The organism is Serratia sp. LTN-2 (genome assembly GCF_059740205.1).
Window position 1 is genome coordinate 1 of record NZ_JCAXDO010000013.1, and the last position, 56,911, is coordinate 56,911.

General features: G+C 60.5%; 52 protein-coding genes, 1 other RNA gene and 1 pseudogene. 34 read left to right on the top strand and 20 right to left on the bottom strand.

Translation table 11 applies throughout. The features are described from left to right. Positions 1-94 precede the first annotated feature (94 nt). The 3 genes from brnQ to AC6BYQ_RS20690 all read right to left on the bottom strand — a co-directional run bounded on the left by brnQ (position 95) and on the right by AC6BYQ_RS20690 (position 2,871). A complete protein-coding gene (brnQ, locus tag AC6BYQ_RS20680; RefSeq protein WP_498057476.1) occupies positions 95-1,417 on the bottom strand; it encodes a branched-chain amino acid transport system II carrier protein in 1,323 nt (440 codons plus the stop codon). A gap of 209 nt (positions 1,418-1,626) precedes the next feature. Beyond that, a complete protein-coding gene (locus AC6BYQ_RS20685; RefSeq protein WP_019455603.1) occupies positions 1,627-2,508 on the bottom strand; it encodes a 2OG-Fe dioxygenase family protein in 882 nt (293 codons plus the stop codon). 30 nt (positions 2,509-2,538) lie between these two features. Further along, complete coding sequence (locus AC6BYQ_RS20690) at positions 2,539-2,871, bottom strand: tRNA-binding protein (protein ID WP_019455604.1); 333 nt, start codon at positions 2,869-2,871, stop codon at positions 2,539-2,541. Between the two features lie 293 nt (positions 2,872-3,164). Here AC6BYQ_RS20690 and AC6BYQ_RS20695 point away from each other — a divergent pair, with 293 nt between their 5' ends. The 4 genes from AC6BYQ_RS20695 (at position 3,165) to AC6BYQ_RS20710 (ending at position 8,248) form a co-directional block, all read left to right on the top strand. Further along, positions 3,165-4,082 carry a DMT family transporter gene (locus tag AC6BYQ_RS20695; RefSeq protein ID WP_197668319.1) on the top strand — a complete coding sequence of 306 codons (918 nt, stop codon included), beginning with the start codon at positions 3,165-3,167 and terminating at the stop codon, positions 4,080-4,082. A gap of 166 nt (positions 4,083-4,248) precedes the next feature. Then, positions 4,249-5,337 carry an ABC transporter substrate-binding protein gene (locus AC6BYQ_RS20700; RefSeq protein WP_025160204.1) on the top strand — a complete coding sequence of 363 codons (1,089 nt, stop codon included), beginning with the start codon at positions 4,249-4,251 and terminating at the stop codon, positions 5,335-5,337. 78 nt (positions 5,338-5,415) lie between these two features. Continuing rightward, positions 5,416-7,185, top strand: a complete 1,770-nt coding sequence (locus AC6BYQ_RS20705; protein WP_019455607.1) for an ABC transporter permease — start codon at positions 5,416-5,418, stop codon at positions 7,183-7,185. Continuing rightward, positions 7,178-8,248 (top strand): ABC transporter ATP-binding protein, encoded by a 1,071-nt coding sequence (locus AC6BYQ_RS20710; protein ID WP_498057477.1) that lies wholly within the window; start codon positions 7,178-7,180, stop codon positions 8,246-8,248. The genes AC6BYQ_RS20705 and AC6BYQ_RS20710 overlap by 8 nt, the downstream gene beginning before the upstream one ends. A 30-nt stretch (positions 8,249-8,278) precedes the next feature. Here the strand turns inward: AC6BYQ_RS20710 and AC6BYQ_RS20715 are convergent, their stop codons facing one another. From AC6BYQ_RS20715 to AC6BYQ_RS20735, 5 genes are all read right to left on the bottom strand, one after another. Beyond that, the gene (locus tag AC6BYQ_RS20715) at positions 8,279-9,244 is read right to left on the bottom strand and encodes a PDR/VanB family oxidoreductase (protein ID WP_498057478.1); all 966 of its coding nucleotides are present in this window, start codon (positions 9,242-9,244) and stop codon (positions 8,279-8,281) included. Between the two features lie 41 nt (positions 9,245-9,285). After that, positions 9,286-10,734 carry an NAD-dependent succinate-semialdehyde dehydrogenase gene (locus tag AC6BYQ_RS20720; protein ID WP_498057479.1) on the bottom strand — a complete coding sequence of 483 codons (1,449 nt, stop codon included), beginning with the start codon at positions 10,732-10,734 and terminating at the stop codon, positions 9,286-9,288. Between the two features lie 46 nt (positions 10,735-10,780). Continuing rightward, positions 10,781-11,905, bottom strand: coding sequence for an aromatic ring-hydroxylating oxygenase subunit alpha (locus tag AC6BYQ_RS20725; protein ID WP_019455611.1), 1,125 nt, complete (start codon positions 11,903-11,905; stop codon positions 10,781-10,783). Between the two features lie 25 nt (positions 11,906-11,930). Continuing rightward, on the bottom strand, positions 11,931-13,541 hold the full coding sequence (locus tag AC6BYQ_RS20730) for a BCCT family transporter (RefSeq protein WP_309530634.1): 1,611 nt from the start codon (positions 13,539-13,541) through the stop codon (positions 11,931-11,933). A gap of 364 nt (positions 13,542-13,905) precedes the next feature. Further along, positions 13,906-14,991 carry a tartrate dehydrogenase gene (locus tag AC6BYQ_RS20735; protein WP_498057480.1) on the bottom strand — a complete coding sequence of 362 codons (1,086 nt, stop codon included), beginning with the start codon at positions 14,989-14,991 and terminating at the stop codon, positions 13,906-13,908. Positions 14,992-15,073: 82 nt separating this feature from the next. Between AC6BYQ_RS20735 and AC6BYQ_RS20740 the strand changes: the two genes are divergently transcribed. From AC6BYQ_RS20740 to fbaA, 4 genes are all read left to right on the top strand, one after another. After that, complete coding sequence (locus AC6BYQ_RS20740; protein ID WP_498057481.1) at positions 15,074-16,033, top strand: LysR family transcriptional regulator; 960 nt, start codon at positions 15,074-15,076, stop codon at positions 16,031-16,033. A 313-nt stretch (positions 16,034-16,346) separates the two neighbouring features. Beyond that, the gene (gene epd, locus AC6BYQ_RS20745; RefSeq protein ID WP_004931582.1) at positions 16,347-17,363 is read left to right on the top strand and encodes an erythrose-4-phosphate dehydrogenase; all 1,017 of its coding nucleotides are present in this window, start codon (positions 16,347-16,349) and stop codon (positions 17,361-17,363) included. A 70-nt stretch (positions 17,364-17,433) separates the two neighbouring features. Next, entirely contained in the window at positions 17,434-18,597 is a 1,164-nt protein-coding gene (pgk, locus tag AC6BYQ_RS20750) for a phosphoglycerate kinase (protein ID WP_025160206.1), read from the top strand. Positions 18,598-18,713: 116 nt separating this feature from the next. Further along, entirely contained in the window at positions 18,714-19,793 is a 1,080-nt protein-coding gene (gene fbaA, locus AC6BYQ_RS20755; RefSeq protein WP_025304179.1) for a class II fructose-bisphosphate aldolase, read from the top strand. Between the two features lie 56 nt (positions 19,794-19,849). On the opposite strand, the gene AC6BYQ_RS20760 is transcribed toward fbaA, so the two are convergent. Then, positions 19,850-20,518, bottom strand: coding sequence for a DUF1345 domain-containing protein (locus AC6BYQ_RS20760; protein ID WP_498057482.1), 669 nt, complete (start codon positions 20,516-20,518; stop codon positions 19,850-19,852). A gap of 205 nt (positions 20,519-20,723) precedes the next feature. Between AC6BYQ_RS20760 and mscS the strand changes: the two genes are divergently transcribed. Then, positions 20,724-21,590: a small-conductance mechanosensitive channel MscS gene (mscS, locus tag AC6BYQ_RS20765; protein WP_019455618.1), complete on the top strand. Its 867-nt coding sequence runs from the start codon at positions 20,724-20,726 to the stop codon at positions 21,588-21,590. A gap of 82 nt (positions 21,591-21,672) precedes the next feature. On the opposite strand, the gene AC6BYQ_RS20770 is transcribed toward mscS, so the two are convergent. The 3 genes from AC6BYQ_RS20770 to AC6BYQ_RS20780 form a co-directional block, all read right to left on the bottom strand. Then, positions 21,673-23,022, bottom strand: coding sequence for an MFS transporter (locus tag AC6BYQ_RS20770; protein ID WP_498057483.1), 1,350 nt, complete (start codon positions 23,020-23,022; stop codon positions 21,673-21,675). Between the two features lie 172 nt (positions 23,023-23,194). Continuing rightward, the gene (locus AC6BYQ_RS20775; RefSeq protein WP_025160207.1) at positions 23,195-24,226 is read right to left on the bottom strand and encodes a methionine synthase; all 1,032 of its coding nucleotides are present in this window, start codon (positions 24,224-24,226) and stop codon (positions 23,195-23,197) included. A 25-nt stretch (positions 24,227-24,251) separates the two neighbouring features. Continuing rightward, on the bottom strand, positions 24,252-25,229 hold the full coding sequence (locus AC6BYQ_RS20780) for a DUF1852 domain-containing protein (RefSeq protein WP_019455621.1): 978 nt from the start codon (positions 25,227-25,229) through the stop codon (positions 24,252-24,254). 318 nt (positions 25,230-25,547) lie between these two features. Here AC6BYQ_RS20780 and AC6BYQ_RS20785 point away from each other — a divergent pair, with 318 nt between their 5' ends. Then, the gene (locus AC6BYQ_RS20785; protein ID WP_025160208.1) at positions 25,548-26,087 is read left to right on the top strand and encodes a DUF2058 domain-containing protein; all 540 of its coding nucleotides are present in this window, start codon (positions 25,548-25,550) and stop codon (positions 26,085-26,087) included. A 7-nt stretch (positions 26,088-26,094) separates the two neighbouring features. On the opposite strand, the gene AC6BYQ_RS20790 is transcribed toward AC6BYQ_RS20785, so the two are convergent. After that, positions 26,095-26,793, bottom strand: coding sequence for an RluA family pseudouridine synthase (locus AC6BYQ_RS20790; RefSeq protein WP_498057484.1), 699 nt, complete (start codon positions 26,791-26,793; stop codon positions 26,095-26,097). Between the two features lie 209 nt (positions 26,794-27,002). Between AC6BYQ_RS20790 and argO the strand changes: the two genes are divergently transcribed. After that, positions 27,003-27,620 carry an arginine exporter ArgO gene (argO, locus tag AC6BYQ_RS20795; protein ID WP_019455623.1) on the top strand — a complete coding sequence of 206 codons (618 nt, stop codon included), beginning with the start codon at positions 27,003-27,005 and terminating at the stop codon, positions 27,618-27,620. A 121-nt stretch (positions 27,621-27,741) separates the two neighbouring features. Beyond that, on the top strand, positions 27,742-28,473 hold the full coding sequence (locus AC6BYQ_RS20800; protein ID WP_025160209.1) for an oxidative stress defense protein: 732 nt from the start codon (positions 27,742-27,744) through the stop codon (positions 28,471-28,473). A gap of 48 nt (positions 28,474-28,521) precedes the next feature. On the opposite strand, the gene AC6BYQ_RS20805 is transcribed toward AC6BYQ_RS20800, so the two are convergent. Then, the gene (locus tag AC6BYQ_RS20805) at positions 28,522-29,415 is read right to left on the bottom strand and encodes a LysR family transcriptional regulator ArgP (RefSeq protein WP_019455625.1); all 894 of its coding nucleotides are present in this window, start codon (positions 29,413-29,415) and stop codon (positions 28,522-28,524) included. A gap of 204 nt (positions 29,416-29,619) precedes the next feature. Here AC6BYQ_RS20805 and rpiA point away from each other — a divergent pair, with 204 nt between their 5' ends. Together rpiA and serA are read left to right on the top strand one after the other, a co-directional pair. Then, complete coding sequence (gene rpiA, locus AC6BYQ_RS20810) at positions 29,620-30,276, top strand: ribose-5-phosphate isomerase RpiA (protein ID WP_019455626.1); 657 nt, start codon at positions 29,620-29,622, stop codon at positions 30,274-30,276. Positions 30,277-30,569: 293 nt separating this feature from the next. Next, positions 30,570-31,808, top strand: a complete 1,239-nt coding sequence (serA, locus tag AC6BYQ_RS20815; RefSeq protein WP_025160210.1) for a phosphoglycerate dehydrogenase — start codon at positions 30,570-30,572, stop codon at positions 31,806-31,808. Between the two features lie 53 nt (positions 31,809-31,861). Here the strand turns inward: serA and AC6BYQ_RS20820 are convergent, their stop codons facing one another. The 3 genes from AC6BYQ_RS20820 to zapA all read right to left on the bottom strand — a co-directional run bounded on the left by AC6BYQ_RS20820 (position 31,862) and on the right by zapA (position 33,076). After that, on the bottom strand, positions 31,862-32,470 hold the full coding sequence (locus tag AC6BYQ_RS20820) for a 5-formyltetrahydrofolate cyclo-ligase (RefSeq protein WP_019455628.1): 609 nt from the start codon (positions 32,468-32,470) through the stop codon (positions 31,862-31,864). Positions 32,471-32,522: 52 nt separating this feature from the next. Beyond that, a non-coding RNA gene (gene ssrS, locus AC6BYQ_RS20825) (6S RNA) lies at positions 32,523-32,705 on the bottom strand. Between the two features lie 41 nt (positions 32,706-32,746). After that, positions 32,747-33,076: a cell division protein ZapA gene (gene zapA, locus AC6BYQ_RS20830; RefSeq protein WP_019455629.1), complete on the bottom strand. Its 330-nt coding sequence runs from the start codon at positions 33,074-33,076 to the stop codon at positions 32,747-32,749. A 319-nt stretch (positions 33,077-33,395) separates the two neighbouring features. On the opposite strand from zapA, the gene AC6BYQ_RS20835 reads away from it, so the two are divergent. The 8 genes from AC6BYQ_RS20835 (at position 33,396) to AC6BYQ_RS20870 (ending at position 43,998) form a co-directional block, all read left to right on the top strand. Then, on the top strand, positions 33,396-33,974 hold the full coding sequence (locus AC6BYQ_RS20835) for a YecA/YgfB family protein (protein ID WP_025160211.1): 579 nt from the start codon (positions 33,396-33,398) through the stop codon (positions 33,972-33,974). 55 nt (positions 33,975-34,029) lie between these two features. Next, positions 34,030-35,343, top strand: a complete 1,314-nt coding sequence (gene pepP, locus AC6BYQ_RS20840) for a Xaa-Pro aminopeptidase (protein ID WP_019455631.1) — start codon at positions 34,030-34,032, stop codon at positions 35,341-35,343. A gap of 4 nt (positions 35,344-35,347) precedes the next feature. Continuing rightward, positions 35,348-36,514 carry a 2-octaprenyl-6-methoxyphenyl hydroxylase gene (gene ubiH, locus AC6BYQ_RS20845; protein WP_498057485.1) on the top strand — a complete coding sequence of 389 codons (1,167 nt, stop codon included), beginning with the start codon at positions 35,348-35,350 and terminating at the stop codon, positions 36,512-36,514. Between the two features lie 78 nt (positions 36,515-36,592). Beyond that, complete coding sequence (gene ubiI, locus AC6BYQ_RS20850) at positions 36,593-37,795, top strand: FAD-dependent 2-octaprenylphenol hydroxylase (RefSeq protein WP_498057486.1); 1,203 nt, start codon at positions 36,593-36,595, stop codon at positions 37,793-37,795. Positions 37,796-38,303: 508 nt separating this feature from the next. Next, positions 38,304-39,401 carry a glycine cleavage system aminomethyltransferase GcvT gene (gcvT, locus tag AC6BYQ_RS20855; protein WP_019455634.1) on the top strand — a complete coding sequence of 366 codons (1,098 nt, stop codon included), beginning with the start codon at positions 38,304-38,306 and terminating at the stop codon, positions 39,399-39,401. Between the two features lie 163 nt (positions 39,402-39,564). After that, positions 39,565-39,951, top strand: coding sequence for a glycine cleavage system protein GcvH (gene gcvH, locus AC6BYQ_RS20860; protein WP_025160212.1), 387 nt, complete (start codon positions 39,565-39,567; stop codon positions 39,949-39,951). A 93-nt stretch (positions 39,952-40,044) separates the two neighbouring features. Next, entirely contained in the window at positions 40,045-42,924 is a 2,880-nt protein-coding gene (gene gcvP, locus AC6BYQ_RS20865) for an aminomethyl-transferring glycine dehydrogenase (RefSeq protein WP_154747435.1), read from the top strand. A gap of 108 nt (positions 42,925-43,032) precedes the next feature. Beyond that, positions 43,033-43,998, top strand: a complete 966-nt coding sequence (locus AC6BYQ_RS20870; protein ID WP_154747436.1) for a quinone oxidoreductase family protein — start codon at positions 43,033-43,035, stop codon at positions 43,996-43,998. 10 nt (positions 43,999-44,008) lie between these two features. Here the strand turns inward: AC6BYQ_RS20870 and AC6BYQ_RS20875 are convergent, their stop codons facing one another. Genes AC6BYQ_RS20875 through AC6BYQ_RS20885 form a run of 3 tightly spaced genes read right to left on the bottom strand, consistent with a single transcriptional unit; the run spans position 44,009 to position 46,618 of the window. After that, positions 44,009-44,536, bottom strand: a complete 528-nt coding sequence (locus AC6BYQ_RS20875) for a GNAT family N-acetyltransferase (RefSeq protein WP_498057515.1) — start codon at positions 44,534-44,536, stop codon at positions 44,009-44,011. An 11-nt stretch (positions 44,537-44,547) separates the two neighbouring features. After that, entirely contained in the window at positions 44,548-45,954 is a 1,407-nt protein-coding gene (locus AC6BYQ_RS20880) for an ATP-binding protein (protein WP_019455639.1), read from the bottom strand. 4 nt (positions 45,955-45,958) lie between these two features. Next, a complete protein-coding gene (locus AC6BYQ_RS20885; RefSeq protein WP_019455640.1) occupies positions 45,959-46,618 on the bottom strand; it encodes a response regulator in 660 nt (219 codons plus the stop codon). Positions 46,619-46,807: 189 nt separating this feature from the next. On the opposite strand from AC6BYQ_RS20885, the gene AC6BYQ_RS20890 reads away from it, so the two are divergent. The 12 genes and pseudogenes from AC6BYQ_RS20890 to rbsK all read left to right on the top strand — a co-directional run bounded on the left by AC6BYQ_RS20890 (position 46,808) and on the right by rbsK (position 56,885). Then, positions 46,808-47,041 (top strand): hypothetical protein, encoded by a 234-nt coding sequence (locus AC6BYQ_RS20890; protein WP_019455641.1) that lies wholly within the window; start codon positions 46,808-46,810, stop codon positions 47,039-47,041. A 97-nt stretch (positions 47,042-47,138) separates the two neighbouring features. Beyond that, positions 47,139-47,885 carry an SDR family oxidoreductase gene (locus AC6BYQ_RS20895; protein ID WP_498057487.1) on the top strand — a complete coding sequence of 249 codons (747 nt, stop codon included), beginning with the start codon at positions 47,139-47,141 and terminating at the stop codon, positions 47,883-47,885. A gap of 77 nt (positions 47,886-47,962) precedes the next feature. Next, positions 47,963-48,285, top strand: a pseudogene (locus AC6BYQ_RS20900) (BrnT family toxin). Then, positions 48,248-48,565, top strand: a complete 318-nt coding sequence (locus AC6BYQ_RS20905) for a BrnA antitoxin family protein (protein ID WP_063917974.1) — start codon at positions 48,248-48,250, stop codon at positions 48,563-48,565. Before AC6BYQ_RS20900 ends, AC6BYQ_RS20905 begins: the two are co-directional and overlap by 38 nt. Before the next feature lie 380 nt (positions 48,566-48,945). Continuing rightward, the gene (locus tag AC6BYQ_RS20910) at positions 48,946-49,764 is read left to right on the top strand and encodes a DeoR/GlpR family DNA-binding transcription regulator (protein WP_498057488.1); all 819 of its coding nucleotides are present in this window, start codon (positions 48,946-48,948) and stop codon (positions 49,762-49,764) included. A 48-nt stretch (positions 49,765-49,812) separates the two neighbouring features. Further along, entirely contained in the window at positions 49,813-50,796 is a 984-nt protein-coding gene (locus AC6BYQ_RS20915; protein ID WP_019455647.1) for a substrate-binding domain-containing protein, read from the top strand. A 2-nt stretch (positions 50,797-50,798) separates the two neighbouring features. Continuing rightward, on the top strand, positions 50,799-52,316 hold the full coding sequence (locus AC6BYQ_RS20920) for a sugar ABC transporter ATP-binding protein (RefSeq protein WP_063918003.1): 1,518 nt from the start codon (positions 50,799-50,801) through the stop codon (positions 52,314-52,316). Beyond that, complete coding sequence (locus tag AC6BYQ_RS20925; RefSeq protein WP_063917973.1) at positions 52,309-53,295, top strand: ABC transporter permease; 987 nt, start codon at positions 52,309-52,311, stop codon at positions 53,293-53,295. The genes AC6BYQ_RS20920 and AC6BYQ_RS20925 overlap by 8 nt, the downstream gene beginning before the upstream one ends. Before the next feature lie 10 nt (positions 53,296-53,305). Further along, positions 53,306-54,340 (top strand): ABC transporter permease, encoded by a 1,035-nt coding sequence (locus tag AC6BYQ_RS20930; protein ID WP_498057489.1) that lies wholly within the window; start codon positions 53,306-53,308, stop codon positions 54,338-54,340. Positions 54,341-54,371: 31 nt separating this feature from the next. Next, on the top strand, positions 54,372-55,043 hold the full coding sequence (gene alsE / locus AC6BYQ_RS20935) for a D-allulose 6-phosphate 3-epimerase (RefSeq protein ID WP_019455651.1): 672 nt from the start codon (positions 54,372-54,374) through the stop codon (positions 55,041-55,043). 10 nt (positions 55,044-55,053) lie between these two features. After that, a complete protein-coding gene (alsK, locus tag AC6BYQ_RS20940) occupies positions 55,054-55,962 on the top strand; it encodes an allose kinase (RefSeq protein ID WP_197668312.1) in 909 nt (302 codons plus the stop codon). Further along, positions 55,959-56,885, top strand: a complete 927-nt coding sequence (rbsK, locus tag AC6BYQ_RS20945; RefSeq protein ID WP_498057490.1) for a ribokinase — start codon at positions 55,959-55,961, stop codon at positions 56,883-56,885. Before alsK ends, rbsK begins: the two co-directional genes overlap by 4 nt. The last annotated feature ends 26 nt before the right edge of the window (positions 56,886-56,911 follow it).

Here is a 56,911-nt window from a genome sequence, read left to right on the forward strand (position 1 = left end):
CAAGGCGCAGGCGCTGCTGAAGTAAGCCGCCTGGCGTCAGCCGATAAAAAAGCCGGTCATCATGACCGGCTTTTTTTATGGACGAAACCTGCGCTTACGACGCGGCGTTGGCGCTTTCGACGCTGCGCAACCGGTCATAAGCCGCCGCCAGCAACAGCACCAACAGCGTCGGCTGCAGCCAAACCAGGCCCTGTTCGGCCAGCGGCAGCGTGTCGAACCAGGCGGGCAGCAGGCCGCTGAAGCTGGAGGAATTCAGACCGTCGGCCAGGCCGAACGCCAGGCTGGTGGCGATCACCGGCGCGAAGACGCGTTTGGCGCTGCGCCAGCGGTTCTGGCTGAAGCTGAGCAACACCAGCGCGATGCAGGGCGGGTAGATCGCCGTCAACACCGGCAGCGAGACGCGGATCAGATTGGTCAGCCCCATGTTGGAAACCAGCATGGCGAAGAGGGCGAGCAGGACCACCAGCGTGCGATAAGAAAGCGGCAGGTAGCGGGAGAAGAAGTCCGCGCAGGCGCAGGTCATGCCGACCGCCGTCACCAGGCAAGCGATGAACATCAGCACCGCCATAAAGACGCTGCCCAGATCGCCGAAGGTGTGCTGCACATAGGCGTGCAGGATCGCTGCGCCATCTTGGGCGCCGTTCCCGACCAGGCTGCCGCTGCCGGCGCCGAGCTTGAACATGCAGATATAGACCAGCGTCAGGCCGACACCGGCGATCAGGCTGGCCCACAGGGTATAACGCAGCAGCAGGCCGCTGTCGCTGACGCCGCGTGAACGGGCAGCGGTGACGATAATGGATCCGAACATCAACGCCGACAGCGTATCCATGGTTTGATAACCCTGTACGAAGCCGGTGGAAAACGCCGATGTCTGATAGCTGCCGACGGCGGAGAGCGGCGCGCCGGCGGGCCAGATCAGGGCGGCGATGCCGAGCGCAGCCAGCGCCAGAATTTTCAGCGGTGCCAGAATATGACCGACGTTATCGAGCAGGCGACCGGGGTACAGCGAGACGATCATCGCCAGGGTAAAGAACAGCAGGCTATAGATGAACTGCGGCAGGGCGCCGTCGCCGGTGAAAGGCGCAATGCCGAGAGCGAAAGAGACATTGGCGGTTCGCGGCGTGGCGAACAGTGGGCCGAGCGCCAGGTAGCAGACGGTCGCCAGCAGCAGGCCGGCGCGGCGGCCGATCGGGCCGGTCAGCAGGCTGATGCTGCCGCCGACGCGCGCCAGCGCGATCACGGCGATCACCGGCAGAGCGACGGCGGTCACCATAAAGCCGAGGGCGGCCGACCACAGATGCTCACCGGACTGCAGTCCCACCAGCGGTGGGAAAATGATGTTGCCGGCGCCGACAAACAGGGCGAAGGTCATAAAGCCCAGGGCGATAATGTCTTTCGAGGATAATTTCTTGGTCATAACGGTATGGCACTGCCTGTATTCATGAAATAAACGGCCTGGCTGCAGAGGACAGGCGCGTAGGGCAGCGAGCGCCCGCAAAAATTTTCGTCCGGCAGGATATAATAATTCGGCGATAAAAACCTGATTAATGCAGCGCCGTTTATCCTGGCGTGAACCGGCCGCCCATGATGAATAACGGCGGCCGGCAAGGCGCTGCGGGCGTTGCGTCAGCTTGCGCGCGCCACCATGTCTATCGACAGCGGGATTTCGATATGCGGTTTGAAAGAGTCGTAGGCGAAAGAAACGTGGCCGTCTTCGACCGGTTTGCGGGTGAAGAAGATCAGCATGTCGCGGGTCGAATCTTTACGCTTGTCCTGCGCTTCCACCGGCGAGAGGCTGTGTTTGCGCTCGTGGTCGACGATCAGCAGGGTGTCGAGGAAATGCCGGTGCTGTATTTCTCCCAGAATCAGCTCTCGCCGGGCCTGATCGAATTTGATGCCGCTGGTTTCGCGCATATCGTGAATAAAAGTCTTGGCGCTGTCGGCGGTCATGTTGTCGCAGCCGAGGAAAGTCGTCATGGTGTGGTCGACGCCGTCGCTGTGCACGCCCTCCAGCGCTGGTTCGCCCAGCATATGCGGCGTGGTGACGGTGCGCAGGTTGAATACGGTGCAGACGAACTTGTTGATATCCTGATTAAGCCGGGCGCGAGGCGTCACGCTTACGCCGTCGATCACATAGGCTTTGAATTTCATCAGCGCCTGAAAGACCGTATTCAGCTGCAGATCGTCGTTGATGCCGCGAAAATGGCGGACCTGGCCAGAATCGTAGCGGATGAAGTCTTCCTCGACGGAAAGCACGAACGGCTGGAACTCCAGCCGTTCGATTTGGGCGCGATCGAAGTCGAAACAGAAGCGGCCGTTTCTGGACTTGCGGAAAGGCAATGTAGGATCGTCCGCCAGATTGCCGCTGACCTGCTGCAGCTTGGCGAAATCTTCCGGCCGTGCGCCCAGTTCCAGCAGAATCTCTTGCATGGTGTCGCCGGGGATAAAGGCTGAGCGGTGTTCCTGGTAGGCCTTCTTAACTTCATCAAGCAGGGATAACTGTCGCATTTCTCGGTTGCCTCACGAATGATGTGGCGGTTATGAAATCTTGCTGCCGATTTCGACATCGAAATCGGGTTTCAGCAAGACAGTGCCTTGATCCCTGGTGACCGCGGCAAGTACCAACACTTCGGATTTAAATCCGGCAACCCGTCTGGCGGGGAAATTAACGACGGAGATGACTTTTCTGCCGAGCAGTTCATCTTCCTTATAGTTCTCGCATAATTGCGCCGAGCTGTTTTTAATGCCAATTTCCTCACCGAAATCAATACGCAGTTTATAGGCGGGCTTTAACGCCTTGTCGTTATATTCCACGGAAATAATTTCGCCGATACGCATATCCAGCTTCATAAAATCAGTGATTTCGGCCATGGGACAGTCCGGTTAATTAAGTGGCTTCAGGAAGGCTAGCAAAGGGAAATTATCCCGGCAATGTGGCTAATGGAGAGATATTCCTCGTCGGATGTAGTAATTAATTTACATTTATGTAACCTGATGGGGTTAATTATAAGCTTTGTAAATTATATAAAATTGAAACCTCCTTATTTTCGGATGATTAGGGCGAGTACGTTGGTATGAGCGCTGCGCCAATGCTGTTAAGACAGTGTTAAATTGGTTAGTATGCTTGGCAGTAATTCATCAATCGCATTTGTTCAGGTAGTGACATGGAAATAACCCACAATGCAAAACGCGATCGGCGTCAGGCATTTATCGCGCCGTTTTTCCTGATATTAATTTGGTCGACGGGATTTATCGCCGCGCGGGCGGTGGCGGATCATGCCGATCCCAACCTGTTCCTGACCTTTCGCTTTTTGATCGCCGCGGCGGTATTCGCTCTGCTGGCGCTGCATTGCGCCTGGCCCAAGGGGCGCCAGTTCGTCATGCACTTGCTGACCGGCATGCTGATGAACGGCGTTTACCTCGCCGCAAGCTGGTGGGCGGTGGCGAACGGCCTGGCGGCTGGTGTGATGTCGCTGATCGGCGGCTTGCAGCCGCTGTTCACCGCGCTGATTTTCGCGCTGGTGCTGCGCAAACCGATAGGATTGCGCTCCTGGGCCGGGTTAGCCGTCGGTTTTATCGGCGTTGCGCTGGTGCTTTCCCCCCGGCTGACCGGCATCGACGTCGGCAATATGGCGCTGCTGCCGATCCTGATGGGCTTTGGCAGCATCGTTGCGCTGACGATCGGCATCATGGTGCAGAAGTCTTCGCTGGCGGCGGCCGATCTGCGGGCGGCGGGCGCTATTCAGCATCTCGGCGCGGCGATCGTGACCGGCGTATTGGCGGCCGTGATGGGCTCCGGTGCCTGGGATAATTCGCCAACGCTGTGGTTCTCGCTGCTGTGGTCGGCCGGCGTCTTGTCGCTGGGCGGCACCGCGCTGTTCATCTGGATGGTGCGCCACGGCGATTTGACTCGCATTACCGCGCTGATGCTGCTGGTACCGCCGGCGGCGGCGCTGCAGGCTTACGCGCTGTTTGGCGAGTCGCTGTCGCTGGTGCAGTTGGCGGGTTTCGTCCTGACGCTGCTGGGGGTCGCCATCGTACAGCGAATTCGCCTGCTGCGGCGCTCTCGCCTGGCAGAATAGTCTGCGACAGTCAGTACCGCAAAGCCCGCGCTGTCGGGCTTTTTCATTGTTTGAAAATCGTCCAACCTCACAAAACCGAAAGATAACAAAGCAACGCCGTTGCCTCGTCGTGCTTATTAACTATATGTTAATTTTTGGTTTGTTAAATGTTATCAGGGGATGGATGATGATGAAAAGAATCAGCGCTACCGTGGCTGCAATCACCTTACTGGGTTCCGTTTCCGCCTATGCGGCCTTCCCGGCGGGTTACCCCGCCGACTATCAGAAGCTGGTCGACGGTGCGAAGAAAGAAGGCAAGGTGGTGATTTACTCGACCACCGACACCAAGGCGGCAGCGCCGTTGATCCAGGGGTTTGAGGCGTTGTATCCGGGCATCAAGGTCGAATACAACGACATGAACAGCACCGAGCTATATAACCGCTTTATCAGCGAGCAGGCGGCCGGCGGCACCAGCGGCGACGTGGTGTGGAGCTCGTCGATGGACACCATTTTGAAACTGGCGGGCGATTACGCGCAGGAATACGCCTCCCCCGAGCAGGCTCAACTGCCGAAATGGGCGGTATGGCAAGAGAAAGTGTATGGCACGACCTATGAGCCGGTGGTGTTTATCTATAACAAACGCCTGATCCCGCAAGGGGATGTGCCGGATTCGCATGCGGCGCTGGCCAAGCTGATCGCCGGCCAGACGGACAAATTCAAGAAGAAAGTCACCACTTACGACATCGAAAAATCCGGCGTCGGCTTCATGCTGTCGGTGCAGGACTTCAAGGCCGATCCCAACTACTTCAAAACGCTGGCTGACGTGGCCAAGGGCGGGCTGGCGGTGCAATCCTCCACCGGCACCATGATGGAGCGCGTCTCTTCCGGTGAAAACCTGATCGGTTTCAATATCCTTGGCTCGTACGCCGAGGCGCGCGCCAAGAGCGATCCGTCGCTTGGCATCGTCTATCCGAAAGACTACACCCTGGTGCTGTCGCGCGTGAGCTTCATCAGCAAAGAGGCCGGCAACCCTAACGCCGCCAAGCTGTGGTTCGACTACGTGCTGTCGGAAAAAGGGCAAAATATCCTCGCCAACCAGGCTGACATTCCCTCGATCCGCAACGATATCGAAGGCAAGAACGACATCGACGGCATGACCAAGCTGCTGGGCAATGCGCTCAAGCCGATTCCGGTCGACGACAGCCTGCTGGAATATCTGCAGCCGGCCAAGCGTCTCGACTACATCAAACAATGGCGCGCCGCGGCGGCGAAATAACAGGGACTGCATTCGGACGCGCGCCTGTCGCACCGGCGCGCGCCCTTTGGTCGTCGTTTACAACCATAGGGAGCATTTATGCAAGCATGGCGCAGAAAGTGGCAGAGCCTGCCGCGCGGCCTGGTGGTGTTGATAACCGCGCTGGTTATCTATGTCCCCCTGTCGTTTATCATCATTCAAAGCTTCCTCTCGGCTCCGTTTTTCTCTCCTTCCAAGGTCTTCAGCCTGGAGGCCTTCGAGTTCATCTTTACCGATCCGGATTTCTACAAGGCACTGAGAAGCGGCTTTATTCTGGCATTCGGTCTGGTGATCATCGCCATCCCGCTCGGCGGCATTTTGGCCTTCCTGATGGTGCGCACCGATCTGCCGGGGCGGCGGATCATCGAACCGCTGATTCTGGTGCCGATCTTCGTGTCGCCGATGGTGCTGGGCTTCGGCTATGTGGTGGCGGCGGGGCCGGTGGGCTTCTTCTCACTGTGGGCGGAGGCGTTGTTGGGCTTCGTGCCGTGGAACATCTATTCGATGGCCAGCATTGTGGTGATCGCCGGGTTAACGCACGTGCCCCACGCCTACCTGTACATCTCCTCGGCGCTGCGCAGCGTGGGTTCTGATGTTGAAGAAGCGGCGCGCACCGCCGGCGCCACGCCGCTGCAGGTGATGACCGCCGTCAGCCTGCCGATGGTGCGGCCGTCTATCCTGTACGCCGGGGTGCTGCTGTTCTTCCTCGGGCTGGAAGTGTTCGGCCTGATGCTGGTGCTGGGCGATCCGGAAGGCAACCTGGTGCTGGCGACCTACCTGTACCAGTTGACCAACAAGCTGGGCACGCCGTCTTACCATCTGATGGCGGCGGTAGCGGTGGTGCTGATCTGCATCACCATTCCGCTGGTGATGCTGCAGCGCCGGCTGATGCGCACCGCCAACCGCTTCGTCACCGTCAAGGGCAAAGCCTCGCAGGCTCGCGCGTTGCCGCTCGGCAAATGGCGCTGGGTGGCCGGCGCGGTGGTGGTGTTCTGGCTGACCATCACCATCGGCGTGCCGCTGATCGGCGTGGTGCTGCGGGCCTTTATCTCCAACTGGGGCGTGGGCGTGTCTGTCTGGGACGAACTGTCGATCAACACCTTCCGCACTATCTGGGCGCAGCCCAACCTGCTGCGCGCCATCGTCAACTCGATGGCGATCGGGGTGATCGGCGGGGCGCTGGCGGTGGCGTGTTACCTGTTTATCGGCATCGCCATGCACCGCAAGCCGGATGGCGCCACGCGCTTCCTCGACTACAGCGTGCTGGTGCCGCGCGCGGTGCCGGGGCTGTTGGCCGGCCTGGCATTCCTGTGGGTGTTTCTGTTCCTGCCGATGTGGTTGGACAAATCGCTCAAGGAAGGGTGGCTGTCGGCGCTGCCGATGGCCGAGTGGCTGCGTGAGAACGGGATTGTCTGGCTGCGTTCGCTGCGCAGCACCATCTTCAGCGTCTGGCTGGCGTACACCGTGGTGTGGATGGCCTATGGGTTGAGGCTGATCTCTTCCACGCTGCTGCAGGTGGGGCCGGAGCTGGAGGAGGCGGCGCGCAGCGCTGGCGCCAGCCGCGGCCAGATCACCCGCCACGTGACCATTCCGCTGTCGCGCTACGGCCTGATCGGCTCCTGGCTGCTGATGTTCCTGATCTTTGAACGCGAATATTCCACCGGGGTGTATCTGCTGTCTCCGGGCACGGAAACCATCGGCTCGATGCTGGTTTCCCTGTGGGCCGCGGGCGCTATCGATATCGTCGCCGCGCTGTCGTTCATCAATATCCTGCTGGTGGTGCTGGGGTTAGGGATCGCCTTGCGCTTTGGAGTGAAATTACATGATTGAACTTTCGGTAGAGAATCTGCATTTGACCTATGGCGACAACCCGGTGCTGAAAGGGGTGTCGATGGATCTCAAACGGGGCGAAGTGGTCTCGTTGCTGGGACCGTCGGGCAGCGGCAAAACCACGCTGCTGCGGGCGGTGGCCGGGCTGGAGAAACCGAGCCAGGGACGGATCGTCATCGGCAACAGCGCGGTGTACAACGGCAGCGCGCGCAGCGAAATTCCCGCCGAAGAGCGCAATCTGGGGCTGGTGTTTCAGTCCTACGCCCTGTGGCCGCATAAAACGGTGTTTGAGAACGTCGCTTACCCGCTGAAGCTGCGTAAGACCGGCTCGGCGGAGATCGCCCAGCGGGTACAGGCGGTGCTGGATCAGCTCGGGCTGGGGCATTTAGCCAAGCGCCACCCGCACCAGCTTTCCGGCGGCCAGCAGCAGCGCGTGGCGATCGGCCGCGCACTGGTCTACAACCCACCGGTGATCCTGCTGGATGAGCCGCTGTCCAACCTCGACGCCAAGCTGCGTGAAGAGGCGCGGGTATTCCTGCGTGAACTGATCATCAAACTTGGTCTGTCGGCCCTGATGGTGACTCACGATCAAAACGAGGCGATGGCCATCTCCGATCGCATCCTGCTGCTCAATAACGGCAAAATCGAGCAGCAGGGCACGCCGCAGGAGATGTACGGCTCGCCCACTACGCTGTTCACCGCCGAGTTCATGGGCAGCAACAACCGCTTGCCGGGCAAGATCGTGGCGCTGGAAGGCGATCGGGCGCGTATCGAAGGCAAGGATTGGGCGCTGTGGGGCAAAGCGGGCGCAGGCGTGCAGGTTGGCCAGGAGGGGACGGCGGTGATCCGCGTGGAGCGCGTGCGGTTGGGCGAAGATCCGCAGGGTAACCAGCTTGAGCTGCCGTTGCTGACCAGCATGTATCTCGGCGATCGCTGGGAATACCTGTTCCGCACCGTGGCCGAAGATTTCGTGGTGCGCGCCTACGGCCACGAGGCGCGCGAGCAGGCGCTGTGCCGGCTCTACCTGCCGGCCGAGCATCTGTGGATATTCCCGAAAGCCTAATCAGGACGCCCGCTGATGCGGGCGCTTCGTTTACAGATCCAGCACCAGCCGGCTGCCTTTGGCGCGTGAGCAGCAGATCAACAGGGTTTGCTGCGCCGCGCGCTCTTCGTCACTGAGATACTGATCGCGGTGATCGGCTTCCCCTTCGACGATGCGGGTTTCACAGGTGCCGCAAATGCCTTCGCGGCACAGGCACTCAACCTTGGCCGCCTTGCTGTTTTCCAGCGCCTGCAGGATGGTCATGTCTTCCGCCACTTCAAGCTCAACGCCCGAGCGAGCCAGCACCAGCGTAAAGGCGCCGCCCGCCGTGTTTTCGGCGGCAAAGGCCTCGCTGTGTAAACGCGCCGGGTTAATGCCCAGTTCGGCGGCGATCTGGTAAACCGCTTCGTTCAGCGCCGCTGGGCCGCAGACGTAGATATGAGCGCCGGGTTCCACGTCGGCCAGCGTGCGCGCCAGATCCAACCGGCCGTTAAGGCTGGAGACATGGCAACTGACGTGGTCGGCGAATGGCGCTTGCATCAGCTGTTGCTGAAAGGCGTTGTGTTCCTCGCTGTGGAAGCAATAGTGCAGATGATAGCGTTGCCCACTGCGCTGCAGCTCGTGCAGATGGGCCATAAACGGCGTGATGCCGATGCCGCCGGCGATCAGCACGTGATGCTGCGCCTCCGGCGCCAGCGCGAACAGGTTATTCGGGGTGCTGATGGTCAGCACATCGCCGACTGCGAGGCGGTCGTGCATGAAGTCGGAACCGCCTTTGGAAGGGGATTCGCGTCGGACGGCAATCTGATAATGTTCGAGCTCGAACGGCGAGCTGAGCAGCGAATAGGCGTTGCTGTAGCGCCGCTCGCCGTCCTGCATCTGCACGATGATGTGGCTGCCGCCGCTGAAGGCGGGCAACGGCCGGCCTTGGGGATCCGCCAGGGTAAAGCGCTTGATCTGTGCGGTGACGGTTTCGATGTCGACGACGCGAACATCAAGCATCTGATAGCTGGTCATTCATTGGCTCCAAAGCGCGGGCGTCCCCGCGCATGAAAAGGTTATACCGCCTGGCACAGGTATTTGAGCTCCAGATAGTCTTCAATGCCGTATTCGGAGCCTTCGCGCCCCAGGCCCGACTGTTTCACCCCGCCGAAAGGCGCCACCTCGTTGGAGATAAGCCCGGTATTGATGCCGACCATGCCGTACTCCAGCCGTTCCGAAACGCGCCAGATGCGCGCCGCATCGCGGGTATAGAAGTAGGCGGCCAAGCCGTAGATGGTATCGTTGGCCTGACGGATCGCCTCGGCTTCGTCATCGAACACCACCAGCGGCGCGACCGGGCCGAAGATCTCCTCCTCCAGCAGCAGCGAGCCGGGCTGCACGTCTCCCAGCACCGTCGGGGTGAAGAAGTTGCCGCCCAGCGCGTGCGGCGTGGCGCCGGTCAGCACCTGGGCGCCTTTGCTCAGCGCATCATCGAGTAGCTCCAGCACCTTGTCGCGCGCCTTGCGGTTGATCAGCGGGCCAATTTGCACGCCCGGTTCGAAGCCGTTGCCGACCTGCAGCGCCGCTACCCGGGCGACAAATTTTTCGGCGAACTGGGCGTAAACGCCGCGTTGTATGTAGAACCGGTTAACGCACACGCAGGTCTGCCCGGCGTTGCGGTATTTGGCGATCAGCGCGCCTTCCACCGCGGCATCGATGTCCGCATCGTCAAACACGATGAACGGCGCGTTGCCGCCCAGTTCCAGCGACACCTTCTTGATGGTGTCCGAGCTCTGACGCATCAGCAGCCTGCCCACCGGCGTGGAGCCGGTAAAGCTGAGTTTGCGCACCTGCGGGTGGCGGGTCAGCTCGGCGCCGATCGCCTGCGAGTTGCCGGTCACCACGTTGAACACCCCGGCGGGAATGCCGGCGCGCTCAGCCAACTCGGCCATCGCCAGCGCTGAGTAAGGGGTCTCGTTGGCGGGTTTGACCACCAGCGTACAGCCGGCCGCCAGCGCCGGCGCGGCCTTGCGGGTGATCATCGCCGCCGGGAAGTTCCACGGCGTGATCGCCGCGCACACGCCGATGCCTTGCTTCAGCACCATCAGGCGTTTGTCGCTGCTCGGCGAAGGAATGATGTCGCCGTTGGTGCGCTTGGCCTGTTCGGCGAACCATTCGATAAAGGAAGCGGCGTAGCGGATCTCGCCCAGCGACTCCGCCAGCGGTTTGCCTTGTTCCAGCGTCATCAGGCTGGCCAGATCCTGCTGGTGTTCCAGCATCAGTTCGAACCAGCGGCGCAGCAGCTGGGCGCGCTGTTGCGCCGGCAGCGCGCGCCAGCCTTCCAGCGCTTGCTGAGCGGCGTCGATCGCCCGTTGGGTTTCGGCCGTCGCCATATTGGGCACGCTGCCGATGAGTTGGCCGGTGGCGGGATCGCTCACCGGCAGCGTTTCCTGGTTGTCGGCGTCGCGCCACTGGCCGTTGATGTAGGCCTGTTGGCGGAATAGCGCCCGATCGGAAATATTCACAAAGAACCTCACAAGTCAGGGAAAGGGGCCCGCGGGCCCCGTCGCATCAGGGTTGATAAACCTGCGCCAGCAGATTGTGGAAGTGGGCGATGCCGTGTTCGCTGACGCCGCTGCCGGCGCCGTCGGCCATGATGCGCCCCTGGCCGCGATAGCCGCGCGATTTGAGGCCTTTTTGCACGCTCTCCACCAGCCGCAGGTCTTCCGGGCGGAACACGTCGCGGTACCAGTCGATCAGCTTGAGCTGCTCGTCGCTCAAATCGGCGTTGGTAAAGTAGATGTCGTAGTGCTGCAGGGTGGTTTCCGCATCGACCGGGAATTCGTAAATCACCGTCATCATGCCTTCCAGCGGCGGCATGTTGAACATGGTGCACGGCCACAGCCAGATGCCGTGGAAGCTGGCTTCTTTGCCCTCTTCAAACTTGAACGACTGCTCTGAAGGGCGGGCGTAGCCGAACTGCAGCGTCCAATTGCCGTGCAGGGTGTGCCAGTAGCGATCGACCTGCACCGAGTCGGCGAAGCCGGGGTGCGCCGGGCCACAGTGGTAGCACTCGAGGTAGTTGTCGACGATGTTCTTCCAGTTGGCCGGGGTACGGGTGACGAAGCGCGCCGCCAGCTTGAGATCGTCGACCTGCGGGCAGGCTTCGCGCACTTTGGCGCCGAGGCCCGGCAGCTGGTCTTCCACCGTGCCGGCCTGCGAGTCCAGATTGACGTAGATAAACCCGGCGTATTCTTCGACCCGCACCGGCATCAGGTGCGAGTTTTCTTTATCGAAGTTCTGCACGTTTTCACAGTTGCGCGCGTGCGCCAGCTCGCCGTCCAGCTTGAACGCCCAGGCGTGGTAAGGGCAGGTGATGACGTTTTTCGCCCGGCCGTCACCCGCCAACAGCTGGTGGCCGCGGTGCGGGCAGACGTTGTAAAAGGCGCGCAGCACTTTATCGCGGCCGCGCACCACCAGAATGTTTTCGCCGATGATCTCGCGGGTAATGTAGTCGTTCGGTTCGGCGAGCTCGCTGCGGTGCGCCACGCAGATCCAGCTGGTGGCGAACACCTGCTCTTTTTCGTGCTCGAACGCCGCCTGGTGGGTATAGAAACGGGCCGGAATGGTGTAAGCCTCGCGGGCGTCGGCGCAGAAATCTTTCGGTAAGGTAAATTCAGGGATCAGAGTGCTCATAAGTTAACCTTCCTCTTTCTTATTGTCATTTCGCCATAGGGCGCGGTTGATACGACGATGGAGCGGAGAGTTCGGCGGCCGGCGGCGCCTCGGGCAGCGCCGGCGGGCTGCTTTCGATCAGGTGCGCCGGAATGGCCGCGTAGTCCTGCTTCAGCCAGCGGGCGAAGCCGTAGGTTTTCACCAGCAGCACCAGCAGGAACGGCAGTGCGGTCAGGATCACCGTGGTTTTCATGGTGTCCAGCGAAGCGCCGGTGAACAGGATCGACAGCGGGATCAGGGTAATCACCACGCACCAGAACAGGCGCAGCATCGGGCTGGGATCTTGCCCTTCCTGCAGGTTGCGGGTGCTGGTGGCGGCCATGGTGTAGGCCACGGCGTCCATATGGGAGGCCAGGAAAATGATCATGATGAACAGATAGGCGGCCAGGAACAGCTTGCCGAGCGGCAGCGCCGTCAGCAGCATCTGCACGGCGGTTTCGCCGCCCTGGGTGCTGAGGATCTCCGGCACGTTGAGCTGCCCGCTGATGAACTGGTGCATGGCGTAACTTTCCAGCGAGCCGAAGAAGAACCAGCAGCCGAGGGTACTGCCGAGCAGCAACGCCCAGATCACCTCTTTAATCTTGCGGCCGCGCGAGACGCGGGTGACGAACATCGCCACGCCGGGAGTATAGGAGATCCACCACAGCCAGTAGAACACCGTCCAGCTGCGGCTGAAGCTGCCGTCGCCCATCGGGTCGGTGAACAGGCTCATCTGCAGGAAGTTTTGCGCCGTCAGGCCGATGGCGTTGATGGTGTTGTTGATGGTGAACTCGGTCGGGCCGACCAGCAGCACCAGCCCGGCAAAGGCGAAGGCGCCCCAGCCGACCATTTTGCTCAGGCGCTGCATGCCGCCGTCGATGCCGATGTAGGAGCTGAGACAGAAGATCACCGCCGCCAGCAGGATCACCGTTGCCTGTACCGTGAAGTTATCCGGGATGCCGGTCAACGCCGTCAGCCCGCGAGTAAAGGTGGAGGCGGTCAGCACCAGCGAAATGGTGAGGGCGCCGACGGTGGCGACCAGGAAAATCAGATCCACCATCCGCCCGATCGGTCCGTTGGCGCGCACGCCGGTGATGGCGGCAATGATCCCCGACAGGCTGAGCCCTTTGTTCTTACGCACGTGGAAGTGGTAGGCCATGATCAGCGAAGCGAGGGCATAGGTCGCCCAGGCGCTCAGGCCCCAGTGGAAGAAGGAGTAGCTGATGCTGTATTCCAGCGCCTTTGGGGTGCGCGGCGCGATGTTCAGCCCCGGTGTCTGGTAATAATACGCCCACTCCATCACCCCCCAATACAGGGTGGACGAGCCGAGGCCGGCGCAGATGAACATGAACAGCCAGGCCAGCGTGGAGTATTGCGGTTTGCCTTCGCCGAGGCGGATGTTGCCGTATTTGCTCAACGCCAGATACAGCACCACCAGCAGGGCGATCAGCACCAGGATTTGAATGGTTGAACCGAACAGCCGGGTGACGCCGTTGAAAATGGTGTTGGCGATAAGCGCGGATTGAGCCGGAAAGAGCATCAGGCAAATGGCGATCAGCGCAATACTGCACAGGCTGATGGCGATGAGCGTGACATCCTTTTTAGGGGTGCTCTGCATGGGAGTGAACTCCTGTTATCGGTGGTGGGCCGGTGCGTGAAGCGTAGGGGGCGCCCGGGCCTTATTGGTTTGAACCCTTTGTTTTGTTACACCGCGAGGAGCAAATGCCCCGGCTGAACGCCGCCGGGAATATTTACTCTTCATTAACATTTTCGAGTGTGCACAAATTACAGGAGGGCCACAATTGGGGCATCTGTAAAAGGATAAAACACAGTATGTAAACAATTTGTTGTGATCTTGACCGGGGTATTGGCGTGCTTTCTGCGGTGGTTTTCAGCGGAGTTGCGGCGGCGATCGAAGCGGAAAAACGGACGTGGCGAAGCAGGGCGCGAAAGAGCGCCCTGCGCGGGAAAATCAACGGCGTTTAGCGTTGCAGCAGGGCGGCGATCGCCTGGCCGACTTGCTGGGTGGAGGCGTCGCCGCGCATGTCCGGCGTGCGCGGCCCGTCGGCGATGATGCGTTCGATCGCCTGCAGGATGCCATCGTGCGCCTGGCGGTAGCGGGTATCGCCGTCGCCGAGGAAGTCCAGCATCATCGCACCGCTCCAGATCATGGCAATCGGGTTGGCGATGTTCTTGCCGAAAATGTCCGGCGCCGAGCCGTGCACCGGCTCGAACAGCGACGGGAAGTTGCGTTCCGGGTTCAGGTTGGCCGACGGCGCGATGCCGATGGTGCCGGTACAGGCCGGGCCGAGATCCGACAGAATATCGCCGAACAGGTTGGAAGCCACCACCACGTCGAAGCGTTCGGGATTCAGCACGAAGCGCGCACACAGGATATCGATGTGCTGTTTATCCCAGGCGATATCAGGGTATTGGCGCGCCATCTCCGCTACGCGCTCATCCCAGTACGGCATGCTGATGGCCATACCGTTGGACTTGGTGGCGGCGGTCAGACGCTTGCGCGGGCGCTGCTGCGCCAGCTCAAAGGCGTATTTCAGGATGCGATCCACGCCCTGACGGGTGAACACCGACTCCTGGATCACCATTTCGCGTTCGGTGCCTTCGAACATCCGCCCGCCGAGCGAGGAGTATTCCCCTTCGGTATTTTCGCGCACCACGTAGAAATCGATGTCGCCCGGCTGCTTGTTCGCCAGCGGGCAGGGCACGCCGGGAAACAGCCGCACCGGGCGCAGGTTGACGTATTGCTCGAAGTCGCGGCGAAATTTCAGCAGTGAACCCCACAGCGAAATGTGGTCGGGCACCGTGTCCGGCCAGCCGACGGCGCCGAAATAGATGGCGTCGAAGCCCTTGAGCTGTTCAAACCAATCGTCCGGCATCATCTGGCCGTGGTGCTGGTAGTAGTCGCAGTTGGCCCACTCGAAGGTGTCGAATTCCAACGACAGATCCCAGCGCGCCGCCGCTGCCTGCAATACCCGTATGCCTTCCGGCAACACTTCCCGCCCGATACCGTCCCCGGGGATAGCGGCAATCTTGTAAGTTTTGCTCATACAGAGGTCTCATTTGTAGGTAGGGGAGATTGACAACACTGTTATCCTATAATTGACTAACTGTTAATCAATCGCGAAAACGGTGAAACATAAAACACGAATCATGAATAATATGCCGATCCTGAGTGACCTGCGGGTGTTCGTGCTGGTGGCGCGCCGCGCCGGGTTCGCCGCCGCCGCCGAAGAGCTGGGTGTTTCGCCGGCCTTTATCAGCAAGCGCATCGCGCTGTTGGAGAAGGCGCTGGACGTCTCGTTGCTGCATCGCACCACGCGGCGGGTGGCGATCACCGAAGACGGCGAACGCATCTACGAATGGGCGCAGCGCATTCTCAACGATGTCGATCAGATGATGGACGAACTGTCCGAAGTGCGCCAGGCGCCGCAGGGCATGCTGCGCGTGGTCAGCAGCTTCGGCTTCGGCCGGCGTTTCGTGGCGCCGGCGCTGTCGGCGCTGGCCAGGGAGTATCCGCAACTGGAACTGCGGCTCGACGTGTCCGATCGGCTGGTGGATCTGGTCAGCGAAGGATTCGATCTGGATATCCGCATCGGCGACGATATCGCCCCTAATCTTATCGCGCGCAAGCTGGCGGACAATCAGCGCATTCTGTGCGCTTCGCCGGCGTACCTGCAGCGCCACGGCGTGCCGAAAAGCCCGGCGGAGCTGGCGGGCCGCGCCTGCCTGGTGATCAAGGAGCGCGACCACCCGTTCGGGCTGTGGCGGCTGCAGGGGCCGGGCGGCGAAGAGACGGTAAAGGTGACGGGGGCGCTGGCGTCGAACCACGGCGAAATCGTGCATCAGTGGTGCCTGGACGGGCAGGGCGTTGCGTTGCGTTCCGCCTGGGATGTGAAAGAGAACATCGACAGCGGCCGGCTGGTGCATATCCTGCCGGAGTACTATCAGCCGGCCAACATCTGGGCGGTATACGTCTCCCGGCTGGCAACGTCGGCGAAAGTGCGGGTGACGGTCGAATTTTTGCGCGACTATTTCCGCGAGCACTATGGCGAAACGGAGGCGGCAGGTGAAAATTCGTCGCGGCCTTGAGGCCAAAAATGTGCGCCAGATCATCTTATGCTCGTAAAACTCCCCTCCGTTACTTGTGGAACTGTTGCTCCTGTTCCTTTTGCCAAAACTTTGGTTTATGCTCAGCTGAAGCGTTTCAGTTGAGGCACTCTTCGACAGAAACGCCGATGTGACGGCGGCGAAAAGCCGCTGAAGCGCGGGAATAATGCAAACGCGGCGATTCACAGCGGGCGGTGCGATCCACTACTCTATGCGGGTTAGTGAGACAACCAGTCAGCGCCGGCCCGGCGCCGGTGAATCAGCCCGGCGGGGAAGGCCCTTTTTCAGGAGCAGCATGACCATCCGCATAGCGATAAACGGCTTTGGCCGCATCGGCCGCAGCGTATTGCGCGCACTGTACGAATCGGGACGACGGGCGGAAATCTCCGTGGTGGCGATCAACGAGCTGGCGAACGCCGAGGGCATGGCCCATCTGCTGAAGTACGACTCCAGCCACGGCCGCTTCGCCTGGGATGTGCGGCAAGAGTGCGACACGCTGAGCGTCGGGGATGACGCGATTCGCCTGTTGCATCAGCCGGCGGTGGAGCAGTTGCCCTGGGGCGAGCTGGGCGTCGATGTGGTGCTGGACTGCAGCGGCGTGTACGGCAGCCGGGCAGATGGCGAGGCCCATCTGGCGGCGGGGGCGAAGAAAGTGCTGTTCGCCCATCCGGGCGGCAACGATCTGGACGCCACCATCGTGTTCGGCGTCAACCATCAGACGCTGCTGGCGGAGCATCGCATCGTGTCCAACGCTTCGTGCACCACCAACTGCATTATTCCGGTGATCAAGCTGCTGGACGACGCTTACAGCATCGAGTCCGGCACCGTGACCACCATTCACTCGGCGATGAACGATCAGCCGGTGATCGACGCGTATCACGCGGATTTGCGGCGCACCCGCGCGGCGAGCCAGTCGATCATTCCGGTCGACACCAAGCTGGCCGCGGGCATCACCCGCATCTTCCCGCAGTTTTGCGATCGCTTCGAGGCTATCTCGGTACGCGTGCCGACCATCAACGTGACGGCTATCGATCTGAGCGTCAGCGTGAGCGCCGCGGTAAAGGTGGCGGAGGTCAACCAGCTGTTGCAAAAGGCCGCAAGGGAATCATTTCGTGGTATAGTTGACTACACGGAATTACCATTGGTCTCGATCGATTTTAACCATGACCCGCACAGCGCTATCGTCGACGGTACGCAGACCCGGGTCAGCGGGCAGCACCTGATAAAGACCTTGGTCTGGTGCGACAATGAATGGGGCTTTGCCAATCGGATGTTGGATACAACACGGGCAATGGCCGCCAGCGGTTTCTAGTACGGCGGCGCCGGCGTGATTGGCGCGCTGCTCAGGCAATTTTATAGAGATTCAATAAAGAGGGTTCACCATGTCTGTAATTAAGATGACCGATCTGGATCTGGCGGGTAAACGCGTACTGATCCGCTCCGATCTGAACGTGCCGGTAAAAGACGGTAAAGTGACTTCCGACGCGCGTATCCGCGCTTCCCTGCCGACTATCGAAGCTGCGCTGAAGCAAGGCGCCCGCGTGATGGTAACCTCCCACCTGGGTCGTCCTACCGAAGGCGAGTACAACGAAGAATTCTCACTGCTGCCTGTGGTCAACTACCTGAAAGATCACCTGAAATCTCCAGTGCGTCTGGCGAAGGATTATCTGGATGGCGTCGACGTCGCTGAAGGCGAACTGGTGGTGCTGGAAAACGTCCGTTTCAACAAGGGCGAGAAGAAAGACGACGAAACCCTGTCCAAGAAATATGCGGCGCTGTGCGACGTGTACGTGATGGACGCGTTCGGTACCGCGCACCGCGCGCAGGCTTCCACCCACGGCGTGGGCAAGTTCGCGCCAGTCGCCTGTGCCGGCCCGCTGCTGTCCGCCGAGCTGGAAGCGCTGGGCAAAGCCCTGGGCAACCCGGCCCGTCCGATGGTCGCCATCGTGGGCGGTTCTAAAGTCTCCACCAAACTGACCGTGCTGGATTCTCTGTCCAAAATCGCCGATCAGCTGATCGTCGGCGGCGGCATCGCCAACACCTTCGTGGCGGCGCAGGGCAACAACGTGGGCCAGTCTCTGTACGAACCTGATCTGATCCCGAACGCGCAGAAACTGCTGGAAACCTGCGACATTCCGGTTCCGACCGACGTGCGTGTCGCGACCGAATTCTCCGAAACTGCGACCGCAACCGTGAAGCAGGCCAACGAGATCCAGGACAACGAGCAAATTCTGGATATGGGCGACGTCTCTGCCGAGCGTCTGGCCGTTATCCTGAAGAACGCCAAGACCATTCTGTGGAATGGCCCGGTTGGCGTATTCGAGTTCCCTAACTTCCGTAAGGGCACCGAAATTGTCGCCCGCGCGATCGCCGATAGCGACGCTTTCTCCATCGCTGGCGGCGGCGACACTCTGGCAGCCATCGATCTGTTCGGTATCGCTGACAAAATTTCCTACATCTCCACCGGCGGTGGCGCATTCCTGGAATTCGTTGAAGGGAAACCGCTGCCTGCAGTCGTGATGCTGGAAGAGCGCGCTAAGCAGTAATTCAGACAACGGGAGGCGAAAGCCGCCCGTTTGTTTTATACCGCGCGGCACAGGCTGCGCGGCGTGAAAACATCGATTTACATCCATCTACGGCCGACGAAACAGGACAAAGTAACATGTCTAAAATTTTTGATTTCGTAAAACCGGGTGTCATCACGGGTGATGACGTTCAGAAAGTCTTCGCAGTTGCTAAAGAGAACAACTTTGCGCTGCCAGCGGTAAACTGCGTGGGTACCGACTCCATCAACGCCGTGCTGGAAGCCGCAGCTAAAGTGCGTGCACCGGTCATCGTTCAGTTCTCCAACGGCGGCGCCGCGTTTATCGCCGGCAAAGGCGTGAAGACCGATGTGCCTCAGGGCGCAGCGATTCTGGGCGCTATCTCTGGTGCGCACCACGTTCACCAGATGGCTGAACACTACGGCGTGCCGGTGATCCTGCACACCGACCACTGCGCGAAGAAACTGCTGCCATGGCTGGACGGCCTGCTGGACGCCGGCGAGAAGCACTTCGCCGCTACCGGCAAACCGCTGTTCTCTTCCCACATGATCGATCTGTCTGAAGAGTCGCTGGAAGAAAACATCGAGATCTGCAGCGCCTACCTGAAGCGCATGGCCAAAATCGGCATGACGCTGGAAATCGAACTGGGCTGCACCGGCGGTGAAGAAGATGGCGTGGACAACAGCCATATGGACGCTTCCGCTCTGTACACCCAGCCGGAAGACGTGGCTTACGCGTACGAAAAACTGAACGCCATCAGCCCGCGCTTCACCATCGCTGCCTCCTTCGGTAACGTGCACGGCGTGTACAAGCCAGGCAACGTCAAGCTGACCCCGACCATCCTGCGTGATTCTCAGGACTACGTGTCCAAGAAATTCAACCTGCCGCACAACAGCCTGAACTTCGTGTTCCACGGCGGTTCCGGTTCTACCGACGCAGAGATCAAAGAGTCCGTGGGCTACGGCGTGATCAAGATGAACATCGACACCGATACCCAATGGGCGACCTGGGACGGCATCCTGCAGTACTACAAAGCGAACGAAGCTTACCTGCAGGGCCAGCTGGGCAACCCGAAAGGTGCCGATCAGCCGAACAAGAAATACTACGATCCACGCGTATGGCTGCGCGCAGCGCAGACCAGCATGGTGACGCGTCTGGAACAGGCCTTCAAAGATCTGAACGCGGTAGACGTTCTGTAATCTTCGGCACCTGTTGCACGATGCAAAAGGCTCCCTGCGGGGAGCCTTTTTCGTTTTCAGCCCAGCAGGCCGGCGCCGACGTTGATAGACAGGCCCAGGATCAGCATGTTGAACGCGAAGGAGATCACCGACTGCAGCAGGGTGACCTTACGCACCTCCGCTGCTCCGACCGCCACATCGGCGGTTTGCGACGCCACCGCAATGGTGAAGGAGAAGTAGGCGAAATCCAGGTAGGTCGGCTCGGTGAGGTTGCCGGGGAACAGCAGCGGCAAGGGATCCTGCTGCGCGCCCTGACGATAAAACTGGTGGGCATAGTGCATGGTGAAAGCGGTCGGCAGCAGCAGCCAGGAGACCACCAGCGTGGCGCCGGTCAGCAGCAAATGCAGCGTTTTCAGCGAGCCGGCCACCTGTTTGGCGCTGCTCAATTCAAACAGGATCGCCAATAAGCTGACCAGACAACCGAGGCTGACCAGCGCCAGCACCATGCTGGCGCTTTCGTCCTGCCGCCGGGCTATCTGGCGAATGTGCTGCGGCGTGCTGATCAGCATCAGCCGCCAGAGAAACAGCAGATAGAGCCAGGCCAGCGTATTCCAGCCGATCATCAAGCGCTGCAGCAGCGAGAGCTGGGCGGGCAGCAGCAGAAAGCACAGCAGCCCGGCGCCGACGGAAAACAGCAGCCTGGGCCGCACTTGCCAATAGTGTTTGAGCGAAGAGCGAATGTGCATGAAAAACGGATCCCTTATCGTGAAATGGCCAACGCGCTGTTCTCAGCATAGAAGAAGCGGCGCGCGGTTTCGGCTATTTTTAACGCTGACGGTTGGCATGAGCCTTTAATGTTGGTTACCCTAAGGCGGTGGTTTCCTACTGGCTATCGAGGCCAGTGTATTTTTGCGAGTTTCTCCCGTTAGGGACTGAGTTAGGACGACACGAATGAAAGATTTGAATGTAGTAGACGGCATCAACGGTGCCGGCGACTGGTTGGTGAAGAACCAGGATCTGTTGATCCAGTATGCGGTGAATATCGTCGCTGCCATCGTTATCCTGATTATCGGTTCGATCGTGGCGCGCGTGGTCGGCAATGCGCTGAACCGCGTAATGAAGCTGCGCGGCATCGACGCCACGGTGGCGGATTTCCTGTCGGCGATCGTGCGCTACGGCGTGCTGGCATTCACCTTCATCGCGGTGCTGGGGCGCGTCGGCGTGCAGACCACCTCGGTGATCGCCGTGCTGGGTGCCGCCGGTTTGGCCGTCGGTCTGGCGCTGCAAGGGTCGCTGTCCAACTTCGCCGCCGGCGTGCTGCTGGTGATCTTCCGTCCACTGCGTGTGGGTGAATATGTCGATTTGGGCGGCGTGGCCGGCACCGTCGATCAGGTGCAGATTTTCTCCACCACCCTGCGGACTTCCGACAACAAAACCATCGTGGTGCCGAACGGTAAAATCATCGCCGGCAACATCATCAACTACTCCCGCGAACCGAACCGCCGCGTGGATATCGTGGTGGGCGTGGCCTACAACGCCGATATCGACGTGGTGAAGAAGGTGCTGGGCGACGTGATCGCCGCCGACAAGCGCATCATGCACGCCAAAGGCGTGACCGTGCGTCTGAACGAGATGGCGCCATCGTCCCTGAACTTCGTGACCCGTTCCTGGACCACTAACGCGGAATACTGGAACGTGTACTTCGATCTGATGGAAAACTTCAAGCGCGCGCTGGATGCCCACAACATCGGCATTCCGTTCCCGCAGATGGACGTGCATCTGTATCGCACCGAAGACGCTTCCGCCAAGGCGGAATAACAGAGAAGGGGGCCTTGGCCCCCTTTTTTATTGCGGGCCGAGACGCTGCCAATGGCGTCTCGGCCTTTTATTTTCCGCGAGTTCAGACGCCGGCCGCCGGTTCGGTGAACGGCGCGCGGCGGCGCAGGCTGAGGTGATAAAGCAGGAAGATGGCGGCGGCGCCCAGCAGCGCCGGCAACGCCAGCCAGAGGAAGAACACTTCCGGCGATCCGGCTGCGGTCATCATCCAGGCGCCGAGCATCGAGCCGACAATTGAGCCGAAGCGGCCATTGGCCATGGCCCAGCTGACGCCGGTCACCCGGGCTGCGGTTGGGTAGAGGGTGGCGGAAACCAGATTCAAGCCGTTCTGCGCACCGGCCACGCCGAAGCCGATCAGGAACACAATGGCGGCCAGCGTGTAGGCGTCGCCCATCAGGTAACCGGTAACGCCAATCACCAGCGCGGCGCCCAGGTAGGAGACGGCCAGCACGCGGTAGGGCCCGATCCGGTCCATCAGCAGCGCCATGAGGATGGCGCCCAGAGTGCCGCCGAGCGGCACCATGGCTCCGATGCGCGAGGCGTGGACGATGTCGTAACCGGCGTCTTTGAGGAGAGTCGGCAGCCAGCTGGTGAGCAGATAGAACACAAACAGCGAACAGAAGAACGCCGCCCATAGCAGCAGGGTGCGCACGGCGCGGCCTTCGATAAACAGGTGTGATATCGGCGATTTGACCTGCGCCGGACGCTCGTCATCGACAATCGTCACACCGGCCCAACGCTGGCCGGTGATGCGCTCGACCACCCGGCGCAGCCGATCGGCGTGTTTGGCGCTGGCGGCCATAAAGCGCACCGACTCGGGCATCTGCCAGGCCAGCAGCGGCAGCAGCGCCAACGGCGCGATACCGCCGACCAGCAGCAGGCCGCGCCAGCCGAACGTCGGAATGATCTGCCCGGCCAGCAGGCCGCCCAGGGCCAACCCGGCGGTGAAGCCGCTCCAGCTCAGGGTGACCATCAACATGCGCCGGCGCGCCGGTGAGTATTCCGAGCTGAGAGTGATGCAGGTCGGTATCGCGCCCCCGAGGCCAATGCCGGTGATGAAGCGCAGCAAGGTCAGGGATTCGATCGAATGCGTATAGGCCGAAGCCAGGGTGCAGCCGCCAAACACCAGCACCGCGACGAGCAGCACTCGCTTGCGGCCGATGGCGTCGGCGAGCGGCCCGAACAGCAGGCTGCCGAGCAGCAGGCCGAACAACCCCGCACCGAAGGCGGGGGAGAGCTGCGCAGGCAGCAGATCCCACTCTTCGCGCAGCGCCGGGGCGATATAGCCGATGATGGCGGTATCGAAGCCGTCCAGCAGGGCGATGAGGAAACATAAGGTCAGGATCAGGATTTGGTAGGGTGAGATCCTGGCGCGATCGATGATTTCGCTGATGCGAGCGGTATCTGGGCTCATGAGGGTTCCACTGTTATTAAGCTGTTGTGGGCTGGCTGAGGGGCCGTTCAGGCCGCTGTGGCTGGCATCGCGTAGAAACCCGAGTATACACCAGAGGGGGGGCGTTGCGGGGAGAGGGAGTCGATGATCATCGCCCGCCGCAGGAGGTACCTGTGGCGGGCGCTTGGCAAGGTTATTTGGCCAACAGTTCCCGGCGCACGATCTCGGCGCCTGCACTTAAGGCATTCAGCTTGCCGCGGGCGACCTGACGAGGCAGAGGGGCCATGCCGCAGTTGGTCGACGGATAGAGCTTGTCAGCATCGACAAACTGCAGCGCCTTACGCAGCGTAGCGGCCACTTCTTCAGGCGTCTCGACGGCATGATTCGCCACGTCAATGGCGCCGACCATCACCTTTTTACCGCGGATCAGTTCAAGCAGGTCCATAGGCACGTGCGAGTTATGGCATTCCAGCGAGATGATATCGATATTAGACGTTTGCAGTTTAGGAAACGCCTCTTCATATTGCCGCCACTCTGAACCCAGCGTCTTCTTCCAGTCGGTATTGGCTTTAATGCCGTACCCATAGCAGATATGCACCGCCGTTTCGCACTTCAGCCCTTCGATGGCCCTTTCCAGGGCGGCGATGCCCCAGTCATTCACTTCGTCAAAGAACACATTAAAGGCGGGCTCATCAAACTGAATGATGTCGACGCCGGCGGCCTCGAGCTCTTTGGCTTCCTGATTGAGGATCTTGGCGAATTCCCAGGCCAATTTTTCACGGCTTTTATAGTGGTTGTCATAGAGCGTGTCGATCATGGTCATCGGCCCCGGCAGGGCCCATTTAATCGGTTGCTTGGTCAGCTGGCGTAAAAATTTGGCGTCTTCAACGAAAACGGGCTTTTGACGCTCGACCGCACCCACCACGGTCGGAACACTTGCATCATAGCGATTACGGATTTTCACCACCTGGCGTTGCTCGAAATCGACGCCGCTGAGGTGCTCAATGAACGTCGTGACGAAATGCTGACGCGTTTGCTCGCCATCGCTGACGATGTCGATGCCGGCCAACTGTTGCTCCGCCAGCGATAAACGCAGGGCGTCCTGTTTCCCTTCGATTAATTCTTCATTCTGCAATTTCCAGGGCGACCACAGGGTTTCCGGTTGGGCCAGCCAGGAAGGTTTGGGCAAGCTGCCGGCGGTCGATGTAGGGAGCAATATTTTCATGATGGATGACCTGTATTTGAGTTAATCAAAGCGCGTAGTGAGCAGACCACTGCTCAAGAATAGGCTTGTAGGGTTTGATAAATTGCTCTTCCGTGAATTTCCCCTGCTCAATCGCTAACTGGCTACGCTCTTCGCGATCATAAACAATCTTGGTTAATGAATAGTCCTGGTTATTCAGGCTTGGCTGATAACATTGCCCCGCCGCCGAATTGGCATTGTAAATTTCAGGCCGATAGATTTTTTGGAAGGTCTCCATCGTGCTGATGGTGCCAATCAGCTCAAGGTCGGTGTAATCGCTCAGCAAATCACCGGGGAAATAAAAGGCCAGGGGCGCGACGCTATTTTTCGGCATGAAATAACGCACCTGCAGGCCCATTTTCTTGAAATACCGGTCGGTCAACGAAGCGCCGTCTTGGCGGTATTCGTCACCCAATACCGGGTGGTGATTGCCCGTCCGATGATAGGTGTCTTTGCTGGACACGCTGAGGCAGATCACCGGCGGTTTGCTAAAGTTTTCATGGTATGCCTTTGAATTGACGAAGTGCTTAAAGATATTGCCGTGCAAATCGCCGAAGTCATCCGGAATGTTGAACTCCGCTGCGTTTTGGTTATGCGCCGGCAGCAAGACGCTAAAATCATAATCACGCACGTAAGACGAGAAATTGTTCCCGACGATACCCTCGATACGCTTTTGCGTTTTTTTATCAATAATGTTGGTCTTCAGGATTTCGATCACCGGAAAGCTGGCGCCGTGATCTTCAATGCGCATCTCAACCGAGATGATTTCCAGCTCGACCGAATAACGATCGGCCTTGGGGTTATCCCAATGCGCCAACGTATTGAAGCGATTGTCAATCATCACCAACGTATTGCGCAGGTTCTCCCGGCGGTTTTCCCCTCTGGCCAAATTGGCAAAGTTGGTGGTGATACGCGTACTTTCAGAAGGGTTATAATCTTCATTAAAAGAACTGCTCTTAATCGTAAAGGTAAAGTCTTTATTCATCGTCTTATAGCATCCTGTTATATGATATGATGGCTGGTTTTATCTATTTTTATCAATGAGTTGTTTTTATATTTTTTTATTCAGCCGCTTTCATATTGTCTGTCGTTAATGAGGTCTATTTTTGCCAGAGTCCCGAGGGGAGTGAAAGAGACTTAATTTCATTACCACATGAGCCGCGTTCATGATCTGGCGCATCAGGCAGTTTTCCGCCGCGATCCGGCCGCGCAAACCGCCTGATGCGCCGAGGCGGCAAGCTGGTGCAGCCTGAAACATTACGGGTATAATCCCCACCATAACCCCACGGCTTCAGACACGAACATGACAAAACTCACCTTACAAGAGCAGATGCTCAAAGCGGGCTTGGTAACCAGCAAGAAAATGGCCAAAGTCCAAAGAACGGCTAAAAAATCACGCGTTCAGGCCCGTGAGGCCAGAGAGGCGGTGGAAGAGAATAAAAAGGCGCAGCTTGAACGCGATAAGCAGCTGAGCGAGCAGCAAAAGCAAGCCGCGCTGTCCAAAGAATACAAAGCGCAGGTGAAGCAACTGATCGAGATGAACCGCATCGTCCTGGCGAAAGGCGATATCGGTTTTAACTTCACCGACGGCAACCTGATCAAGAAAATCCTGGTGGATAAAGCGACCCAGACCCAGCTGATCAATGGCCGTCTTGCCATCGCACGCTTGGTGGTCGAGAACCGCGAAGAGTGTGAATACGCGATTATCCCCGCCAGCGTCGCCGATAAAATCGCGCAGCGCGATGCGGCCAGCATTGTGCTGCACAGCGCGTTGAGTCAGGAAGAGCAGGATGAAGACGATCCGTACGCCGACTTTAAAGTGCCCGACGATTTGATGTGGTAAGCCGCGTTCAGAACGGCGCGGCGTGACGAGCGGTTATCCGCTCTCCGCTGATGGGGTGCACAAAATCCAGTTCGCTGGCGTGCAGCATCAGCCGCGGCGTCTGTTCGGTGCCCGGTAGCAGGCGGCCGCCATACAGATCGCAGCCTAAAATAGGGTGGCCCAACTGCCTGCTGTGAATACGCAGCTGATGGGTGCGCCCGGTCTCCGGGGTGAGCTGCACCCGCGTCAGCGGCAGCGATGTCCCATCCTCCGCGATACGATAAAAACGCTCGACGACCCGATAGCGGGAACGGGCGGGCTTGCCGTGAAGGGCGCAAATCGACATCAGCGGGAACAGCGCCGGATCTTTGGCGATCGCCGCGTCTATCACTCCTTCGTAATCCGCCAGATGGCCGCAGAGCAGCGCGCTGTACACTTTGCTGACGGTGCGTTCGCTGAACTGCCGGCAGAGCGCGGCGTTGACGGCCTTATTGCGGGCCACCACCATCAAGCCGGACGTGCCGAAATCCAGACGGTGCACCAAAGTGCAGCCGGGGAAGATCTGCACCAGCCGATGGTGCACCGAATCGAGATTTTGCGGATTCTTGCCCGAAAGGCTGAGCAGCCCGGTCGGCTTATTGATCAGCGCCAGATGAGCGTCCTGATAGAGGATCTCTATCTGATCATGACATGGCGGGGCGATGAAGGTATCGATAATCGTAGACATCGTGTGGCCGGCTGGTGAGGGGGAGCGGATGATAGCGAATTTTTCGCCGATGGGCGAATTTGACGGCGCAATCCCGCCGGTTGGAGTATTAGCGCTTCTGATACTTGATTAGAAACATCAATTTCACCTAATGATCGCTTCCTCGTATGATGCGCGTGTTGACCGATTCGCGCCCTCGTCCGGCGCCTTTTATCATTCGAGGAATCCCCATGTTATCCGTCTTCCTGCAGGGTTTTGCCCTGAGCGCCGCCATGATCCTGCCGCTGGGCCCGCAGAACGTATTCGTGATGAATCAGGGCATTCGGCGTCAGTATCATTTAATGATCGCCGCGCTGTGCGCGTTGAGCGATATCGTGCTGATCTGCGCCGGCATCTTCGGCGGCAGCGCATTGCTGACCCGTTCGCCGCTGCTGCTGGCGCTGGTGACCTGGGGCGGGGTGGCGTTTCTGCTGTGGTACGGCTGGGGCGCGTTCCGTTCCGCCTTCAGTCCGCAGCCGGCGCAGGCTGCGGCGCAAGAGCTGGCGCAGAGCCGCTGGCGCATCGTGGTCACCATGCTGGCGGTCACCTGGCTGAACCCGCACGTTTATCTGGACACCTTCGTGGTGCTCGGCAGCCTGGGTGGACAGCTGACGGCGGACGTGCGTTCCTGGTTTGCGCTCGGCGCGGTCAGCGCATCGGTCGTGTGGTTCTTCGGGCTGGCGCTGTTGGCCTCCTGGCTGGCGCCCTGGCTGAACACGCAGCGGGCGCAGCGCATCATCAATGCGCTGGTCGGGCTGGTGATGTGGGGCATCGCGCTGCAGCTGGCCTGGCAGGGGGCAAATTTATAAGAATTTGTCACTAATCCGAATTCAAAACGCCGCGCGATATGCTACGTTTGATGCCAGGAATCCGGCGGTTCTCACGGGGAAAAGCCGGCGATCAGAGACAGCCTGTCATTAAGGAGACACTGTGAAGCTAAAAGCATTGGCTATGGCCGCAATGGTCGGATTAGGGACGTTACCGATGGCGCTGCAGGCGGCCGAAGTGCCTGAAGGGCCGCATGTCGTCACCTCCGGCACCGCCAGCGTGGACGCCACGCCGGACATCGCCACCCTGGCGATCGAAGTGAGCGTTTCCTCCAAAGACGCCGCTCAGGCGAAGAAGCAGGTGGATGAGCGCGTGGCGCAGTACTTTGATTTCCTGCAGAAAAATAACATCGAGAAGAAAGACATCAGCGCCGCCAACCTGCGCACCCAGCCGGAATACGACTACCTGAAAACCGGCGAGTCGGTGCTGAAGGGCTACCGTGCGGTGCGCCAGGTGCAGGTGACGCTGCGCCAGTTGGACAAGCTGAACGAGCTGCTGGACGGCGCGTTGAAATCCGGCCTGAACGAGATCCGTGCGGTGGAGTTGGGCGTCGCCAAGCCGGACGTGTATCGCGAACAGGCACGGCAAAAAGCGATCGAGAACGCGACTCAACAGGCCGAATCCCTGGCCAAAGGCTTCCACGCCAAGCTGGGGCCGGTGTACAGCATTCGCTATCGGGTCGCCAACTACCAGCCGATGCCGGTGGCGCGGATGTATAAGGCGGCCGGTGCGGCGGCGGAAAGCGATGCGGCGCAGACCTATGAACAGCAAAGCATTCACTTCGACGATCAGGTGGATGTGGTGTTCGAGCTGCAGCGCAACGCCGCGCAGTAAGGGTGTGGTATTGAAGAAAAGGTTCGCTGTGGCGAACCTTTTTTCGTTTTAATCCTGGCGCAGCACCTGGTGACCGTGTTCCAGCAACGCATCGGTCACTTTACGCATCATGCGGCTTTCCGGCGCGAAGCGGTGCCAGTACAGCATGCGGCGCTGGTACAGCCCCGGCGTCAGGTCGATCAGTTCACCGGATTCCAGCTCCTTTTCGATCTGCAGATGCGGGATCATACAGCAGGTGGTGCCCTGGCGTGCCAGCTGCACGAAGGCTTCCGATGAGTTCACGATGTGGCAGGGCACGCTGCCCGGCGACAGATCGAAGTTCTGCTGCAGGAACGCCTGGTGCATGTCGTCGAGATGGTCGAAGGCCACCGCCGGTGCTTTCAGCAGCGCGGAACGGGTGACGCCGTTGGGGAAGTAGCGCTCGGCGAAGCCGCTGGAGGCCACGAACAGGTAGTCCAGCGCCCCCAGCCGATCCACCAGGCAGCTCGGCAGCGGCTGCGGCTGAATACTCACCGCCCCCACCACTTCACCGCGGCGCAACCGCTCTTGGGTGCGGGTTTCATCTTCCACCTGCAGATTCAGACGAATGGGGGAGTCCGCCAGCACCGGTTTCAGCGCCGGCAGCAGCCAGGTCGCCAGACTGTCGGCGTTGACCGCCAGCGACAGCAGCAGCGGCGTATCGACGCCGGTGTCGTTGCCCAGCCACTCTTCTTCCAGCAGCTCCACCTGATGCAGCAACGCCAGCAGCTTTTGCCCTTGTTCGGTCGGGCGCGGCGGCACGGTGCGGACCAGCAGCGGCTGGCCGAACAGGTTTTCCAGCTGTTTGATGCGTTGGGATACCGCCGATTGCGTGATGCAGAGTTTTTGAGCGGCGCGCTCGAAGCCGCGCTCACGGATCACCGCGTCCAGCGCTTGCAGCGTACGATAGTCTGGGCGTTTCATCGGAAAGATATCCCTTAAATTAGAATGATACCGGCACTATGCCACATTTTGCGCGCGGCGCAGGTGGAAAAATCACGCCACCAACTCGCCGCAAAGCGGGTAAAAATGCGGGATGCGGTAAATAAGTGTGATCCTGCCGGCGTGAAAAACAGCGTTTTACCCTATAATACGCACACGTTTTCGTACAGAGGCAAGGGACATATTATGACGCAGGACGAACTGAAAAAAGCGGTAGGCTGGGCGGCACTGGAATACGTAACGCCGGGCACCATCGTCGGGGTTGGCACCGGCTCGACCGCTTCCCACTTTATTGACGCGCTGGGCTCCATCAAGCACCAGATTGAAGGCGCGGTGTCCAGCTCCGACGCCTCCACCGCCAAGCTGAAAAGCCTCGGCATCCACGTATTCGACAGCAATGAAGTGGACTCGCTCGATATCTACGTGGACGGCGCGGACGAAATCAATGGCCATATGCAGATGATCAAGGGCGGCGGCGCAGCGCTGACGCGCGAGAAAATCATCGCCGCCATCGCCAAGAAATTCATCTGCATCGTCGACGCCAGCAAACAGGTAGACGTGTTGGGCAAGTTCCCGCTGCCGGTGGAAGTGATCCCGATGGCGCGTTCTTACGTGGCGCGCGAGCTGGTGAAACTGGGCGGCCTGCCGGAGTATCGCCAAAACGTGGTGACCGACAACGGCAACGTGATCCTGGACGTGCATAACCTGAGCATCACCGACGCCATCGCGCTGGAGAACAAGATCAACGGCATCGCCGGCGTGGTGACCGTTGGGCTGTTCGCCAACCGCGGCGCGGACGTGGCGCTGGTCGGCACGTCGGAAGGCGTGAAAGTGGTCAAATAAGCCGCCATGGCCTGTGGCCCGGTCATGCCGGGCCGCAAAATTTCTTCGGTTAAAATATCTTTTCTGAAAAGCGGCAAATTTGGTGACTTATGTCACATTGTGAAAACTGACTCCCCAAAGCTTCTGCCGAAAACTTTCCCTATGGCATTTTCTGCCAGAAACCGCCAGGAACGCTGCGCCTTGTCCTGCCGGGCAGGCAATCGTTTGTATTGCCGCCCGCGTTATTTTTGTTATGTTGGATGGGAGCTGTGTCGCAACAGCCGCTTCTGAAGTCTGAACATAGGGTCGGGTAAATGGCAAAAGTATCATTGGAGAAAGACAGGATTAAATTCCTGTTGGTGGAAGGGGTTCATCAGAGCACGGTAGACAATCTGCGTGCCGCCGGTTATACCAACATCGAATACCACAAGGGTGCGTTAGACACCGAATCGCTGAAGGCCTCCATCCGCGATGCGCACTTCGTCGGCATCCGATCGCGCACGCATCTGACCGAAGAGGTCTTCGCCGCCGCAGAAAAGCTGGTGGCGGTGGGCTGCTTCTGTATCGGCACCAACCAGGTTGATCTGAACGCAGCGACCAAGCGCGGTATTCCGGTCTTCAACGCCCCGTTCTCCAATACCCGATCCGTGGCCGAAATGGTGCTGGGCGAGCTGTTGTTGATGCTGCGCGGCATTCCGGCCGCCAACGCCAAGGCGCACCGCGGCGTGTGGCACAAACTGGCCGTGGGCTCTTACGAGGCGCGCGGCAAAAAATTGGGCATCATCGGCTACGGTCATATCGGCACCCAGCTGGGCATTCTGGCCGAAGGGCTGGGCATGAAGGTGTTCTTCTACGACATCGAGAACAAGCTGCCGCTGGGTAATGCGCAACAGGTGCGTCATCTGTCCGATCTGCTCAATATGAGCGACGTGGTAACGCTGCACGTGCCGGAAACGCTGGCCACCAAGAATATGATGGGTGCAGAAGAGCTGGCGCTGATGAAACCGGGCGCCATTCTGATCAACGCCTCGCGCGGCACTGTGGTGGATATCCCCGCGCTGTGCGATGCGTTGGCCAGCAATCATCTGGCGGGGGCGGCGATCGACGTCTTCCCGGAAGAACCGGCGACCAACAGCGATCCGTTCAACTCGCCGCTGTGTGAGTTCGACAACGTGCTGCTGACGCCGCACATCGGCGGCTCAACTCAGGAAGCGCAAGAGAACATCGGCGACGAAGTGGCCGGCAAACTGGCGAAGTATTCCGACAACGGGTCGACGCTGTCGGCGGTCAACTTCCCGGAAGTGTCGCTGCCGGCGCATGGCCCGAACGCCAGCCGCCTGCTGCACATTCATGAAAACCGTCCGGGCGTGCTGACGCAGATTAACCAGATCTTCGCCGAAGAGGGGGTTAACATCGCCGCGCAGTACCTGCAAACCGGGCCGGAAATCGGCTATGTGGTGATCGATATCGAAGCGGAAACCGCGCGCGCCGACGCCGCGCTGCAGCGCATGAAGGCCATCGACGGCACCATTCGCGCCCGTCTGCTGTTCTGATTCGGCGGCATGCCGCAATGAAAGAAAAAGGCCGGATTGATTCCGGCCTTTTGCTATTTGGGCTCGCGCCACGCCCAGCTGCAGAGCGGGGTGAGGATCTCCGGCAGCGGGATATCCCAATGCTCGGTCGGCAGGCTTTCCACCTGTTGGCAATCATGGGCCAGGCCGATGGGATAGGGGCCATCGCTCTGCCAGTTTTGCAGGGTGCGATCGTAAAAGCCGCCGCCCATGCCCAGACGCTGGCCGGTATGATCGAACGCCACCAGCGGTGTCAACACCACGTCCAGCTCGCCCAGCGGCAGCACCTGGCGCACATCGAGGTGCGGCTCGAGAATATTGAAGCGGTTGCGCACCAGCGGCGTTTCCGGCGCATAGCGTAGGAACAGCAAGTGCCCCGGGCTGAACGGATGCAGCACCGGCAGGTAAACCCGTTTGCCGAGCGTCCACAAACGCTCGATTAGCGGCCCGGTATCGAGTTCGCCGTCAAACGACAGGAATACCGCGATGCTGTGCGCCGCCTGAATACGGCCGTGTGCGACGAGACGTTCGGTTATCTTTTCTGCGGCAAAGCGTTGCTGGCCCGGCGTAAGTTCGCGCCGACGTTGGCGAATGAGTTGACGAATGGCTTGGCGCTGCTGCGCGAATTGGGGTTGAAAAGGCATCGTATCAGGCTTGCTCAGTGTGGCGTTCAGCACACATAAACCGCTGAGAAGGGGAATCTCCGAGATGCCGTCGCAGGCTGTAACCCTTGAACCCATGGTTCAAGGTGAACGTGCCGTCGCAATCTTAAGGCTTCTCGGCGCACCGAGCGTGCTCACCGATCGCGGAGCAACACATTCTGTTTGTACTAAATATCGGCTCAGGGGACTGGCCCGCTGGCGAACATCTCAGAGAAATTTTGTACTCGTTGCTGAAAACTGTGATTTCAACAACTTAAGTTATTCGAATTGCACATCCTGACGTTCAGAGATGCGACCTTGTTCAAGCAGCGCTTGTTCAATGGTCTGCTGCAGCATCCGTATGCGTTGTTCCATATTGGACGCATAATCACGGGTTTTCAACCGTTCTTGAGCAAGTTCGTGACAGACGTTCAATGCCGCGATGAAAACCAGTTGCTCAGTATTGGAGACTCTAGTGCGAACTTTTAGATCTTGCAACCGTTGGTTAAGATCGTCCGCCGCCATATTCAACGCATCTTGTTGTTCTGGCGGGCAATTGACTCTTAACGAGCGGCCAAAAATTTGAATATCTACCGGTTGTGCAGACATGCCACCTTCCTGCCTAAATTTCGCGCCAGCCTTGTCCGCCCTGGCCGGGCCGTCAAAGCGGGCGCCACTATATATACCTCGGTACCAAGATACAACCCCTTTTTCAGTACCTGGTTGTAATCTACTGCGGCAGACATCGCCAGTCAAAAAAGGGTTTCAAAATGCGTATTTACCGCACTTTCGTCACCCGCCGGCGCAGTGTGAGACCTGCCACATCACGATTATAACTAGCCACTGAGGTGTCGCGCTTATCTGGTATAGCGACGGACCTTGGTGGTAGCATACCACGAACTTATCCTGCCAACGATGACGAATGCGCATGTCTATACAGAATACATTTCCAAGTTACCAATCTTTGACCGTGGCCCTCAACCAACAGTCGGTGGCGTTGACCGCGGCAGAAATGCACGGCCTGATCAGCGGCCTGCTGTGCGGCGGCAGCCGTGATGCCGGCTGGCAGGCGCTGGTGCACGATCTGACCAATGAAGGCGTCGCCTTCCCGCAGGCGCTCAGCCAACCGTTGCAGCAGCTGTATGAAGCGACGCGTGAAACGCTGGAAGACGACGAATTCCTGTTCCAACTGATGCTGCCCGAAGGGGAGATCGTCAGCGTGTTCGATCGCGCCGACGCGCTGGCCGGTTGGGTCAACCACTTCCTGCTCGGTTTGGGCATGATGCAGCCGAAGCTGGCCCAGGTGAAAGACGAGGTCGGTGAAGCGATCGACGATCTGCGTAACATCGCGCAGCTGGGCTACGACGAAGACGAAGATCAGGAAGAGTTGGAACAGTCGCTGGAAGAAGTGGCGGAGTATGTGCGGGTCGCCGCCATCATGTGCTACGGCGAATTCACTCGTCACAAGCCGACGGCGCCGGAAAATATCAAACCGACGCTGCACTAAACGTTCTATCGCCCCTCCGCCGGCGGTGCGGATGGCATGATTTCAGGAGAAGGTAATGACTCAGCAGGAATTCAACAACCGCCGTCAGGCGCTGTTGGCGAAAATGGCGCCGGCCAGCGCGGCGGTTATTTTCTCTGCGCCGGAAACGACGCGCAGTGCAGATTCAGACTATCCCTACCGGCAGAACAGCGACTTTTGGTACCTGACCGGCTTCAATGAGCCGGAAGCGGTGCTGGTGCTGATCAAAAGCGACGAAACGCACAACCACAGCGTGCTGTTCAACCGGGTGCGCGACCTGACGGCGGAAATCTGGTTTGGCCGCCGTCTGGGGCAAGACGCCGCGCCGGCGAAGCTGGGCGTGGATCGCGCGCTGCCGTTCGATGAAATCAATGACCAGCTGCACCTGCTGCTGAATGGCCTGGACGTGGTCTACCACGCGCAGGGCGAATACGCCTACGCCGATCAGATCCTGTTCGGCGCGCTGGACAAGCTGCGCAAGGGATTCCGCCAGAATCTGCAGGCGCCGGCCACCGTCACCGACTGGCGGCCGTGGCTGCACGACATGCGGCTGTTCAAATCGCCGGAGGAGCTGGCGGTGATGCGCCGCGCCGGCGAGATCAGCGCGTTGGCACATACCCGCGCGATGGAAAAATGCCGTCCGGGCATGTTCGAATACCAGTTGGAAGCGGAAATTCATCATGAATTCACCCGCCTAGGCGCCCGTTACCCGTCTTACAATACCATCGTCGGCAGCGGCGAAAACGGCTGCATCCTGCACTACACCGAGAACGAGAGCCAGATGCGCGACGGCGATCTGGTGTTGATCGACGCCGGCTGCGAGTATCAGGGGTACGCCGGCGACATTACCCGCACCTTCCCGGTCAACGGCAAGTTCAGCCGGCCGCAGCGCGCAGTGTACGACATCGTGCTGGCGTCGCTGCTGCGTGCGCTGGAGCTGTTCAAACCCGGCACCAGCATCCGCGAAGTCAATGACGAAGTGGTGCGCATCATGGTGGTCGGGCTGGTGGAGCTGGGCGTATTGAAAGGTGAAGTCGACCAGTTGATCGCCGAGCAGGCCCACCGTCAGTTCTTTATGCACGGGCTGAGCCACTGGCTGGGCCTGGACGTGCACGACGTCGGCCATTATGGCACGCCGAGCCGCGATCGGCTGCTGGAGCCGGGTATGGTGCTGACCGTGGAGCCTGGGCTGTATATCGCGCCGGATGCGGACGTGCCGGCGGAATACCGCGGCATCGGCATCCGTATCGAAGACGACATCGTGATCACCGCCGACGGCAATGAAAACCTGACCGCCACCGTGGTGAAAGACGCCGATGCCATCGAAGCGTTGATGGCGGCGGCAAGGTAACGGAATGAGTGTAATTATCGTTGGCGGCGGTATGGCGGGCGCGACGCTGGCGCTGGCCATTTCGTCGCTCACTCAGGGAAGAATGGCGGTGGATCTGGTCGAGGCGACTCGGCCGGACGACCGCAGCCACCCGGGCTTTGACGCTCGCGCCATCGCGCTGGCGCAGGGCACTTGCCAACAGTTGGCGCGCATCGGCGTTTGGCCGGCGCTGCGCGATTGCGCCACGCCGATCACTCAGGTGCACGTCAGCGATCGCGGCCACGCCGGGTTTGTGAATCTGCAGGCGCAGGATTATCAGGTCGATGCGCTCGGCCAGGTGATCGAACTACACGACGCCGGGCAGCGGCTGTTCGCGCTGCTGGCGAAGGCGCCGGGCGTCACGCTGCACTGCCCCGCGCGGGTGGTGGACGTTATTCGCACCGCAGAGCGGGCGGAAGTGCTGCTGGACAATGGCCGACGCCTGGCCGGGCAGCTGCTGGTGGCGGCCGACGGCTCGCGCTCGGCGCTGGCGCAGGCCTGCAATATGCAGTGGCGGCAGGAGGACTATCCACAGTTCGCCACCATCGCCAACGTCACCACGGCGGAAGATCCGCAGGGGCGCGCCTTCGAGCGCTTTACCCGTTACGGGCCGCTGGCGCTGTTGCCGATGTCGCAGGGGCGCAGTTCGCTGGTGTGGTGCCATGCGCGCGAGGATCGCGCCCAGGTCGACGCCTGGGACGACGAGCGCTTTATCGCCGAGCTGCAACAGGCTTTCGGCTGGCGGCTGGGGCGTATCCTCAAGGCCGGCAAACGGCACAGTTACCCACTCGCTCTGCTGACTGCCGATCGCCATGTCAGCCACCGGCTGGCGTTGGTAGGCAACGCGGCGCAGACGCTGCACCCGATCGCCGGGCAGGGGTTCAACCTCGGCCTGCGCGATGTGATGTCGCTGGCGGAAGCGGTGAACAGTGGCGAAGACGCCGGCGGTTATGCGTTGCTGAGCCGCTATCAGCAGCGGCGGCAACAAGATCAGCAGGCGACGATCGGCGTGACCGACGGCTTGATCCATCTGTTCGCCAACCGTTACGGCCCGCTGGTGGTTGGCCGCAATTTGGGGCTGATGGCGATGGAGCGTTTGCCCGCAGTGCGCGACGCCTTCGCCAAGCGTACGCTGGGCTGGGTGGAACGTTAAAGACATAGTCGGGCGCGTTGGCGCGCCCAAAGCGCGGTGCGTCAAGACGTCGCGCGTTATTTAAGGAAATCGAGCAGCATGCAATCATTTGACGTGATTATCGCCGGTGGCGGTATGGTGGGGCTGGCGTTGGCCTGCGGCCTGCAGGGCAGCGGGCTGCGCGTGGCGGTGCTGGAGCAGCGACAGCCGGAGATGGCGCCGCCGTCGGAACAGCCGGCCCTGCGCGTCTCCGCCATCAATGCCGCCAGCGAGCGTTTGCTGCAGCATATCGGCGTATGGGACGACATTCTCCAGCTGCGGGCCAGCGCCTACAACGCAATGGAAGTGTGGGATCGGGACAGCTTCGGCAAAATCGCCTTCCGCGGCGACGAATGCGGCTTCAGCCATCTCGGCCACATTATCGAAAACTCGGTGATCCAGCAGGCGCTGTGGAAGCGCGCCGAAAGCCTGTCGGACATCACGCTGATCACTCCGGCCGCGCTCAAGCAGGTGGCGTGGGGCGAGAACGACGCCTTTATCACGCTGGAGGATGGCCGCATGCTGACCGCCCGGCTGGTAATCGGCGCCGACGGCGCCCAGTCGTGGCTGCGTCAGCACGCGGATATCCCGCTGACCTTCTGGGACTATCGCCACCATGCGCTGGTGGCCACCATCCGCACCGAAGAGCCGCATCAGGCGACGGCGCGGCAAATTTTCCACGGCGACGGCATTCTGGCGTTCTTGCCGTTCAGCGATGCGCATTTGAGCTCCATCGTCTGGTCGGTCGCGCCGGAAGAGGCCGAACGCCTCAAGCAGCTGGAGCCGGAACAATTCAATCGCGAACTGGCGATGGCCTTCGATATGCGTTTGGGCGCCTGCAGCCTGGAAAGCGAACGGCTGGCGTTCCCATTGACCGGCCGCTATGCGCGCAGCTTCGCCGCGCACCGCCTGGCGCTGGTGGGCGATGCGGCGCATACCGTGCATCCGCTGGCCGGGCAGGGCGTGAACCTGGGCTTTATGGACGCCGCCGAGCTGATTTCCGAACTGCGCCGCCTGCAGCGGCAGGGCAAGGATATCGGCCAGCACCTCTATCTGCGCCGCTATGAGCGCCGCCGTAAACATGGTGCGGCGGTGATGTTGGCCAGCATGCAGGGTTTCCACGAACTGTTCGACGGCAACCATCCGGCCAAAAAGCTGCTGCGCGACGTGGGGCTGCGGCTGGCGGACAGCCTGCCGGGCGTCAAACCGAAGTTGGTGCGTCAGGCGATGGGCCTGAACGATCTGCCCGAGTGGCTTGCCTGACCGCCCGCCTTCTGCGAGCCCGCATCGGGCTCGCGCTTCTCGCCTTATGCCATCGTCTTTCCTTATATAACCCTTCATTTGAAATAATCTAATTTCAGCCGCTTTTTATCATTACTTTTTCTAATTCCATGTTCGGTTATCAAAAGTCAGGATCCCATGCCCGGCCGTCGGTTTGTTATATAAGTTCGGAGTTTTGCCGCTTTAATTGTTAATTTTGTGCCTTAAAGCGCATTTTTCCAGTGAAAAACTCTGCACACTAGCCCGGCATTTTACCGCCCCGGAACGGCGATGAGCCTATTTTAACTTATGGTTAATGTGGTCGTTCGGTGATAAGTTCGAGGGAAAGGTATCGTTTGCGTCACGGCGGTTGCACGCAGTTTCCGCCCGTCCCGGCGCAGCATTTGTGTTGAGCAGTCAGTGCGCCATGGCGATCGGGCCGCGAGCCAGGCTCCGCCGCATTGCGTGGCAGCACCCTAACTTCTAGCGACCGAGTGGAAAGAGGGAAAAGATGGCAAAGCAAACCCCACTGTACGACCAGCACGTGGCGTGCGGTGCGCGCATGGTAGACTTTCACGGCTGGATGATGCCGCTGCACTACGGCTCGCAGCTCGATGAGCACCACGCGGTACGTCAGGATGCCGGCATGTTCGATGTGTCTCACATGACCATTGTGGATCTGCACGGCGCCCGCACCCGCGAGTTTCTGCGTTACCTGCTGGCGAACGACGTCGCCAAACTGACCCAACCCGGCAAAGCGCTGTATACCGGCATGCTGAATGCCTCCGGCGGCGTGATCGACGACCTGATCGTTTATTTCCTCACAGAAGACTATTTTCGCCTGGTGGTGAACTCCGCCACGCGCGACAAAGACCTGGCCTGGATCGAAGAGCACGCCGCGCCGTATGGCGTAGCGCTGACGGTGCGCGACGATCTGGCGCTGATCGCGGTGCAGGGCCCGCAGGCCAAAGAGCGCGCCGGTACCCTGTTTACCCCGGAACAAAAAAGCGCGGTCGAAGGCATGAAGCCGTTCTTCGGCGTGCAGGCCGGCGAGCTGTTCATCGCCACCACCGGTTACACCGGTGAGGCCGGCTATGAGATCGCGCTGCCGAAAGAACAGGCGGCGGATTTCTGGCAGAAATTGCTGGCCGCAGGCGTCAAGCCGGCCGGTCTGGGCGCGCGCGACACCCTGCGTCTGGAAGCGGGCATGAACCTTTACGGCCAAGAGATGGACGAAGGCGTTTCGCCGTTGGCCGCCAACATGGGCTGGACTATCGCCTGGCAGCCGGAAGATCGCCGTTTCATCGGCCGCGAAGCGCTGGAACAACAGCGCGATCAGGGCACCGAGCAACTGGTCGGCTTGATCATGACGGAAAAAGGCGTATTACGTAATGAGCTGCCGGTGCGTTTCACCGACGCGGCGGGGCAGACCCACGAAGGCGTGATCACCAGCGGCTCGTTCTCTCCGACCCTGGGCTTCAGCATCGCGCTGGCGCGCGTGCCCGCCGGCATCGGCGAGCAGGCCATCGTGCAGATCCGCAACCGTGAAATGCCGGTCAAAGTGACCAAGCCTGGTTTCGTTCGCGCCGGCAAGCCGCTGACAAATTGATTTTTATTGATTCTTCCCTAGGGATTTCGCGCTGCGGCTAGGCGGCAAGTGCGCGAGTCCTCGGGAGCTTACTGCGGTAAGTGACCGAGGTGAACGTACGCAGCCAACAACGCTGCAGTGTGAAAGACGACGGGAAATTATTTCTTCGAAGGAGTAACCGGCTATGAGCAATGTGCCAACAGAATTGAAATACGCATCCTCCCACGAGTGGGTTCGTTCAGAAGGTAACGGCGTTTACACCGTAGGCATCACCGAACACGCGCAGGAACTGCTGGGCGACATGGTGTTTGTCGACCTGCCGGAAGTGGGCCGCAAGGTCGCCGCCGGTGAAGATTGCGCCGTGGCGGAATCGGTTAAGGCGGCGTCGGACATCTACGCGCCAATCAGCGGCGAAATCGTGGCGGTGAACGCCGAGCTGGAAAGCTCCCCTGAGCTGGTGAACAGCGAACCTTACGGTGAAGGCTTCCTGTTCCAGATTAAAGCCTCAGACGAAGGCGAACTGGCGAACCTGCTGGACGCCGCGGCTTATCAGGCCTCGATCGACGAGTAATCGTGACCACGCCCCAGGCCCTTCCGGCCGGGGCGTTTTAGTTACCGCTCAAGCTATATCCCGTATCACGCAAGCATTCAGGAATTTGTAGCAATGACTCAGACACTCAGCCAACTCGAACACAGCGAAGCGTTCATCGAACGCCATATCGGCTCTTCTGCGGAACAACGCCAGGAGTTGCTGGCAGCGGTGGGCGCTCGCTCGCTCAGCGCGCTGATCCAACAGATCGTGCCGGCGGACATTCAGCTGCCGGGGCCGCCGCCGGTCGGCGACGCGGCGACCGAACATCAGGCGCTGGCTGAGCTGAAGGCGATCGCCTCGCAGAATCAGCGCTACAAATCCTATATCGGCATGGGCTACAGCGCCGTGCTGACGCCGCCGGTGATCCTGCGCAACATGCTGGAAAACCCGGGCTGGTACACCGCCTACACCCCTTATCAGCCGGAAGTGTCGCAGGGCCGTCTGGAAGCGCTACTGAACTTCCAGACCGTGACCCTCGATCTGACCGGTCTGGATCTGGCCTCCGCTTCGCTGCTGGATGAAGCCACCGCCGCCGCCGAAGCGATGGCCTTGGCCAAACGCGCCAGCAAGCTGAAAGACGCCAACCGCTTCTTCGTGGCTGACGACGTGCATCCGCAGACGCTGGACGTGGTGCGCACCCGCGCCGAAACCTTCGGCTTCGATGTCATCGTCGATAAAGCGGAAAAAGTGCTGGAGCTGGACGGCGTGTTCGGCGTGCTGCTGCAACAGGTGGGCACTACCGGTGAACTGCACGACTACAGCGCGCTGCTGGCTGAACTGAAATCGCGCAAAATCATCACCAGCGTGGCCGCCGACATCATGGCCCTGGTACTGCTGACCGCGCCGGGCAAGCAGGGCGCCGACGTGGTGTTCGGCTCCGCGCAACGCTTCGGCGTGCCGATGGGCTACGGCGGCCCACATGCCGCCTTCTTCGCCTGCCGCGACGAGTTCAAGCGCTCGATGCCGGGCCGCATCATCGGCGTTTCCCGCGATGCCGCCGGCAACACCGCGCTGCGCATGGCGATGCAGACCCGCGAGCAGCATATCCGCCGCGAGAAGGCCAACTCGAATATCTGTACCTCGCAGGTGCTGCTGGCCAACATCGCCAGCCTGTACGCGGTGTACCACGGCCCGCAAGGGCTGCAGCGCATCGCCGGGCGTATTCATCGCCTGACCGACATTCTGGCCGCCGGGCTGCAGAAGGCCGGCCTGACGCTGCGTCACAACACCTGGTTCGACACCCTGACCGTTGAAGTGAAAGACAAGGCGGCGGTGCTGGAACGCGCGCTGAGCTTCGGCATCAACCTGCGTACCGACATTCACGGCGCCGTGGGCATCACGCTGGATGAAGCCACCTCGCGTGAAGACGTGCAAACGCTGTTCGCACTGCTGGCCGGCGACAACCACGGTCTGGACATCGACGCGCTGGACGCGGCGGTGAGCAAAAACAGCCAATCGATCCCGGCCGCCATGCTGCGCCAGGAGCCGATCCTGACCCACCCGGTATTCAACCGCTATCACAGCGAAACCGAGATGATGCGTTACATGCATCGCTTGGAGCGTAAGGATCTGGCGCTGAACCAGGCGATGATCCCGCTGGGTTCTTGCACCATGAAATTGAACGCCGCGGCGGAAATGATCCCGATCACCTGGCCTGAATTCTCCGAACTGCACCCGTTCTGCCCGCCGGAGCAGGCCGCCGGTTACCAGCAGATGATCGGCCAACTGTCTCAGTGGCTGGTGCAGCTGACCGGCTATGACGCGGTGTGCATGCAGCCGAACTCCGGCGCGCAGGGCGAATACGCCGGCCTGCTGGCGATCCGCCGCTACCACGAAAGCCGCAACGAAGCGGGCCGTCACGTCTGCCTGATCCCGAGCTCGGCGCACGGCACCAACCCGGCCTCCGCCCAGATGGCGGGCATGAGCGTGGTGGTGGTCGCCTGCGACAAGAACGGCAACATCGACCTGCACGATCTGCGCGTCAAGGCGGAGCAGGCGGGCGAAGAGCTCTCTTGCATCATGGTGACCTACCCGTCGACCCACGGCGTGTATGAAGAAACCATCCGCGAAGTGTGCCAGATCGTGCATCAGTTCGGCGGTCAGGTGTATCTGGACGGCGCCAACATGAACGCCCAGGTGGGCATCACCACGCCAGGCTACATCGGCGCGGACGTTTCGCACCTCAACCTGCATAAAACCTTCTGCATCCCGCACGGCGGCGGTGGCCCGGGCATGGGCCCGATCGGCGTGAAAGCGCACCTGGCCCCGTTCGTACCGGGCCACAGCGTCGTGCAGATCGACGGTGTGACCACCCAGCAGGGCGCGGTCTCCGCGGCGCCGTTCGGCAGCGCCTCCATCCTGCCGATCAGTTGGATGTACATCCGCATGATGGGCGCGGAAGGCCTGAAGCAGGCCAGCCAGATGGCGATCCTGAACGCCAACTACATCGCTACCCGTCTGAAAGACGCGTACCCGATTCTGTATACCGGCCGCGATCACCGCGTGGCGCACGAATGCATCCTCGACATTCGTCCGCTGAAGGAAGAGACCGGCATCAGCGAAATGGACATCGCCAAACGCCTGATCGACTTCGGCTTCCACGCGCCGACCATGTCGTTCCCGGTAGCGGGCACGCTGATGGTCGAGCCGACCGAGTCGGAAAGCAAAGTGGAGCTGGATCGCTTTATCGATGCGATGCTGGCGATCCGCAGCGAGATCGATCGCGTCGCCAAAGGCGAATGGCCGTTGGAAGACAACCCGCTGGTGAATGCGCCGCACGTGCAGGCGGAGCTGGTCAACGACTGGCAGCACCCGTACAGCCGCGAGCTGGCGGTGTTCCCGGTCGCCGGTGTGCGTGAGAACAAGTACTGGCCGAGCGTCAAACGTCTGGACGACGTGTACGGCGACCGTAACCTGTTCTGCTCTTGCGTGCCGATGAGCGATTACGAATAACACGTTCGGCAAAGTTTGTGCTTGAGGGACACCGCATCATGCGGTGTCCCTTTTTATTTTATTGCGGCCTATTCTTTTCTGTACGTTCCCACGATTTGAGGAGTCATCATGCAAGCGGCAATCGTAACAGCGTTAGGGCAAGCCCCGGTTTTCGGCACCTTTGAGGAGCCTCAGGCGCAAGCCGGCGAGGTGCCGATCGACGTGCTGGCGGCCGGTATCAAACAGCTGGATCGCGCCACCGTCGCCGGCACCCATTATTCCAGCCCGAAGCAATTGCCGATCGTGCCCGGCACCGACGGCGTGGGCCGTACGGCGGACGGACAACGGGTGTACTTCGCCTCTTTCCGCCGCCCTTACGGCGCAATGGCCGAGCGCAGCGTCGCGTCATGGACGGTGCCGGTGCCGGAGGCGGTGGACGACGCCACGGCGGCGGCGCTGATCAATCCGGCCTTCGCCGCATGGCTGCCGCTGCGCTGGCGAGCGGATCTGCAGCCTGGTGAAACGGTGCTGATCATCGGCGCTACCGGCACCTCGGGCAAACTGGCGGTTGCAGCGGCGCGTCAGGCGGGGGCCGGACGCATCGTTGCCGCCGGCCGCCGCCTGAGCGTGCTGGAGGCGTTGGGTGTGGACGCCACGGTGGATCTGAGCCTGCAGGGCGAAGCGTTGACGCAGGCCTTCGCTGCGGCGGCGGGGCCGAGCGGTTATCAGGTGATTGTCGATTACATCTGGGGCCCGGCGACGGAAGCACTGCTCGCGACGCTCAATAATCACGATCTGTCGTCTTATGTCGGCGGGCGCGGCATTCGTTTGGTCAACGTCGGTTCGATGGCGGCGCCGGACATCCGGCTGCCAGCGGCGGTGCTGCGCAGCAATCAGTTGCAGATCCTCGGCAGCGGCACCGGCAACTTCCCGCCGATCCCTGAGATGCAGCGCTACGCGACCGAGATTCTGGCGCTGGCGGCGACAGGGGCGCTCACTATCGAGACGCAGGAGCACGCGCTCGAGGAGATCGCTGAGGTGTGGGATCTGAACAAGAAAAGCGACGTACGTTCGGTGATGCGCATCGCTCGCTAAGCTCCAGCCGCTAGCGGCAAGCGCAGACCAGGTGAATATCCTCCGGCTCACGGGCGAACAGCTCGGCATCCGGGCGCTCGATGAGCCGGCAACCCTGCGCCAGGTAGAAGTCTACGGTGCTTTTGTTGGGGATGGAGGAGACGTACAGCCCGGCGGCCCCTTCTTGCTCGGCCTGCCTCAGGCAGAGCTGGAACAGTTGCTTGCCTAGCCCCTGGCCGCGTTGGTGCGCGCTAACGTAAAAGAACAGCAATTGGCGCAGATCCTGCTGCGGGCCGCGCGGCTTGGTGTCCAGCGCCGCCGCCGCTACGATCTCCTTGCCGTCGAACAGCGCGAAAAACGCGCCACCGCGATCGAAACATGCCTCGTGGATTGGCGTATAGGTTTCCCGATCGTGCGGATCCCAACCGCGTACATCATAGTAGTCCGGGTAGGGCTGCAGCTTGCCGTCTTGCAGGCGATACAGGGTGTCGATAATTTCACTGCGGTCGATATCCCATAGCCGGTCAAGTTGTTGCCGTTGCAGCAGTACAGGGGCGATCATGTTCGTGATTAACTCTCAATCTGTGGCCGGTAACTTTCCGGCAAATCGATGATAAAGCCGATGCCGCGATCGTCGAGGCCCTCGGTGATGCGCAGCTGTGCGCCGATTTTGTCGGCCAGGTTGCGGGCGATGGCTAATCCCAGTCCGCTGCCGGTCTGCTGCGTGCCGGGCACGCGGTAAAAGCGTTCAAACAGGCGCGGAAGGTGCTCTTCGCTCACTCCGAGGCCGTTGTCGCGCAAAGTAATATAGCAGCCGAGCGGCGCCAGCGAGCGGATATTGGCTTCGATGCGGCTGCCGGGCGGCGCGTACTTGAGCGCGTTGTCCAGCAGATTGGTGAAGATGGCGATCAGCGCATGGCGATCGGTGCTCACCACCACGTCCTCACTGCCGTCGAGCGACAGTTCGACGTCTTTTTCCAACGCATAGGGAACGTGCTGCGCGATGCATTTGCCGATTTCGGCATAGATGTCCACCGCCTCAATTTTCAGCGGAAAATCTTCCGCCTCCAGCTTGGCCAGGTTGATCAGCTGGCGCGACAGCGACGCCGCGCGATCCAGCCCTTGCTGCATGTCGCCGATGATCTCCTGGCGTTCCTGCCGCTCCGAAACCTGAGTCAGCAGATGCAGCTGCGCCAGCACGGCGGCGATCGGCGTGCGCAGTTCGTGCGCCGCATCGGCCATAAAGCGTTTCTCGCGCTGGTTGGCGGCGTCGATGCGCGCCATCAGCTTATTGACCTCCACCACCACCGGCCGGATCTCCTGATACTGCTCGCTGACGTTGATCGGCGACAGGTTGCCCGGCTGGCGATCGGAAATGGTGCGGGCGATCTGGCGCAGCGGCCGCAGGCTGAAGTAGGCGGTAAACAGTAAGGTGATGATGATCGCCGCCAGAATGCCCAGCAGCGGTAGGGCGGTGCTCTCCGCCGGGTTGCCGAAAATGGTGGTACGGTTGTCGAAGGATTCGCCGACAATCACCCTAAACTGCTGCTTATCGCTCCAGCTACCGGCGATATGCCATTCCACGTTGGCGTAGCTGATGGTGCCGGTCAGCACCGTCGGAGGCAGATTCAGCGGTTGTTCCTGCCGGGGCGAGGCGTAAATAAGCCGATTGTCACGATCGTAAACCAAAAATAACGGGCGATAGTCTAGTTCTTCCACGGCGCCGTTTTTAATCGATTCGATATACATCTCCTCGATATCTTTGATGATGTCGATATAACGGGGATCGGCAATGTCGGTTTTGTCGAGAATATTAGCGATGCCGAGTGCGACAAGGCGCTGCTGATTATCCAAATACTTTTCTGCATCAGGGTAATAGAAGTATTTCACCCAGCCGATTAATACTCCCCACAGCAGCAATATAGCCATAACCTGAAAAACAATGGTGCGCATAAAGAAGGATTTGAAACTGATCATCCCGTTACTCTTTTTTCAGCAAATAGCCAATGCCGCGTACGGTAATGATTCTTTCTTTACCGATCTTGCGGCGTAAATTATGCATATGCACTTCCAGCGAGTTGCTTTCCACGCTGTCACCGTGGCCGAACAGCCGCTGTTCCAACACCGCTTTGCGCACCACGGTGCCGGCGCAGCGCATCAGCTCGTGCAGCAGGTGGTATTCTTTTTTCGACAGCATCAGCAGTTCGTTATCCAGCGTCACCTGATGGTTGACCGGATCGAGATACAGCGTGCCGAGGCTCCAGGTTTGCGAAGCGAAGCCGGCCATGCGCCGGTTGACCGCCTTGACGCGCGAGATGAGCTCGGGCAGTGCAAAGGGTTTGGCCAGAAAGTCGTCCGCGCCGGAATCCAGGCTGTTCACCAGGCTTTCGATGCGGTCACGGGCGGTCAGGATGATGATCGGGATATTTTGCCCGGCGGCGCGCCAGGCGATCAGTTTCTGCAGACCGTCGCCGTCCGGCAGCGTGAGATCCAACAGCATCAAGTCGAACCCGCCGGGTGAAAGTTTATTTTCCGCGTCCGCGAGCAGGCGCACCCAGCACAAATTAAAGCCGGTTAGCTCCAATGCGCGGCACAGCGCCTTGCCTAATTGCAGGTCGTCTTCCACCAACAGTATGTTCACGTTTATTCCGCTGAGATCCTTGAGTCGCGATTATCTAACTATAACCCTGACGGGAAGACAACGGGGAAACCCGCTTTGCCTGCGCGTTCTTAAGCAAACCTTAATCTGGCTTTAATCTCGCGTTAAGGGAGCGCGAGGGAATTTCAGTTATTTTTGTCGCCATTCGATATCACCACAGAGAGGGCGACAATGCGCACTGACGGTTACCCGAGCGCGGGCGCTTCGCGGCGGCTGATGGATTCAGGCTTGGCGATGCTGCTCATTCTGTTGATGCTGTCGTTTCGCGGCGATGTGCACAGCCCTGCTCACAAAGGCCTGCATGCTTCCGCTTTGCAGCGGGGCCATCAGGTGGCGGTAACGGACGCCTCCGGCTGCGCGAAATACCGGATTAAAAAGCTGCTGCGCCGCCTGGCTCAGCTCTGAAGCGTTTTCTAGAGCGCCGCTCTATACTCTGACGGGCAAACGGGGTGCCTGTGTGCAGGCCGTTATTTTTATATCGCCAACCAGAGAAAAAAATACGATGACGAAAGTGGCATTGGTGACTGGCGCAAGCCGGGGAATTGGCCGCGCGACCGCCTTGTTGTTGGCCCGGCAGGGCTATGCGGTGGGCGTGAATTACCTGCGCGACGAAAGTGCGGCACGGCAGGTGGTGACGGAGATCGAGGCGCAGGGCGGCAAGGCGCTGGCATTGCAGGCCGACGTGGCCGACGAAGCGCAGGTGATGGCGATGTTCGGCGCACTGGATGCCGGGCTGGGCACGCTCAGCGCGCTGGTCAACAACGCCGGCATTCTGTTCCAGCAGGCGAACATTGAACAACTGACCGCCGAGCGCATCAATCAGGTGCTGAGCACCAACGTTACCGGTTACTTCCTGTGTTGCCGCGAGGCGGTGAAGCGCATGGCGCTGCGCCATGGCGGGCAGGGCGGCGCTATCGTCAATGTGTCCTCCGCCGCTTCCCGTTTAGGCGCGCCGGGGGAATATGTGGATTATGCCGCCTCGAAAGGCGCCGTCGATACGCTGACCATCGGGTTATCGCGGGAAGTGGCGGCGCAGGGCATTCGCGTCAACGGCGTGCGGCCCGGTTTCATTTATACCGAGATGCACGCCAGCGGCGGCGAGCCCGGCCGGGTGGATCGCGTGAAGGACAGTTTGCCGATGCAGCGCGGCGGCCATCCGCAGGAAGTGGCGGAGGCGATCGCCTGGTTGCTGTCCGACGCCGCGTCTTACGTGACCGGCACTTTTATCGAGGCTGCAGGCGGGCGTTGAACGCATCCGGAGGGTTTTGGCATCTCTCCGGAGGCGATGTGCTTTGGTTAAATAACAACCAAAATGTGGTTGCAAAAATGTATGTTTATTTTGAATGGAATCAGAATAAAAATCACAGTAACCAACGCAAACACCGTGTCAGCGTTGAGATTGCGCAGCGAGTTTTTCTGGATCCCAACCATTTGGCTGTGCTGGAAAGATCGAGGGCGGAGAAGAACCTTGGCAAACGATCGGTATGGTCGGCTCCTGTTTGCTGCTGCTGGTGGCGCATACGACGATCGAAACGGATGTCGATGGCGATACGATAGAGATCGTGCGCATCATTTCAGCACGCAAGGCCGATGCCAAACAGAGGGGAATATATGAAGCGCAAAAATTCCGCCAAAAATCTGGCTCATAGCGTACTCCCTCCGTTGACGGAGGAGCAGAAAGCACAACTTGCTTCGCTGAGCGCGTTGCCGGACGAGGATATCGATTACGCCGATGCGCCGGCGCTGGGGGAGGAAACGTGGCAGACTGCGGTGCAGGGGCGTTTTTATAAACCGATGAAAGTATCGAAAACCATCCGCATCGATGCGGATGTGCTGGCCTGGCTTCAGCGGCCAGGCAAAGGCTATCAGAAACGCCTGAATGCCGTTCTGCGTGAAGCGATGTTGAAAGAGCATGAGCACGAGGAATAATGTGTGTCAGGCGGCTAACAATCCGGTGAGGCTCTCGCCGGATTTTTTTTGCCGTTTTTTCAGGTAATGCCTCTCAACCTCGACTGTCTATTGGCGGCGTTCGGTCAAAACCACAAAAACGGTCATTAACGGTCATGTTGCGGAACGTGGAATTGTGACCGTTTACCGTTTCTCTGCTGTGCGCCTCAGGCATTCGTTCATCATAACTGTCTGTTACTCCACACTTTCGTAATTATTCATTTCAATTCCTTCCCGATTTTTTTGACAACTATCACAGCGCCATCGTTGACCGATCGCGGGGCGAGGCGCTTTGCGTCTGCGCGCAAAACGCGGCGCAGCAAATCGATATCGTAATCATCGTTGTGGAGGAGAAAAGAAACATGCTGCCTGTAGAACGTCATCGCTTTATCACCGAAGTCTTGAGCCAGCGCGGCCGCGTGATGGTGCAGGAGGTGGCGCAGCTGTGCCACATCTCTATCGAGACGGCGCGGCGTGATCTGGCCCTGCTTGAACGGCGCGGCCTGCTGCTGCGCAGCCACGGCGGCGCGGTGTTCGTCGAGCCGCCGGCGGTGGAAAAAACCTATGTGCCCACCGAGATTGACCAGGGCGAATCGTTCCGCCAACGCAGCAACGAAGCGCCGGAGCAGAAGACGCGCATCGCCAAACGCGCGCTGGAATTTATCGCGCCGGGGGATTGCCTGCTGCTGGACAGCAGCTCCACCAGCTGGTTTTTGGCGCGCCAGCTGCCGGATATCTCACTGGTGGTGCTGACCAACTCGCTGCACATCATCCAGACGCTGGCCTGCAAAGCCAACGTGCGCACCATCGGCCTGGGGGGCGAGTATTCCGCCAAGTACGAGGATTTTATCGGCGTGCTGGCGGAGCAGATGCTGAAAGAGTTCGTGATCAACAAGCTGTTCTTCTCCTGCCACGGCATCTGCCAGGACGGTGGCATCCGCGAGAGCAATGAGCACCATGCGCGGCTGAAGCAGCAGATGCTGTTGGCGTCGGAGCGCAAGTTCCTGCTGGTGGACAGCAACAAGTTCGGCCGCCGCTCGTTCGCGCGCATCTGCCACTACCGGGAGATAGATACCTTAATCACCGATCGGCTCAGCGACGACGAGTTTCGCCAGGAACTGGCCTGGAACAACGTCGACGTGATCGAAGTTTCACCCGCCGCGAAAAGGGCGGCGCGATAACAACAACGAAAACCCTTTATTACAGCCAACACTTGTGGAGAGAGAACAATGAAAAAATCCGTACTGGTCGGTCTGTTTGCCTCGCTGCTGCTGTCGCTATCCGCGCAGGCGGCGGACAAGCTGAAAATGGGCGTGGTGGTGAAAATCGGCGGCATTCCCTGGTTCAACGCCATGGAGGCCGGTATCAAAAGCGAGAGCGCCAAACGCGGCATCGACGCCTGGATGGTTGGGCCGACGGCGGCGGATCCGGCGCTGCAGGTGCGTGCCATCGAAGATCTGATCGCGCAGAAGGTGGATATTATCGGCGTGGTGCCGAATGACGCCCGGGTGCTGGAACCGGTGCTCAAGCGCGCGCAGGAGGCGGGCATCAAGGTGATCGTGCACGAGTCCCCCGGCCAGAAGTACGCCGATTGGGATTTTGAGTTGGTGGACGCCTCGCAGCATGGGGTCAACCACATGAAAGCGTTGGCCGCCTGCATGAAAGAGCAGGGTAAGTATGCGGTGTATGTCGGCAGCCTGACGGTGCCGCTGCACATCACCTGGTCGGACTCGGCCATCAACTACCAGAAGCAACACTACCCGAACATGCAACTGGTGGGCGACAAGTTTGGCGTGGGGGAATCGCTGGATGACAGCGTGCGCACCACCAACGACCTGATGGCTAAATATCCCGATCTGAAAGGCGTGCTGGCGTTCGGTTCGCAGGGGCCGATCGGCGCCGGGCGCGCAGTGCTCAACCGCGGCAAAAGCAACGATATCTGCGTCATCGGGCCGTTCAGCCCGGGCCAGGGCGCTTCGCTGGTCAATCGCGGCGCCATCAAGGGCGGTTACATCTGGAATCCGATGGTGGCCGGCGAAGTGTTCGTGCGCATCGCCGATATGATGCACAAGGGGGAGAAGATCACCGACGGCATGACCATTGAAGGCATGGGCAAGGTGCAGGTGGATGCGCAGCAGCACACCATTCTCGGCAACGCCACCGAAAGCCTGGATAAGCAAAACCTGCCGAAACTGGTGAAGATGGGGCTGTGATCATGGCGATTTCCGGCAATACGGCAACGCAGGGCGCGCCGCTGATCGCGCTGCAACAGCTGTCGATGACCTTTGGCGGGCAGCGTGCGCTGAACGAGATTTCACTGGCGTTGATGCCGGGAGAAGTGCACTGCCTGGCCGGCACCAACGGCTGTGGCAAGAGCACGCTGATCAAAGCGATCGCCGGCGTCTATCAACCGGACGACGGCAGCCGCATCATCATCGATGGGCAAACCTTCGGCCGGCTGTCGCCGGATCAGGCGCGCGCTTTCGGCATTCAGGTGATTTACCAGGATCTGTCGCTGTTTCCCAATCTGACGGTGGCGGAAAACATCGCCTTCGAACACAACCTGCGCGGGTTGTTGGGTTGGCACCGCCCGGCGCGGCTGCGGCGCGCCGCCGAGCGCCAGCTGCAATCGCTGAGTTTCAATCTGGATCTCGACAAACGGGTGGCGGAGCTGCCGATCGCGCAGCGCCAGCAGGTGGCGATCTGCCGTGCGCTGGTGGCGGAGGCGCGGCTGGTGATCATGGACGAACCGACCGCTTCGCTGACCCGCACCGAGGTTAACCAACTGCTGCGCACGGTGGACTATCTGAAAGCGCAGGGCATCTGCGTGGTGTTCGTCAGCCACCGGCTGGACGAGGTGCTGGAGATCTCGGATCGTGTCACGGTGATCCGCGACGGCAACAAAGTCGGCACCTGGCCGGCGGCGGAGATCACCGGCGATCGTCTGACCGAGCTGATGACCGGTCTGAAGCTGGATTATCGCCTGAAAGCGCCCAGCCTGAATAAGGATCGGGTGATGCTGGAGGCGGATCGCCTGAGCCGCGCCGGCCAGTATCAGGACGTGTGCTTCCGGCTGCACCAGGGGGAGGTGCTCGGTCTGTGCGGGCTGCTCGGCTCCGGGCGCACCGAGCTGGCACTGAGCCTGTTCGGCATGACCCGGCCGGACAGCGGCAAACTCTACCTCGACAGCAAACCGGTGCGCTTTCGCGGCCATGAGGACGCGATCAAGGCCGGCATCGGTTACGTTTCGGAGGATCGCCTGACGCTGGGGTTGGTGCAGCAACAGTCGGTAGCGGACAACGCGGTGCTGACCATTCTCGATAAGCTGCGCGGGCGTTTTCGCCTGATCGACGACTACCGCAAGAATCGCATCGTGGCGGAGTGGATCGCCAAACTCGGCGTGCGGGTGGCGGATCCGGATCAGGCGGTCTCGACGTTGTCCGGCGGCAATCAGCAAAAGATCGTGCTGGCCAAGTGGGTGCTGACCCAGCCGCGGATCCTGATCCTCGATTCGCCGACCGTCGGCGTCGACGTCGGCGCGAAGGCCAGCATCTACCAACTGATCCATCTGCTGGCGCAGGAGGGGATCGCGATTCTGCTGATCTCCGACGAGGTGCCGGAGGTGTATTACAACTGCGATCGGGTGCTGCACTTCAGCGGCGGCAGCGTGATCGGCGAATACCTGCCGGAGCAGGTGAGCCAGCAACGGCTGGCGGAGGCGATCAATGCGTAGATTCAGCCTGAAACCGCGCGGCAACGAAGGCTACCTGGCCTGGGTGCTGCTGCTGACGATCATCGTCTTTTCGCTGCTCAGCGACCAGTTTTTGACGGTGCAGAACCTGCTCGATCTCAGCGAAAGCTACGCGGTAAGCGGCATTTTCGCCCTCGGCCTGTTCGTGGTGCTGGTGACCGGCGGTATCGATATCTCCTTCGCCGCGGTGGCCTCGGTGGTGCAGTACCTGATCGCCACGCTGGCCACCCACTACGGGCTGGCCAGCCCGACAGGCAGCATCCTGCTGGCGTTGGCGATCGGCGCCGCGCTGGGCATGGTCAACGCGCTGTTGATCTACTGCCTGCGCATCGTCTCGATCATCGTCACCATCAGCATGCAGGCGCTGTTGTTCGGCATGCTGATGTGGCTGACCAACGGCCGCAGCCTGTACGCGCTGCCGGACTGGTGGACGCTGCCGCGCAGCGTGCTGCCGTTCCAACTGGGCGAGCAAAGCTATCAGCTCGGCTTGCCGACGCTGGTGATGCTGGCGGTGGCGCTGCTGACCTGGCTGCTGCTGAACAAGACCCACCTCGGGCGCCAGCTGTTCGCCGTCGGTGGCGATGCGGAATCGGCGCGGCGCATCGGCATCCGCGTCGGCCTGCTGCACCTGTTCGCCTATGGCTATTTGGGCGCGATGGCGGCGATCGGCGGCCTGGTGCAGGTGTACCGCATGGGGGAAGTGGTGCCCAACGCGCTGGTGGGCGGCGAGCTGGACGTGCTGGCGGCAGCGGTGTTGGGCGGCGCCAGCCTGAACGGCGGCAAGGGCAGCGTGGTCGGCACGCTGATGGGCGTGTTCCTGATCGGCGTGCTGAAAAACGGCCTCAACCTGATCGGCGTGTCCAGCTATTTCATGAACGTGGCGATCGGTCTGGTGATCGTCGCGGCGATCACCGTCACCCACTACAAGAAACGCAAAGAAACCGACGTCGGTTTCGCCTGAGGAGCGCCTGATGGGCAATAACCTGAAATTTCGTCCGGACGGCGCCGCCGTCGGTCTGATGGCATTGCTGCTGGCGGTGGTGCTGGCCTTCAGCCTGCTGATGCCGGGGCGCTTCTTCAGCGGCGCCACCTTCACCAGCGTGGCGTTCCAGCTGCCGGAACTGGGCCTGTTGACTCTGGCGATGTTCATTCCGATCCTCAGCGGCGGTCTGAACCTGTGCATTATCGCCTGCGCCAACCTGACCAGCCTGCTGATGGCCTGGCTGTTTATCCGCTATCTGCCGGCGGGCGCCGGGCTGGGGATGCAGGCGCTGTGGCTGGCGTTGGCGCTGGCGGCGGCGATGCTGCTGGCCGGGCTTATCGGCGCGGCGACCGGCGCGCTGGTGGCCTACGTCGGCGCGCATCCGATTCTGGTGACGCTGGCCACCATGACCACGGTCAACGGCATCGGCATTTACCTGACGCGCGGTGCGGCGCTGAGCGGCATGCCGGAGATCGTGCGGTTTATCGGCGCCGAGAGCGTGCTGGGCGTGCCGGTGCCGCTCTTGATCTTCCTGACGGTCGCCGCGCTGCTGGCGCTGTTTTTGCAGAAAACCCGGCTCGGCAAGTGTATCTACATGAGCGGCAGCAACATCAACGCTACCCACTTCAGCGGCGTGAATACCCACCGGGTACTGATCGCCATTTACACCCTCTCCAGCCTGCTGTGCGTGATCGCCGGGCTGGTGATGATGGCGCGCTTCAACTCGGCGCGCATGGGCTACGGCGACTCTTACCTGCTGCTGACGGTGCTGGCGATCATTCTGGGGGGCACCGATCCGTTCGGCGGCTTCGGCCGGGTCAGCGGCGTGGTGTTGGCGCTGGTGGTGCTGCAGGTGATCGCCACCGGTTTGAACCTGATGAACGTCAGCCCGCACTTCAGTCTGGCGATGTGGGGCGCGGTGCTGATCGCGGTGCTGGCGCTGAAGTTTTTCCGCCATCGCTATCGGCAGCGGCGGGCGATGCGCCGCAGCGCGGCACAGGCCAGAACCGCGGCGGGCCACTGATCTTTTTTCCCTTTTGCGCAGGATAACGCTAATGAAATACCAGATTTCACCTTCACTGATGTGCATGAACCTGATGGATATTCGGCAGCAATTGGCGGTGCTGAACCGCCGCGCCGATATGTTGCACATCGACATCATGGACGGGCACTACGTTAAAAACATCACGCTGTCGCCGTTCTTTATCGAACAGATCCGGCCGCACACCTCGTTGCTGCTGGACGTGCATCTGATGGTGGAGAATCCGACCGATTTTATCGACCCTATCGCCCGCGCCGGCGCGGATTTTATCTGTCCGCACGCCGAAACCATCAACCGCGACGCGTTCCGGGTAATTAACCAAATCCGCGCGCTGGGCAAAAAAGTGGGGGTGGTGCTGAACCCGGCCACGCCGGTGGAGTTTATCCGCCACTATATTCATCTGCTGGATAAAGTCACCGTGATGACCGTCGATCCGGGCTATGCCGGGCAGCCGTTCATTCCTGAAATGCTGGAAAAGATCCGCCAATTGCGCGATCTGAAACGCCAACAGGATCTGAACTATCTGATCGAAATAGATGGATCCTGCAACCAGCGCACCTACCGCGATCTGATGGGCGCCGGTGCGGAAGTGTTGATCGTCGGCAGTTCCGGGCTGTTCAACCTCGATCCGGATCTGGAAACGGCGTGGGAAAAGATGCTGGATCAGATGCGGCAAGCGGCCTGAGGCGGGGGATATGATGCGGCATTTTCTTGGCGTTGACGTCGGCGGCACCAATACCCGCCTGCTGTTGATGGATGATGAAGGCGAGTTCAGCGGTTACCGCAAGATAGCGACCGCCGATTGGGCGCAACAGGCCGATCCGCTGGCGGCGTTGGGCGATCTTATCGCCCGGCATTGCGAGGATCGTCAGGTGGTGCAGGTGATGCTGGGGCTGCCGGGGATCCTCAGCCGCGATCGTTCTCGGGTGTTGTCGTTGCCGTTTATCCCGGCGCTGGATGCCCAGCCGGTGGCGGCGTTATTGAGCGAACGGCTGGCGCTGCCGGTGCGAATGGACAAGGACGTCAACCACCTGTTGTGGTGGGATCTGCAGCAGCTGCCGGCGCTGCCGCAGGTGGCAGTGGGGCTGTATCTGGGCACCGGCATGGGCAACAGCCTGTGGCTGAACGGTGATTTTTACCACGGGGCGCACGGCGCCGCCGGCGAGCTGGGGCACATTCCCTGGCCAGGCCATCAGGGTGAATGCCCGTGCGGCAAACGAGGCTGCGTCGAGAGCCTGACCTCCGGCCACTGGCTGACCGGCTGGGCGCGCGCCAACGCGCCGCAAACGCCGTTCGAGCGGCTGTTCGAATGCCACGGCGATCATCCGGATCTGCGCCGCTTCGTCGATCGATTGGCGCAGACCATCGCCATCGAAATGAACGTGCTCGATCCAGAGCGGCTGATCCTGGGCGGCGGCGTGATCGCCATGAGCGGTTTTCCGTTGGCGCAGCTGGAGCAAGAGATCCGCCGCCATTTGCGCGGGCCGCAGCCGGCACAGGGGCTGACGATCTCCGTCAGCCGCCTCAGCGATGAAACCGGCAGCAAAGGCGCCTGTCTGGCCGCCCGGCGCCACCTCCAATTGAGCAGGGAGTATCAGCAATGAAAGGCAAAGTTTGCGTGTTCGGTTCGTTCAACCTGGATATCGTCGCCGGCATGGCGCGCTTTCCGCAGCCCGGCGAATCGCTGATTGCTCGCAACAGCATGATGGGGGCGGGCGGCAAGGGCGCCAATCAGGCCACCGCCGCGCTGCGCGCCGGGGCGCGGGTGCATTATATCGGCAAGGTGGGGCGCGACGACTTCGGCACCTTCGCCCGGCGTCATCTCGCCGCCGCTGGCTTCGATGCGGTGACGCTGTTCTCGACCGGCGATTGCCCGACCGGCAATGCGCTTATCTACGTTGCCGGCGAGGATGCGGAGAACATGATCGCCGTCGATCCCGGCGCCAATCTGACGGTCAGCGACGATGAGGTGCGCCAGTGCCGGCCGGCGATTGCCGCGGCGGATATTCTGCTGACCCAGCTGGAGAACAACCTGCCGGCGATCGAGCAGGTGATCGCTATCGCCCGTGAGGCGCGGACGTTCATCATTCTTAACCCGGCGCCGTTTCAGCCGGTGCCGGACAGCCTGCTGGCGCAGGTCGATCTGCTGACGCCCAACGCCACCGAATGCACGTTGCTGACCGGCGTGCCGGTGCGGGATGAGGCTTCAGCGCGGCAGGCGGCGCAGGTGCTGCACGCCAAGGGCATTCGCTTGCTGATCGTGACGCTGGGCACGCAGGGGGCGTTGTTCTCGGACGGGGAGCGCAGCGAGCTGATCCCGGCGTTTCCGGCACAGCCGAAAGACACTACCGGCGCGGGCGATGCGTTTAACGGCGCCCTGGCGGCGCAGTTGGCGAATCAGGTGCCGTTAGCCGAGGCGGTGCGCTTCGCCGCCGCCTATGCGGCGGTCTGCGTGGAGCGAGCAGGAGCGGCGGTGTCGATGCCGAGCTATGACGAGGCGCTGGCGCGCCAACGGGTGTGCGCGTGACGGCGACGGGCTGCGGCGCAGAGGCG

Coding starts and splice junctions, on each gene's coding strand:
- gcvH (WP_025160212.1), top strand. CDS start 39,565: ATGAGCAATGTGCCAACAGAATTGAAATACGCATCCTCCCACGAGTGG.
- AC6BYQ_RS20820 (WP_019455628.1), bottom strand. CDS start 32,470: ATGCCTTTTCAACCCCAATTCGCGCAGCAGCGCCAAGCCATTCGTCAA.
- AC6BYQ_RS20770 (WP_498057483.1), bottom strand. CDS start 23,022: ATGAGCCCAGATACCGCTCGCATCAGCGAAATCATCGATCGCGCCAGG.
- AC6BYQ_RS20930 (WP_498057489.1), top strand. CDS start 53,306: ATGGGCAATAACCTGAAATTTCGTCCGGACGGCGCCGCCGTCGGTCTG.
- pgk (WP_025160206.1), top strand. CDS start 17,434: ATGTCTGTAATTAAGATGACCGATCTGGATCTGGCGGGTAAACGCGTA.
- AC6BYQ_RS20915 (WP_019455647.1), top strand. CDS start 49,813: ATGAAAAAATCCGTACTGGTCGGTCTGTTTGCCTCGCTGCTGCTGTCG.
- serA (WP_025160210.1), top strand. CDS start 30,570: ATGGCAAAAGTATCATTGGAGAAAGACAGGATTAAATTCCTGTTGGTG.
- gcvP (WP_154747435.1), top strand. CDS start 40,045: ATGACTCAGACACTCAGCCAACTCGAACACAGCGAAGCGTTCATCGAA.
- alsE (WP_019455651.1), top strand. CDS start 54,372: ATGAAATACCAGATTTCACCTTCACTGATGTGCATGAACCTGATGGAT.
- AC6BYQ_RS20725 (WP_019455611.1), bottom strand. CDS start 11,905: ATGAGCACTCTGATCCCTGAATTTACCTTACCGAAAGATTTCTGCGCC.
- AC6BYQ_RS20690 (WP_019455604.1), bottom strand. CDS start 2,871: ATGGCCGAAATCACTGATTTTATGAAGCTGGATATGCGTATCGGCGAA.
- zapA (WP_019455629.1), bottom strand. CDS start 33,076: ATGTCTGCACAACCGGTAGATATTCAAATTTTTGGCCGCTCGTTAAGA.
- rbsK (WP_498057490.1), top strand. CDS start 55,959: ATGAAAGGCAAAGTTTGCGTGTTCGGTTCGTTCAACCTGGATATCGTC.
- AC6BYQ_RS20785 (WP_025160208.1), top strand. CDS start 25,548: ATGACAAAACTCACCTTACAAGAGCAGATGCTCAAAGCGGGCTTGGTA.
- AC6BYQ_RS20700 (WP_025160204.1), top strand. CDS start 4,249: ATGATGAAAAGAATCAGCGCTACCGTGGCTGCAATCACCTTACTGGGT.
- epd (WP_004931582.1), top strand. CDS start 16,347: ATGACCATCCGCATAGCGATAAACGGCTTTGGCCGCATCGGCCGCAGC.
- AC6BYQ_RS20895 (WP_498057487.1), top strand. CDS start 47,139: ATGACGAAAGTGGCATTGGTGACTGGCGCAAGCCGGGGAATTGGCCGC.
- mscS (WP_019455618.1), top strand. CDS start 20,724: ATGAAAGATTTGAATGTAGTAGACGGCATCAACGGTGCCGGCGACTGG.
- AC6BYQ_RS20805 (WP_019455625.1), bottom strand. CDS start 29,415: ATGAAACGCCCAGACTATCGTACGCTGCAAGCGCTGGACGCGGTGATC.
- AC6BYQ_RS20835 (WP_025160211.1), top strand. CDS start 33,396: ATGTCTATACAGAATACATTTCCAAGTTACCAATCTTTGACCGTGGCC.
- brnQ (WP_498057476.1), bottom strand. CDS start 1,417: ATGACCAAGAAATTATCCTCGAAAGACATTATCGCCCTGGGCTTTATG.
- AC6BYQ_RS20775 (WP_025160207.1), bottom strand. CDS start 24,226: ATGAAAATATTGCTCCCTACATCGACCGCCGGCAGCTTGCCCAAACCT.
- fbaA (WP_025304179.1), top strand. CDS start 18,714: ATGTCTAAAATTTTTGATTTCGTAAAACCGGGTGTCATCACGGGTGAT.
- AC6BYQ_RS20920 (WP_063918003.1), top strand. CDS start 50,799: ATGGCGATTTCCGGCAATACGGCAACGCAGGGCGCGCCGCTGATCGCG.
- AC6BYQ_RS20880 (WP_019455639.1), bottom strand. CDS start 45,954: ATGATCAGTTTCAAATCCTTCTTTATGCGCACCATTGTTTTTCAGGTT.
- AC6BYQ_RS20705 (WP_019455607.1), top strand. CDS start 5,416: ATGCAAGCATGGCGCAGAAAGTGGCAGAGCCTGCCGCGCGGCCTGGTG.
- argO (WP_019455623.1), top strand. CDS start 27,003: ATGTTATCCGTCTTCCTGCAGGGTTTTGCCCTGAGCGCCGCCATGATC.
- ubiI (WP_498057486.1), top strand. CDS start 36,593: ATGCAATCATTTGACGTGATTATCGCCGGTGGCGGTATGGTGGGGCTG.
- ubiH (WP_498057485.1), top strand. CDS start 35,348: ATGAGTGTAATTATCGTTGGCGGCGGTATGGCGGGCGCGACGCTGGCG.
- AC6BYQ_RS20730 (WP_309530634.1), bottom strand. CDS start 13,541: ATGCAGAGCACCCCTAAAAAGGATGTCACGCTCATCGCCATCAGCCTG.
- rpiA (WP_019455626.1), top strand. CDS start 29,620: ATGACGCAGGACGAACTGAAAAAAGCGGTAGGCTGGGCGGCACTGGAA.
- AC6BYQ_RS20715 (WP_498057478.1), bottom strand. CDS start 9,244: ATGACCAGCTATCAGATGCTTGATGTTCGCGTCGTCGACATCGAAACC.
- gcvT (WP_019455634.1), top strand. CDS start 38,304: ATGGCAAAGCAAACCCCACTGTACGACCAGCACGTGGCGTGCGGTGCG.
- AC6BYQ_RS20695 (WP_197668319.1), top strand. CDS start 3,165: ATGGAAATAACCCACAATGCAAAACGCGATCGGCGTCAGGCATTTATC.
- AC6BYQ_RS20790 (WP_498057484.1), bottom strand. CDS start 26,793: ATGTCTACGATTATCGATACCTTCATCGCCCCGCCATGTCATGATCAG.
- AC6BYQ_RS20925 (WP_063917973.1), top strand. CDS start 52,309: ATGCGTAGATTCAGCCTGAAACCGCGCGGCAACGAAGGCTACCTGGCC.
- pepP (WP_019455631.1), top strand. CDS start 34,030: ATGACTCAGCAGGAATTCAACAACCGCCGTCAGGCGCTGTTGGCGAAA.
- AC6BYQ_RS20710 (WP_498057477.1), top strand. CDS start 7,178: ATGATTGAACTTTCGGTAGAGAATCTGCATTTGACCTATGGCGACAAC.
- AC6BYQ_RS20910 (WP_498057488.1), top strand. CDS start 48,946: ATGCTGCCTGTAGAACGTCATCGCTTTATCACCGAAGTCTTGAGCCAG.
- AC6BYQ_RS20870 (WP_154747436.1), top strand. CDS start 43,033: ATGCAAGCGGCAATCGTAACAGCGTTAGGGCAAGCCCCGGTTTTCGGC.
- AC6BYQ_RS20685 (WP_019455603.1), bottom strand. CDS start 2,508: ATGCGACAGTTATCCCTGCTTGATGAAGTTAAGAAGGCCTACCAGGAA.
- AC6BYQ_RS20760 (WP_498057482.1), bottom strand. CDS start 20,518: ATGCACATTCGCTCTTCGCTCAAACACTATTGGCAAGTGCGGCCCAGG.
- AC6BYQ_RS20890 (WP_019455641.1), top strand. CDS start 46,808: ATGCGCACTGACGGTTACCCGAGCGCGGGCGCTTCGCGGCGGCTGATG.
- AC6BYQ_RS20905 (WP_063917974.1), top strand. CDS start 48,248: ATGAAGCGCAAAAATTCCGCCAAAAATCTGGCTCATAGCGTACTCCCT.
- alsK (WP_197668312.1), top strand. CDS start 55,054: ATGATGCGGCATTTTCTTGGCGTTGACGTCGGCGGCACCAATACCCGC.
- AC6BYQ_RS20735 (WP_498057480.1), bottom strand. CDS start 14,991: ATGAGCAAAACTTACAAGATTGCCGCTATCCCCGGGGACGGTATCGGG.
- AC6BYQ_RS20780 (WP_019455621.1), bottom strand. CDS start 25,229: ATGAATAAAGACTTTACCTTTACGATTAAGAGCAGTTCTTTTAATGAA.